The 57,671-nt window shown below is 65.4% G+C and carries 48 protein-coding genes, 1 tRNA gene and 3 pseudogenes; 31 read left to right on the forward strand and 21 right to left on the reverse strand.

What is annotated here, in order from left to right:
• The 6 genes and pseudogenes from A5906_RS43735 to pnp all read left to right on the forward strand — a co-directional run.
• Positions 1-343 (forward strand): annotated as a pseudogene (locus tag A5906_RS43735) (DNA-binding protein); the annotation flags it as partial.
• Between the two features lie 70 nt (positions 344-413).
• The gene (infB, locus tag A5906_RS03120) at positions 414-3,122 is read left to right on the forward strand and encodes a translation initiation factor IF-2 (protein ID WP_080133770.1); all 2,709 of its coding nucleotides are present in this window, start codon (positions 414-416) and stop codon (positions 3,120-3,122) included.
• A gap of 155 nt (positions 3,123-3,277) precedes the next feature.
• Complete coding sequence (gene rbfA, locus A5906_RS03125) at positions 3,278-3,721, forward strand: 30S ribosome-binding factor RbfA (protein ID WP_080133771.1); 444 nt, start codon at positions 3,278-3,280, stop codon at positions 3,719-3,721.
• Positions 3,718-4,836, forward strand: coding sequence for a tRNA pseudouridine(55) synthase TruB (gene truB / locus A5906_RS03130; RefSeq protein ID WP_080133772.1), 1,119 nt, complete (start codon positions 3,718-3,720; stop codon positions 4,834-4,836). Before rbfA ends, truB begins: the two co-directional genes overlap by 4 nt.
• A 2-nt stretch (positions 4,837-4,838) precedes the next feature.
• Positions 4,839-5,108 (forward strand): 30S ribosomal protein S15, encoded by a 270-nt coding sequence (gene rpsO, locus A5906_RS03135; protein ID WP_008540131.1) that lies wholly within the window; start codon positions 4,839-4,841, stop codon positions 5,106-5,108.
• A 374-nt stretch (positions 5,109-5,482) separates the two neighbouring features.
• Complete coding sequence (gene pnp / locus A5906_RS03140) at positions 5,483-7,645, forward strand: polyribonucleotide nucleotidyltransferase (RefSeq protein WP_080133773.1); 2,163 nt, start codon at positions 5,483-5,485, stop codon at positions 7,643-7,645.
• A 125-nt stretch (positions 7,646-7,770) separates the two neighbouring features.
• On the opposite strand, the gene katG is transcribed toward pnp, so the two are convergent.
• Positions 7,771-9,936, reverse strand: a complete 2,166-nt coding sequence (gene katG, locus A5906_RS03145) for a catalase/peroxidase HPI (RefSeq protein WP_080133774.1) — start codon at positions 9,934-9,936, stop codon at positions 7,771-7,773.
• Between the two features lie 113 nt (positions 9,937-10,049).
• On the opposite strand from katG, the gene A5906_RS03150 reads away from it, so the two are divergent.
• The 3 genes from A5906_RS03150 to A5906_RS03160 all read left to right on the forward strand — a co-directional run bounded on the left by A5906_RS03150 (position 10,050) and on the right by A5906_RS03160 (position 12,191).
• The gene (locus tag A5906_RS03150) at positions 10,050-10,976 is read left to right on the forward strand and encodes a hydrogen peroxide-inducible genes activator (RefSeq protein ID WP_080133775.1); all 927 of its coding nucleotides are present in this window, start codon (positions 10,050-10,052) and stop codon (positions 10,974-10,976) included.
• 6 nt (positions 10,977-10,982) lie between these two features.
• Positions 10,983-11,435, forward strand: a complete 453-nt coding sequence (locus A5906_RS03155) for a GNAT family N-acetyltransferase (protein WP_080133776.1) — start codon at positions 10,983-10,985, stop codon at positions 11,433-11,435.
• Positions 11,436-11,594: 159 nt separating this feature from the next.
• Positions 11,595-12,191, forward strand: coding sequence for a glutathione S-transferase family protein (locus tag A5906_RS03160; RefSeq protein ID WP_080133777.1), 597 nt, complete (start codon positions 11,595-11,597; stop codon positions 12,189-12,191).
• Here the strand turns inward: A5906_RS03160 and fabI are convergent.
• The 3 genes from fabI to fabA all read right to left on the reverse strand — a co-directional run bounded on the left by fabI (position 12,188) and on the right by fabA (position 14,876).
• Complete coding sequence (gene fabI / locus A5906_RS03165) at positions 12,188-12,988, reverse strand: enoyl-ACP reductase FabI (RefSeq protein WP_080133778.1); 801 nt, start codon at positions 12,986-12,988, stop codon at positions 12,188-12,190. The genes A5906_RS03160 and fabI overlap by 4 nt on opposite strands.
• Positions 12,989-13,089: 101 nt before the next feature.
• A complete protein-coding gene (gene fabB / locus A5906_RS03170) occupies positions 13,090-14,313 on the reverse strand; it encodes a beta-ketoacyl-ACP synthase I (protein ID WP_080133779.1) in 1,224 nt (407 codons plus the stop codon).
• Between the two features lie 41 nt (positions 14,314-14,354).
• Positions 14,355-14,876 (reverse strand): bifunctional 3-hydroxydecanoyl-ACP dehydratase/trans-2-decenoyl-ACP isomerase, encoded by a 522-nt coding sequence (gene fabA, locus A5906_RS03175; protein ID WP_080133780.1) that lies wholly within the window; start codon positions 14,874-14,876, stop codon positions 14,355-14,357.
• Positions 14,877-15,227: 351 nt separating this feature from the next.
• Between fabA and irrA the strand changes: the two genes are divergently transcribed.
• Entirely contained in the window at positions 15,228-15,719 is a 492-nt protein-coding gene (gene irrA, locus A5906_RS03180) for an iron response transcriptional regulator IrrA (RefSeq protein WP_080133781.1), read from the forward strand.
• A 176-nt stretch (positions 15,720-15,895) separates the two neighbouring features.
• Here irrA and A5906_RS03185 read toward each other — a convergent pair whose 3' ends face one another.
• Entirely contained in the window at positions 15,896-16,426 is a 531-nt protein-coding gene (locus tag A5906_RS03185; protein ID WP_080133782.1) for an SH3 domain-containing protein, read from the reverse strand.
• A gap of 327 nt (positions 16,427-16,753) precedes the next feature.
• Between A5906_RS03185 and A5906_RS43740 the strand changes: the two genes are divergently transcribed.
• Positions 16,754-17,254 (forward strand): NAD(P)-dependent oxidoreductase (locus A5906_RS43740; RefSeq protein WP_283807655.1); only part of this gene is annotated, 501 nt, incomplete at its 3' end.
• Between the two features lies 1 nt (position 17,255).
• Positions 17,256-17,752: pseudogene (locus A5906_RS43745) on the forward strand (NAD(P)-dependent oxidoreductase); the annotation flags it as partial.
• 12 nt (positions 17,753-17,764) lie between these two features.
• Here A5906_RS43745 and A5906_RS03195 read toward each other — a convergent pair.
• On the reverse strand, positions 17,765-18,568 hold the full coding sequence (locus tag A5906_RS03195; RefSeq protein WP_080133784.1) for a HesA/MoeB/ThiF family protein: 804 nt from the start codon (positions 18,566-18,568) through the stop codon (positions 17,765-17,767).
• Between the two features lie 232 nt (positions 18,569-18,800).
• Here A5906_RS03195 and A5906_RS03200 point away from each other — a divergent pair, with 232 nt between their 5' ends.
• Together A5906_RS03200 and A5906_RS03205 are read left to right on the forward strand one after the other, a co-directional pair.
• Positions 18,801-20,162, forward strand: a complete 1,362-nt coding sequence (locus A5906_RS03200; RefSeq protein WP_080134048.1) for a serine protease — start codon at positions 18,801-18,803, stop codon at positions 20,160-20,162.
• A gap of 248 nt (positions 20,163-20,410) precedes the next feature.
• Entirely contained in the window at positions 20,411-21,154 is a 744-nt protein-coding gene (locus A5906_RS03205) for a ParA family protein (RefSeq protein ID WP_080133785.1), read from the forward strand.
• A gap of 264 nt (positions 21,155-21,418) precedes the next feature.
• On the opposite strand, the gene mutM is transcribed toward A5906_RS03205, so the two are convergent.
• Positions 21,419-22,300 carry a bifunctional DNA-formamidopyrimidine glycosylase/DNA-(apurinic or apyrimidinic site) lyase gene (mutM, locus tag A5906_RS03210; RefSeq protein ID WP_080133786.1) on the reverse strand — a complete coding sequence of 294 codons (882 nt, stop codon included), beginning with the start codon at positions 22,298-22,300 and terminating at the stop codon, positions 21,419-21,421.
• A gap of 81 nt (positions 22,301-22,381) precedes the next feature.
• Here mutM and ubiE point away from each other — a divergent pair, with 81 nt between their 5' ends.
• From ubiE to A5906_RS03270, 12 genes are all read left to right on the forward strand, one after another.
• Positions 22,382-23,143 carry a bifunctional demethylmenaquinone methyltransferase/2-methoxy-6-polyprenyl-1,4-benzoquinol methylase UbiE gene (gene ubiE / locus A5906_RS03215; protein ID WP_080133787.1) on the forward strand — a complete coding sequence of 254 codons (762 nt, stop codon included), beginning with the start codon at positions 22,382-22,384 and terminating at the stop codon, positions 23,141-23,143.
• Complete coding sequence (gene ubiB, locus A5906_RS03220) at positions 23,140-24,714, forward strand: 2-polyprenylphenol 6-hydroxylase (RefSeq protein WP_080133788.1); 1,575 nt, start codon at positions 23,140-23,142, stop codon at positions 24,712-24,714. The genes ubiE and ubiB overlap by 4 nt, the downstream gene beginning before the upstream one ends.
• Positions 24,715-24,770: 56 nt before the next feature.
• Positions 24,771-26,219 (forward strand): bifunctional phosphopantothenoylcysteine decarboxylase/phosphopantothenate--cysteine ligase CoaBC, encoded by a 1,449-nt coding sequence (gene coaBC / locus A5906_RS03225; protein ID WP_080133789.1) that lies wholly within the window; start codon positions 24,771-24,773, stop codon positions 26,217-26,219.
• A complete protein-coding gene (dut, locus tag A5906_RS03230; RefSeq protein WP_080133790.1) occupies positions 26,216-26,674 on the forward strand; it encodes a dUTP diphosphatase in 459 nt (152 codons plus the stop codon). The genes coaBC and dut overlap by 4 nt, the downstream gene beginning before the upstream one ends.
• A gap of 191 nt (positions 26,675-26,865) precedes the next feature.
• The gene (locus A5906_RS03235; protein WP_080133791.1) at positions 26,866-29,370 is read left to right on the forward strand and encodes a sensor histidine kinase; all 2,505 of its coding nucleotides are present in this window, start codon (positions 26,866-26,868) and stop codon (positions 29,368-29,370) included.
• Positions 29,367-30,899, forward strand: a complete 1,533-nt coding sequence (tsaE, locus tag A5906_RS03240) for a tRNA (adenosine(37)-N6)-threonylcarbamoyltransferase complex ATPase subunit type 1 TsaE (RefSeq protein ID WP_080133792.1) — start codon at positions 29,367-29,369, stop codon at positions 30,897-30,899. The genes A5906_RS03235 and tsaE overlap by 4 nt, the downstream gene beginning before the upstream one ends.
• An 85-nt stretch (positions 30,900-30,984) precedes the next feature.
• A complete protein-coding gene (locus A5906_RS03245; protein ID WP_080133793.1) occupies positions 30,985-31,302 on the forward strand; it encodes a PilZ domain-containing protein in 318 nt (105 codons plus the stop codon).
• A gap of 138 nt (positions 31,303-31,440) precedes the next feature.
• Positions 31,441-32,163, forward strand: a complete 723-nt coding sequence (locus tag A5906_RS03250; RefSeq protein ID WP_080133794.1) for a nucleotidyltransferase family protein — start codon at positions 31,441-31,443, stop codon at positions 32,161-32,163.
• A 197-nt stretch (positions 32,164-32,360) separates the two neighbouring features.
• Entirely contained in the window at positions 32,361-35,507 is a 3,147-nt protein-coding gene (gene addB, locus A5906_RS03255) for a double-strand break repair protein AddB (protein WP_080133795.1), read from the forward strand.
• Positions 35,501-39,010, forward strand: coding sequence for a double-strand break repair helicase AddA (gene addA, locus A5906_RS03260; RefSeq protein WP_080133796.1), 3,510 nt, complete (start codon positions 35,501-35,503; stop codon positions 39,008-39,010). Before addB ends, addA begins: the two co-directional genes overlap by 7 nt.
• 69 nt (positions 39,011-39,079) lie before the next feature.
• Positions 39,080-39,400 (forward strand): thioredoxin, encoded by a 321-nt coding sequence (gene trxA, locus A5906_RS03265; RefSeq protein ID WP_008540017.1) that lies wholly within the window; start codon positions 39,080-39,082, stop codon positions 39,398-39,400.
• A 145-nt stretch (positions 39,401-39,545) separates the two neighbouring features.
• The gene (locus tag A5906_RS03270) at positions 39,546-40,553 is read left to right on the forward strand and encodes an ATP-dependent DNA ligase (RefSeq protein WP_080133797.1); all 1,008 of its coding nucleotides are present in this window, start codon (positions 39,546-39,548) and stop codon (positions 40,551-40,553) included.
• Positions 40,554-40,559: 6 nt separating this feature from the next.
• Here the strand turns inward: A5906_RS03270 and A5906_RS03275 are convergent, their stop codons facing one another.
• The 13 genes and pseudogenes from A5906_RS03275 to aroA form a co-directional block, all read right to left on the reverse strand.
• Positions 40,560-41,300, reverse strand: coding sequence for a metallophosphoesterase family protein (locus A5906_RS03275; RefSeq protein ID WP_080133798.1), 741 nt, complete (start codon positions 41,298-41,300; stop codon positions 40,560-40,562).
• A 141-nt stretch (positions 41,301-41,441) separates the two neighbouring features.
• Positions 41,442-42,785, reverse strand: coding sequence for a bifunctional folylpolyglutamate synthase/dihydrofolate synthase (locus tag A5906_RS03280; protein ID WP_080133799.1), 1,344 nt, complete (start codon positions 42,783-42,785; stop codon positions 41,442-41,444).
• A complete protein-coding gene (accD, locus tag A5906_RS03285) occupies positions 42,782-43,723 on the reverse strand; it encodes an acetyl-CoA carboxylase, carboxyltransferase subunit beta (RefSeq protein WP_080133800.1) in 942 nt (313 codons plus the stop codon). Before accD ends, A5906_RS03280 begins: the two co-directional genes overlap by 4 nt.
• 111 nt (positions 43,724-43,834) lie before the next feature.
• Positions 43,835-44,671, reverse strand: coding sequence for a tryptophan synthase subunit alpha (gene trpA / locus A5906_RS03290; RefSeq protein ID WP_080133801.1), 837 nt, complete (start codon positions 44,669-44,671; stop codon positions 43,835-43,837).
• Positions 44,668-45,885, reverse strand: a complete 1,218-nt coding sequence (gene trpB / locus A5906_RS03295) for a tryptophan synthase subunit beta (RefSeq protein ID WP_080133802.1) — start codon at positions 45,883-45,885, stop codon at positions 44,668-44,670. Before trpB ends, trpA begins: the two co-directional genes overlap by 4 nt.
• Positions 45,882-46,553 carry a phosphoribosylanthranilate isomerase gene (locus A5906_RS03300; protein WP_080133803.1) on the reverse strand — a complete coding sequence of 224 codons (672 nt, stop codon included), beginning with the start codon at positions 46,551-46,553 and terminating at the stop codon, positions 45,882-45,884. Before A5906_RS03300 ends, trpB begins: the two co-directional genes overlap by 4 nt.
• Before the next feature lie 65 nt (positions 46,554-46,618).
• Positions 46,619-47,011: a lipopolysaccharide assembly protein LapA domain-containing protein gene (locus tag A5906_RS03305; protein ID WP_080134049.1), complete on the reverse strand. Its 393-nt coding sequence runs from the start codon at positions 47,009-47,011 to the stop codon at positions 46,619-46,621.
• Between the two features lie 71 nt (positions 47,012-47,082).
• On the reverse strand, positions 47,083-47,388 hold the full coding sequence (locus A5906_RS03310) for an integration host factor subunit beta (RefSeq protein WP_008539997.1): 306 nt from the start codon (positions 47,386-47,388) through the stop codon (positions 47,083-47,085).
• A 171-nt stretch (positions 47,389-47,559) separates the two neighbouring features.
• Positions 47,560-48,296: signal peptide peptidase SppA (gene sppA / locus A5906_RS03315; RefSeq protein ID WP_245326570.1), on the reverse strand; the 737-nt coding region annotated here is incomplete at its 5' end.
• A 1-nt stretch (position 48,297) separates the two neighbouring features.
• Positions 48,298-48,541: pseudogene (locus A5906_RS43750) on the reverse strand (signal peptide peptidase SppA); the annotation flags it as partial.
• A gap of 346 nt (positions 48,542-48,887) precedes the next feature.
• Positions 48,888-50,594, reverse strand: coding sequence for a 30S ribosomal protein S1 (gene rpsA / locus A5906_RS03320; protein WP_027576919.1), 1,707 nt, complete (start codon positions 50,592-50,594; stop codon positions 48,888-48,890).
• 266 nt (positions 50,595-50,860) lie between these two features.
• A complete protein-coding gene (gene cmk, locus A5906_RS03325; protein ID WP_080133804.1) occupies positions 50,861-51,499 on the reverse strand; it encodes a (d)CMP kinase in 639 nt (212 codons plus the stop codon).
• A complete protein-coding gene (gene aroA, locus A5906_RS03330) occupies positions 51,496-52,833 on the reverse strand; it encodes a 3-phosphoshikimate 1-carboxyvinyltransferase (protein WP_080134050.1) in 1,338 nt (445 codons plus the stop codon). The genes cmk and aroA overlap by 4 nt, the downstream gene beginning before the upstream one ends.
• 158 nt (positions 52,834-52,991) lie before the next feature.
• On the opposite strand from aroA, the gene A5906_RS03335 reads away from it, so the two are divergent.
• Positions 52,992-53,399, forward strand: coding sequence for a TIGR02300 family protein (locus A5906_RS03335; protein ID WP_080133805.1), 408 nt, complete (start codon positions 52,992-52,994; stop codon positions 53,397-53,399).
• A 96-nt stretch (positions 53,400-53,495) separates the two neighbouring features.
• Positions 53,496-53,571 (forward strand) — tRNA-Ala (locus tag A5906_RS03340).
• Between the two features lie 115 nt (positions 53,572-53,686).
• Here the strand turns inward: A5906_RS03340 and A5906_RS03345 are convergent.
• Positions 53,687-54,145 (reverse strand): MarR family winged helix-turn-helix transcriptional regulator, encoded by a 459-nt coding sequence (locus A5906_RS03345; RefSeq protein WP_080133806.1) that lies wholly within the window; start codon positions 54,143-54,145, stop codon positions 53,687-53,689.
• Between the two features lie 155 nt (positions 54,146-54,300).
• Here A5906_RS03345 and A5906_RS03350 point away from each other — a divergent pair, with 155 nt between their 5' ends.
• From A5906_RS03350 to ugpB, 3 genes are all read left to right on the forward strand, one after another.
• Positions 54,301-54,726 (forward strand): organic hydroperoxide resistance protein, encoded by a 426-nt coding sequence (locus tag A5906_RS03350; protein WP_061023501.1) that lies wholly within the window; start codon positions 54,301-54,303, stop codon positions 54,724-54,726.
• 177 nt (positions 54,727-54,903) lie between these two features.
• Positions 54,904-56,106: a CaiB/BaiF CoA transferase family protein gene (locus tag A5906_RS03355; protein ID WP_080133807.1), complete on the forward strand. Its 1,203-nt coding sequence runs from the start codon at positions 54,904-54,906 to the stop codon at positions 56,104-56,106.
• A gap of 219 nt (positions 56,107-56,325) precedes the next feature.
• Positions 56,326-57,645, forward strand: a complete 1,320-nt coding sequence (gene ugpB, locus A5906_RS03360) for a sn-glycerol-3-phosphate ABC transporter substrate-binding protein UgpB (RefSeq protein ID WP_080133808.1) — start codon at positions 56,326-56,328, stop codon at positions 57,643-57,645.
• Positions 57,646-57,671 lie beyond the last annotated feature (26 nt).

Consider the following 57,671-nt stretch of genomic DNA (forward strand, 5'->3'; position numbering starts at 1 on the left):
GGGGCAGGTCGTGGCCGGCTTCGGCAAGGTCGAAAGCGCCCTGCGGGAAGGCACGGCCGAGGTCCTGATCCACGCCAGTGACGGGGCTGCGGACGGAATCCGCAAATTGGACATGCTGGCGCGTCAAAACGCCGGGAATCGCGGCGCCAGGCCGCAGATTCCCGTCGTCACCGCACTGAAATCGTTAGAATTGGATTTGGCACTGACCCGGTCAAATGTGATACATGCTGCGCTGCTCGCGGGCCCGGCGAGCAGGTCATTCCTGTCACGTAGCCAGATGCTGGTCCGATACCGGATGGCGGACGATGACAAGATTGCCGAAAAGCACGGCCAGGATTTCTGAGAGACACCGACGAACCGATCTGACGGTGCGGCAACGCACAACACTGATAAATCAGGATTAGGACTGCTGAATGGTTGATACCAAGACCCCTGGCGACAAGAAGCTGAGCGTTCCGAGCAAGACGCTATCGCTCAAGCCGCGCGTCGAAACGGGTACCGTGCGCCAGAGCTTCAGCCATGGCCGCAGCAAGCAGGTCGTGGTCGAAAAGCGCGGCAAGCGCCGCATCGGCGACGGCCCGGAGCCGCACGCGCCTGAGGTTGCTGCAAAGCCGGCGCCGGCTGCGCCTGCTCCGTCGCGTCCGGCGCCGCCGCCCCCGCCCCGCAATGCCGGTTCCGGTGTGGTTCTGCGCACCCTGACCGAGGACGAGCGCTCGGCCCGTGCCAGCGCGCTGGCCGATGCCAAGCTGCGCGAGGTCGAGGAACGCCGCCAGGCCGAGGAAGAGGCCCAGCGCCGCGCAGTGCGCGAGGCCGCCGAACGCGCGGAGCGCGAGGCCGCCGAGTCGCGCCGCAAGGCCGAGGAAGAGCGCCACCGTCACGAGGACGAAGCCAAGCGGAAGGCCGAGACCGAGGCCAAGAAGCGTTTTGGCGAGGGCGAGCAGCCGGCATCTTCCGCCGCGCGCCCCGCAACCGCGGCGCCGGCCGCGCCTGCGCCGCGCCCCGGCGCCCCCACGCCCCGCCCCGGAACCCCGGCATCACGCCCGGGAACCACGACGGCACGTCCCGCCTCGACGACCGCGCAGCGTCCGGGTGGACCGGCAGGTCGCGGCCCCGCAGTTGCGGCCGAACCGGACGAGGACGAGGCTCCGCGCCAGATCCGTCGCGGTCCCGGCGGCGCCGCGCGTCCTGCGGCGGCCCCCAAGACCACCCACAAGCCCGGCCCGCAGAAGGAGCGCGGCCGCCTGACCGTCGTCACCGCGCTCAATGCCGACGAGGTGCGCGAGCGCTCGATCGCCTCGTTCCGCCGCCGCACCCAGCGCCTGAAGGGCCATGCCTCGAACGAGCCGAAGGAAAAGCTGGTCCGCGAGGTCACGATTCCGGAAGCGATCACCATCCAGGAGCTCGCCAACCGTATGGCCGAGCGCGCGGTCGACGTCATCCGCATGCTGATGAAGCAGGGCGCGATGCACAAGATCACCGATGTGATCGACGCCGACACCGCGCAGCTGATCGCCGAAGAACTGGGCCACACCGTCAAGCGCGTTGCGGCATCGGACGTCGAAGAGGGCCTGTTCGACACGGTCGATGATTCCACCGACACCGAGACGCGCTCGCCTGTCGTGACCGTGATGGGTCACGTCGACCACGGCAAGACGTCGCTGCTCGATGCGCTTCGCCACGCCAACGTGGTCTCGGGCGAAGCCGGCGGCATCACCCAGCACATCGGCGCTTATCAGGTGGTGTCGCCCGAAAGCGGCAAGAAGATCACCTTCATCGACACGCCCGGCCACGCCGCGTTCACCGCGATGCGCGCCCGCGGCGCCAAGGTCACCGACATCGTCGTGCTGGTGGTCGCCGCCGATGACGGCGTGATGCCGCAGACGATCGAAGCCATCAACCACGCCAAGGCGGCGCGGGTGCCGATCATCGTTGCCATCAACAAGATCGACAAGCCGGATGCCAAGCCCGAGCGCGTGCGCACCGAGCTGCTCCAGCACGACGTGCAGGTGGAATCCTTCGGCGGCGACGTCGTCGACGTCGAGGTGTCCGCCAAGAACAAGACCAATCTCGACAAGCTGCTCGAGATGATCGCGCTGCAGGCCGAAATCCTCGACCTGAAGACCAACTCGCAGCGTCCGGCCGAAGGCACCGCGATCGAGGCCAAGCTCGACCGCGGCCGCGGTCCGGTCGCGACCGTCTTGGTCCAGCGCGGCACGCTCCGTGTCGGCGACATCATCGTCGCCGGCGCCGAAATGGGCCGCGTCCGCGCGCTGATCTCGGATCAGGGCGAGACCGTGCAGGAGGCGGGTCCCTCGGTGCCGGTCGAGGTGCTCGGCTTCAACGGTCCGCCCGAAGCCGGCGATCGTCTGGCCGTGGTCGAGAACGAAGCCCGCGCCCGCCAGATCACCAGCTACCGTGCGCACCAGAAGCGCGAGAACGCGGCGGCCTCGATCTCCGGCATGCGCGGCTCGCTCGAGCAGATGATGTCGCAATTGAAGACGGCGGGCCGCAAGGAATTCCCGCTGATCGTCAAGGCCGACGTGCAGGGCTCGCTGGAAGCCATTCTCGGCTCGCTGGAGAAGCTCGGCACCGACGAAGTCGCCGCCCGCATCCTGCATGCCGGCGTCGGCGGCATCTCCGAATCCGACGTGACGCTCGCGGAAGGTTTCAACGCCGCGATCATCGGCTTCAGCGTTCGCGCCAACAAGGAAGCTGCCGCGGCCGCCAAGCGCAACGGCATCGAGATCCGCTACTACAACATCATCTACGACCTCGTGGACGACGTGAAGAAGGCGATGAGCGGCCTGCTCGCGCCGACCCTGCGCGAAACCATGCTGGGCAATGCCGAGATCCTGGAGATCTTCAACATCTCCAAGGTCGGCAAGGTCGCCGGCTGCCGCGTCACCGACGGTACCGTGGAACGCGGCGCCAATGTGCGCCTGATCCGCGACAACGTCGTCGTGCACGAAGGCAAGCTGTCGACGCTGAAGCGCTTCAAGGACGAAGTGAAGGAAGTCCAGGCCGGCCAGGAGTGCGGCATGGCCTTCGAGAACTACCACGACATGCGCGCAGGCGATGTCATCGAGTGTTATCGCGTGGAGACGATCCAGCGCTCCCTGTAAGTCCAAATCTTACCGAAGCGTTCGGATCTTTTTGAACTGAAATTGCGGGAGTGCGATGGCCGGATTTTTTCCGGCCATCCACGCCTCTTCGTTTCAACAGGCAAATGACAATGCTCGTGTCCCAAACGCGGGCACGACGAGGTGATTTCCAGACTATGCCCCGCCACCACCAGAAGAAGAGTTCCGCGCCCGGCGGCTCGCAGCGTCAGTTGCGCGTCGGCGAGCAGGTTCGCCATGCGATGGCCGAGATTCTGGCGCAAGGCAACGTGCATGATGCTGATCTCGAGGGTCACATCATCACCGTGCCGGAGGTACGGATGTCGCCCGACCTGAAGCTCGCAACAATCTACGTGATGCCGCTCGGTGGCCGCGACACCGGGATCGTCATCGCTGCGCTCGAGCGCAACAAGAAATTCCTGCGCGGCGAAGTCGCGCGGCGCGTTAACCTGAAATTTGCACCTGACATTCGCTTCCGCGTCGACGAGCGATTCGACGAAGCGGAACGGATCGAGAAGCTTTTGCGAACACCTGCGGTGCAGAAGGACCTCGAAAACGACCTGGAACAGGATCCGGATTCGGATCGGGAAGAAGAGCAATGACGATGGACCCGGCTCACGGCACGATCGACGGCAACGACGCCGATCAGCGCGATGTGCAGAAAAATAATTTTGCGGAGATGGGCGGCAATTCTCAGCCGCATCAGGAGCCGCGCCGCGTCAACAACGATCCGCGCGCCAAGCAGCAGAAGGGCAACCAGCCGCGTCGCGACCGGCGCGACGTCCATGGCTGGGTCGTGCTCGACAAGCCGATCGGCATGACCTCGACGCAGGCTGTCGCGGTGCTCAAGCGCCTGTTCAATGCCAAGCGCGCGGGACACGCCGGTACGCTCGATCCGCTCGCCTCGGGCGGCCTGCCGATTGCGCTTGGAGAGGCCACCAAGACGGTTCCCTTTGTGATGGACGGCCGCAAGCGCTACCAGTTCACCGTGTGCTGGGGCGAGGAGCGCGACACCGACGACATCGAGGGCCGGGTCACCGCGACCTCAGACCAACGACCGACCCGGGAGGCCATTCTGGCCCTCCTGCCCCGCTTCACCGGGGTGATCGAGCAGATCCCGCCGCGTTATTCGGCCATCAAGGTCCAGGGCGAGCGGGCCTATGACCTCGCCCGCGACGGCGAGGTCGTGGAGCTGGCCCCCCGCCCGGTCGAGATTCACCATTTAACTCTTGTAAATCAACCAGATAACAACCGGGCCGTATTCGAGGCCGAGTGCGGCAAGGGCACCTATGTCCGGGCGCTCGCCCGCGATATGGGCCGGATTCTCGGCACTTACGGCCATATCTGCGCGCTCCGGCGGACCCTGGTCGGCCCATTTGGCGAAAACGACATGATTCCGCTGGATCAGCTGGAGGCTTTGTGCGATAGAGCCGCGTCCGGCGAGGGCAGCCTCGCCGACGCGCTTTTGCCCGTTGAGACCGCGCTGGACGACATCCCGGCACTGGCCGTCACTCGGGCTGATGCGGCAAGGCTCCATCGGGGCCAAGCCGTTTTGTTGCGCGGACGGGATGCGCCCACTTGTAGCGGCACAGTCTATGTCACGGTGGCAGGCCGTCTTTTGGCGCTTGCCGAAGTTGGCAATGGCGAAATCATCCCCAAGCGTGTGTTCAACCTGACCGGCTTGACTGCCTCAACCGGTCGCAACGAGAGAAATTGACGATGTCGATTGCCGCAGAACGCAAAGCGGAAGTCATCAAGACGAATGCCACCAAGGCCGGCGACACCGGCTCGCCCGAGGTTCAGGTTGCGATCCTGTCGGAACGCATCAACAACCTCACCAACCATTTCAAGACCCACGTGAAGGACAACCATTCGCGTCGCGGCCTCTTGAAGCTGGTCTCGACCCGCCGCTCGCTCCTCGACTATCTGAAGAAGAAGGACGAGGCGCGGTACAAGGCGCTGCTCGAGAAGCACAACATTCGTCGTTAACAGTTCCTGCGCGCGCCACTGGCGCGCGTTTTCGCGCGTGGCTTCGAACGAAAGCATTTGCTTAAAGGTTTTTGATCGAGGCTGCGTGCGCGTCGGGTGCGAGCCAACAATCCTTCGCATCCGGGGCACGACCGAAGACCACGGTTCGGTGTTCGCGTTCGTGCCGACTGACAGTCCAGCAGCAATCCGGCGGCTGGGCACAACGGGCAAGGCGCCCGTATGACCCGAAAGGATGGACGCCATCCGACATCCAAAAACCATGGCAGGATCGCAGGACGCTGATCACCCGCTCCGATCAGCGCCCCGCAATCTTGCGCATGGTTTTTGTTTTTCGAAGCGTCCCTTCTTTCGAGAACCCATGAAAGAAGACCTCTATGTTCACTAAGCATTCAGTCGAGATCGACTGGGGCGGACGCCCCCTCAAGCTCGAAACCGGCAAGATCGCCCGCCAGGCAGACGGCGCCGTCATCGCCACCTATGGCGAGACCGTGGTGCTCGCCACCGTCGTCGCGGCGAAGGCGCCGCGCGAAGGTGTCGACTTCCTGCCGCTGACCGTCGACTACCAGGAGAAGACCTACGCTGCGGGCCGCATTCCCGGCGGCTATTTCAAGCGCGAGGGTCGTCCGACCGAGAAGGAGACGCTGGTCTCCCGCCTGATCGACCGTCCGATCCGTCCGCTGTTCGTTGACGGCTGGCGCAACGAGACCCAGGTGATCGCCACCGTGCTGTCGCACGACATGGAGAACGACCCCGATATCGTCGCCCTGGTGGCATCGTCGGCTGCGCTGACGCTCTCCGGCGCACCGTTCAAGGGCCCGATCGGCGCTGCGCGCGTCGGCTTCGCCAATGACGAGTTCATCCTCAACCCGACCCTCGACGAGATGGTCGACACCCAGCTCGACCTGGTCGTCGCTGGCACCGCCGACGCCGTGCTGATGGTGGAATCGGAAGCCAAGGAGCTGAACGAAGACATCATGCTCGGCGCCGTGATGTTCGGTCACCGCCACTTCCAGCCGGTCATCAACGCGATCATCGAGCTCGCCGAGAAGGCCGCCAGGGAGCCGCGCGAAGTCACCGTGATCGACAACGCCGCGCTCGAGAAGGAGATGCTGGGCCTCGTCGAGCAGGAGCTGCGCGCCGCCTACGCCATTCCGGTCAAGCAGGATCGCTACGCCGCGGTCGGCAAGGTCAAGGAAAAGGTGATCGCCCACTACTTCCCCGAAGGGCAGGAGCCGAAATACGACAAGCTCCGCGTTGCCGCCGTGTTCAAGGAGCTGGAAGCCAAGATCGTTCGCTGGAACATCCTCGACACCGGCAAGCGGATCGACGGCCGTGACGTCAAGACCGTGCGCAACATCGTCGCCGAAGTCGGCGTGCTGCCCCGCGCCCACGGCTCGGCGCTGTTCACCCGCGGCGAGACCCAGGCGATGGTCGTGACCACGCTCGGCACCGGCGAGGACGAGCAGTACATCGACGCGCTGTCGGGGACGTACAAGGAAACGTTCCTGCTGCACTACAACTTCCCGCCCTTCTCGGTCGGCGAGACCGGCCGCCTCGGCGGCACCAAGCGCCGCGAGATCGGCCACGGCAAGCTGGCCTGGCGCGCGATCCATCCGGTGCTGCCGCCGCATCACGAGTTCCCCTACACGGTGCGCGTGGTCTCGGAGATCACCGAATCCAACGGCTCATCGTCGATGGCTTCGGTCTGCGGCGCCTCGCTCGCGCTGATGGATGCCGGCGTGCCGATGAAGCGGCCGACCGCGGGCATCGCGATGGGCCTGATCCTCGAGGACAAGCGCTACGCGGTGCTCTCGGACATCCTCGGTGACGAAGATCATCTCGGCGACATGGACTTCAAGGTCGCCGGCACCGAGCAAGGCATCACCTCGCTCCAGATGGACATCAAGATCGAGGGCATCACCGAGGAGATCATGAAGGTCGCCCTCGGCCAGGCCAAGGAAGGCCGCATCCACATTCTCGGTGAGATGGCCAAGGCGCTCACCAACGCCCGCGCCGAGCTCGGCGAATACGCGCCGCGCATCGAGACCTTCAAGATCCCGACCGACAAGATCCGCGAAGTGATCGGCACCGGCGGCAAGGTGATCCGCGAGATCGTCGAGAAGACCGGCGCCAAGGTCAACATCGAGGACGACGGCACCGTGAAGGTCGCCTCCTCCGACGGCGAGGCGATGAAGGCCGCGATCAAGTGGATCAAGTCGATCGCGTCCGAGCCCGAAGTCGGCCAGATCTATGACGGCACCGTCGTCAAGGTGATGGAGTTCGGCGCCTTCGTGAACTTCTTCGGCTCCAAGGACGGTCTCGTTCACATCAGCCAGCTCGCGGCGAGCCGCGTGCAGAAGACCTCCGACGTCGTCAAGGAAGGCGACAAGGTCAAGGTCAAGCTGCTCGGCTTCGACGACCGCGGCAAGACCCGCCTGTCGATGAAGGTGGTCGATCAGACCACTGGCGAAGACCTCGAGGCCAAGGACAAGGCCGCCGAGGGCGAGAAGGCCCCGCGCGAAGCGGCTGGCGAGTAAGCTTCGTTACGATCCGAAAAAAGAAGGGCGGCCGAAAGGCCGCCCTTTTTGTTTGTGCCCGGGGAGCGCTCCCTCTCCCGTTTGCGGGAGAGGTTGCACCAAGCCCGAGGCGAGATCCGGCTAGCTCACGCCGCGAGATCGTAGCGGTCGAGGTTCATCACCTTGGTCCAGGCCTTGGCGAAGTCCTTGACGAACTTCTCCTTGGCGTCCGAGGTCGCATAGACCTCGGCGAAGGCGCGGAGCTGCGAGTGCGCGCCGAAGATGAGATCGGCGCGGGTGCCGGTCCACTTCACCGCGTTGGTCTTGCGGTCGCGTGCCTCATAGGTGCCATCGGCAACCGGCGTCCACTGCGCGCTCATGTCGAGCAGGTTGACGAAGAAGTCGTTGCTCAGCGTTCCCACCTTGGCGGTGAGGACGCCGTGCTTCGAGCCGTTCGCATTGGCACCGAGCACACGCAGCCCGCCGACCAGCACGGTCAGTTCGGGGCCGGTGAGCTTGAGCAGCTGCGCGCGGTCGACCAGGGCTTCTTCCTGCTGCAGGAACTGCTGACGCTTGCCGACGTAGTTGCGGAAGCCATCGGCCCGGGGCTCGAGCGGCGCGAACGACTCCGCGTCGGTCTGCTCCTGCGAGGCGTCCATGCGGCCCGGCGTGAAGCCGACCTTCACGTCGACGCCGGCATCCTTGGCGGCCTTCTCGACCGCGGCGGTGCCGCCGAGCACGATCAGGTCCGCGAGCGAGACCTTCTTCGCGCCGGACGACGCATTGAAGTCCTTCTGGATCGCTTCGAGCTTGCCGAGCACCTTCGAGAGCTGAGCCGGCTGGTTCACCTCCCAATCCTTTTGCGGAGCAAGACGGATGCGCGCCCCGTTGGCGCCGCCGCGCTTATCCGAACCGCGGAACGTCGAGGCCGACGCCCAGGCGGTCGAGACCAGCTCGGACACCGACAGGCCTGAAGCCAGGATCTTCGTCTTCAGCGCAGCGATGTCCTGGTCGTTGGCCAGCTCGTGATCCACGGCCGGAATCCGATCCTGCCAGATCAGCGGCTCCTTCGGCACCAGCGGGCCGAGATAGCGCTGGATCGGGCCCATGTCGCGATGGGTCAGCTTGAACCAGGCGCGGGCAAAGGCGTCCGCAAACTGATCGGGGTTTTCGAGGAAGCGGCGCGAGATCTTCTCGTAGGCCGGATCCATGCGCAGCGACAGGTCGGTCGTCAGCATGGTCGGCCGATGCTTCTTGGATTTGTCGAAGGCGTCGGGGATGATCGCCTCGGCGCCCTTCGCCGTCCACTGGTTCGCACCGCCGGGGCTCTTCGTCAGCTCCCATTCGTACTTGAACAGGTTCTCGAAGAAGTTGTTGCTCCACTTCGTCGGCGTGGTCGTCCAGGTCACCTCGAGACCGCTGGTGATGGAATCACCCGCGAGACCCGAAGCGTGCTTGCTCTTCCAGCCGAGACCCTGATCCTCCAGTGCGCCGGCTTCCGGCTCCGGTCCGACCAGCGAGGGATCACCCGCGCCATGGGTCTTGCCGAAGGTGTGGCCGCCGGCGATCAGCGCCACGGTCTCTTCGTCGTTCATCGCCATGCGGGCGAAGGTCTCGCGAATGTCCTTGGCCGCGGCAACCGGGTCCGGCTTGCCGTTCGGGCCTTCCGGGTTGACGTAGATCAGGCCCATCTGCACGGCGCCGAGCGGCTCGGCGAGCTGGCGTTCGCCGCTATAGCGCTCATCGCCAAGCCAGGTGCCTTCCGGCCCCCAATAAAGCTCTTCCGGCTCCCACACGTCGGCGCGGCCGCCGGCGAATCCGAAGGTCTTGAAGCCCATCGATTCCAGCGCGACGTTGCCGGCGAGCACCATCAGATCGGCCCAGGAGATCTTGCGGCCGTATTTCTGCTTGATCGGCCAGAGCAGGCGGCGCGCCTTGTCCAGGTTGGCGTTGTCGGGCCAGCTGTTCAGCGGCGCAAAGCGCTGCTGACCGGCGCCGGCGCCACCGCGCCCGTCGGTGATGCGGTAGGTACCCGCGCTGTGCCAGGCCATGCGGATCATCAGGCCGCCATAGTGACCGAAGTCCGCCGGCCACCATTCCTGCGAATCCGTCATCAGCGCGGTCAGGTCCTTGATGACCGCGTTCAGGTCGAGCGACTTGAATTCCTTGGCGTAATCGAACTCCTCGCCCATCGGATCGGACAGATCGGAATTCTTGTGCAGCATCTCGATGCTGAGCTGGGTTGGCCACCAGTCGCGGTTCACGCGCGTGGGTTTTCCGCCCGAAAACGGGCACTTCGAAGTGTCATCCATGATTACCTCCTCTGGTGGCGTCCGACGGCGCCTTTGACCAGGTGGAAGCACTCTAAGCGGCGCCTCCGATCAGGGGAAGTTGACTTTAGTGATCGCTGCGATAGGATTTTCTTATGATAAACCTGACGCTGCGCCAGCTCCGGTATTTCGATGCGCTGGCGCGCCACGGTCATTTCGGCCGTGCGGCGGAATCCTGTTCGATCTCGCAACCGGCCCTGTCGATGCAGATCAAGGAGATGGAGGAGACGCTCGGCGGCCTGTTGCTGGAGCGCAGCGCGCGGCAGGTCACGCTGACCCGGTTCGGCGAGGAGCTTGCCCAGCGCGTCCGTGAGATCCTGCGCTCGGTTGACGAGCTCGGCGATTTCGCTCGCGCCTCACGGGACCGCTTCGCTGGCCGCCTGCGCATCGGCATGATCCCGACCATCGCGCCGTATCTGCTGCCCAAGATCACCAAGAACCTCACCCGCATGCATCCGGAGCTCGACATCCGTGTGCGCGAGACGATGACGCCGCGGCTGATCCAGGAGCTGGTGGAGGGCCGGCTCGACACTGCCATCGTCGCGCTGCCGGTGTCGGAGCCCTCGCTCACCGAGGTCGCCCTGTTCGAGGAGAAATTCCTGCTGGTCCGGCCGGGCGCAGATGAGGGAACGCCGGCACCGTCGCGGGAGATGATGCGGGAGATGCGGCTGTTGCTGCTCGAGGAGGGACACTGTTTCCGCGATCAGGCGCTGTCGTTCTGCAACATGCAGTCCGCGCCGCCGCGCGAGATGCTGGACGCCAACTCGCTGTCGACGCTGGTGCAGATGGTCAGCGCCGGCATCGGCGTGACGTTGATTCCGGAGATGGCGGTGCCGGTGGAGACGCGATCGGCCTCGGTCTCGCTGACGCGCTTTCGCGACCCGCAGCCCTCACGCACCATCGGCATGGTCTGGCGCAAGACCAGCCCGCTGGCCCGGCAGCTGCTGCAGATTTCCGAGGTGGTGTGCCTGTCGGCCGGCAAGGTGCGTGCACGGCAGACCGTGCGCAGCCACCGGGCTTAGGCTCAGATGCCGAAACCTATCATCCGTCTCGCACGCGCCGACGAGTATGACGAGGTCGGTCGCGTGTGGATGGAGAGTTGGGTTTCGACCGGGCTTGCCGAAGCCAGCAACTTCCTGCTCGCGAACCTGCGCGCGCGTGTCAGGCGCGAGATCGAGGACGGCTGGACCCTATTCGTCGCCGACGACAATGGCACCATCGCCGCGATGCTGGCCCTGCATCTGCCAAACCTCTATCTCGACCAGCTCTTTGTCACGCCTGGTTACCAGGGCCAATCGCTCGGCCGGCAATTGCTCGCCTTCGCCCGCACGCAAATGCCTGATGAGATCTACCTGCGTTGTGTACGCGAGAACGAAAAAGCCTGGCGCTGGTATGAGCGCGAAGGTTTTGTGTTCGAGAAGGAGGAGGTCGCGACGGCAACCGGCTTCATGATGAAGTGCTATCGGTGGAAACGGCCATAGGAGAGGAGAGGACCAAGCTACTTGCCGCCTTGAGCCAATCGACCTGGATGTTGTCGGCAGAGCATCCGTGCGCCTATCGGCTCTTACATTGCGAATCCGCGGCGGACAGGCAATGAATGCGGCCTTGCCATGCCTCGTGCCAATGAAAGGTCCCGCGCCATGATCAAGCTCTATTGGTCGCCCCGTTCGCGCTCGTTCACGACGCTCTGGCTGATGGAGGAGAGCGGGCTGCCCTATGAGCGCGTGCTGACCGACATCTCGACCGGCGCGCAGAAGGCGCCGGACTATCTCAAGATCAATCCGATGGGCAAGGTGCCGGCGCTGACCGACGGCGATGCCGCGCTCGGCGAGGCTGCAGCGATCTGCGCCTATATCGCCGACCGCTATCCGGAGACGAAGCTCGCGCCTGCCGTGACCGATCCGCAGCGCGCGCGCTATTTGCAGTGGCTGTTCTTCTCGCCCGGCTGCATCGAGCCCGCCATCATCCAGATTTTTACCAAGATCGAGATCCCGACCTCGACCGCAGCCTGGGGCAGCGCGACGCAGGTGTTTGACGTGCTGGAAGCCGCGCTTGCAAAGGGACCGTGGATTCTCGGCGAAAAATTTTCCGCCGCCGACGTCACGATCGGCTCGGGCCTGAATTTTGCCGTGCGCCTGTTCAAGATGGTGCCGTCGCGCCCGGCCTTCGATGCCTACCTCGCGCGCTGCATGGCGCGGCCGGCGTTCCAGCGCGCCGAGAAGATCGCGGCGGGCTAGTCTGGCGATTTCAAATCGTCCGGCCTCGGCATCAGGACGATATTGTAGCCGGAATCGACGTAATGAATCTCGCCGGTCACGCCGCCGGAGAGATCCGACAGCAGATACAGCGCCGAGCCGCCGAGCTCGTCGAGCGTGACGCCGCGGCGAAGCGGCGAATGCTTCTGCATGAAGGCGAACATTGCCCGCGCCTCGCCGATGCCGGAGCCGGCGAGCGTGCGGATGGGACCGGCGGAGATTGCATTGACGCGGATGCCGCGCGGTCCGAAATCCGAGGCGAGGTAGCGCACCGAGGCTTCCAGCGCGGCCTTGGCGACGCCCATCACGTTGTAGTTCGGCATCGCGCGTTCCGAGGCGCCGAAGGTCAGCGTGATCATGCTGCCGCCTTCCGTCATCAGCTCGGCGGCACGCTTTGCGACTTCCGTGAACGAGAAACAGGAAATCACCATGGTGCGCGAAAAATTCTCGCGGCTGGTGTCGGCGTAGCGGCCCTTCAGCTCGTTCTTGTCGGCAAAGCCGATGGCGTGGATCACGAAGTCGAGCTTGCCCCACTTTTCGCGGAGCACGGCGAAGGTGGCATCGACGCTGGAAATGTCCTCGACGTCGCAAGGCAGCACCAGATCGACGCCGAGCTGCTCCGCCAGCGGCTTGACGCGCTTGCCGAGAGCCTCGCCCTGGAAGGTGAAGGCGAGCTCGGCGCCGTGGGCATGCAGCGTCTTCGCCATGCCCCAGGCGATCGAATGATCATTGGCGATGCCCATGATCAGACCGCGCTTGCCTTTCATCAAACCTTCCATTGCCTTGCGGCTCCTATCATTCCCACGTCATCGCCCGCGCATGCCGGCGATCCAGTATTCAAGAGACAGCAATTACAGGCCGAGAAGCCGCGGTGTGGGGCTCACACATCCAGCCGGCTGAACACCAGCGTGGCATTGGTGCCGCCGAAGCCGAAGGAGTTCGACAGGACGGTGCCGATTTTGACGTTGTCGATGCGCTTGCGCACGATCGGCATGTCGGCGAACACAGGATCGAGCTCCTGGATGTGCGCGCTCTCGCAGATGAAGCCGTTGTTCATCATCAGCAGCGAGTAGATCGCCTCTTGCACGCCGGTCGCGCCCAGCGAATGGCCGGTCAGCGCCTTGGTCGCCGAGATCGGGGGGCACTTCTCGCCGACGCCGAACACTCTTCGGATCGCCTCGATCTCCGGCGGATCGCCGGCCGGCGTCGAGGTCGCGTGCGGATTGATGTAGTCGACCTTGGTCTTCACCGTGGACATCGCCATGCGCATGCAGCGCTCGGCGCCCTCGCCCGACGGCGCGACCATGTCGTGGCCGTCCGAGGTCGCGCCATAGCCGACGATCTCGCCATAGATGCGCGCGCCGCGCGCCTTGGCATGCTCGAGCTCTTCCAGCACCAGCACGCCGGCGCCGCCGGCGATGACGAAGCCGTCGCGATTGACGTCGTAGGGGCGCGAGGCGGTGGCGGGGGTGTCGTTGTATTTCGAGGACATCGCGCCCATGGCGTCGAACAGCACCGACAGCGACCAGTCCAGCTCCTCGCAGCCGCCCGCGAAGATGACGTCCTGCTTGCCGATCTGGATCGTCTCATAGGCGTTGCCGACGCAGTGGTTCGACGTCGCGCAGGCCGAGGAGATCGAATAGTTCACGCCCTTGATCTTGAACCAGGTCGCGAGCGTCGCGGAGGCCGTCGACGACATCGCCTTCGGCACTGCAAACGGTCCGACGCGCTTCGGTCCCTTGGTGCGGGTGATGTCGGCGGATTCGACGATGGTGCGGGCGGACGGACCGCCGGAGCCCATGATGATGCCGGTGCGGATGTTGGAGACTTCGTCAGCCGACAGGCCGGAATCCTGGATCGCCTGCTCCATCGCGACGTGATTCCACGCCGCGCCCTGACCGAGGAAACGCATCGCTCGGCGGTCGACCACCGTGGACGGATCGAGCGTCGGCTCACCTTGCACCTGCGAACGGAAGCCGAGCTCGGCATATTTCTCAGCCCGCGAAATGCCCGACTTCGCCTCGTGAAGGCTCGCAAGCACTTCCTGGGTGTTGTTTCCGATGGACGAAACGATGCCCATTCCGGTGACCACAACCCGCCTCATGACAGCCTCGCCTAAATCGTTGTCTTTCTTGGTGATGCGCCTCAGCCCAGGCTCGTGCCCTGCTTGAACAGGCCGACCTTCAGATCCTTGGCGCGATAGATAATCTGGTCATCGACCGAAAGCCACCCGTCGGCGATACCGAGCACGAGCTTTGAGCGCATCACGCGCTTCATGTCGACGTTGTACACAACCTTGCGGGCCTCGGGCAGCACCTGGCCGCTGAACTTCAGCTCGTTGAGGCCGAGCGCGCGACCGCGACCTTCGCCGCCGATCCAGCCCAGATAAAAGCCGACCATTTGCCACAGCGCATCGAGACCGAGGCAGCCGGGCATGACGGGGTCGTTCTTGAAGTGGCAGCCGAAGAACCAGAGGTCAGGCTTCACATCGAGCTCGGCGCGCACCAGTCCCTTGCCGAACTCGCCGCCGTTGTCGTTGATTTCCGTGATGCGGTCGAACATCAGCATCGGCGGCAGCGGCAGCTGGGCATTGCCCGGGCCGAACATCTCGCCGCGCGCGCATGCCAGCAAATCCTCGTATTCGTAACCGTTGCGCCTGTTCAGCATGCACGAGCCTCTGTTCAAATTCCGGTTGAGCGGCGTTCTTTGGCGAAAATGGGCCCCGTCTCGGTCGAAGAGCAACGCCAATGGCCGTCGTCAGGCGCAGCTCCCGCAAGCCCCGGATGAACGGCGGACCGGGCTTCCATGCCCGTTGCGCCAAAATCGGCTAAGCGGAACCGCGGGCTCTCTAACACAGGCTATTTCAGTGGCAAAGCGCTCTCATGAAGGTAAAATGACGGGTCCCTCGCCCGGTTCCAGAGCTGATTAGAACCTCTCTAGTTGCGAGAAACTTGCATCTGCATCTTTCTGTTCTTATATTGCAAAGAGATATTGTTCACGCGTGCCCGAAATCTGGAAATGAGCGAGAATACCGCGCCCCATCACGACGATGACGTCCAAGCCGCGGCCCTCCTGTCCGGCCGCCAGCCGGCCCTGACCGGCTGCCCTTGGCACGACGTTAACGAAATGCTCCAGTCCGCCGGGCTGCGTCCGACGCGCCAGCGGATGGCGCTCGGCTGGCTCCTGTTCGGCAAGGGTGCGCGCCACCTCACGGCTGAAATGCTGTACGAGGAAGCGACGCTCGCCAAGGTCCCGGTGTCGCTGGCGACCGTCTACAACACCCTGAACCAGCTCACCGATGCCGGCCTGCTCCGCCAGGTCAGCGTCGACGGCACCAAGACCTATTTCGATACCAACGTCACCACCCACCACCACTACTACCTCGAGAACAGCCATGAGCTGGTCGACATCGAGGATCCGCATCTGGCGCTGTCCAAGATGCCGGAGGTGCCCGAGGGTTACGAGATCTCCCGCATCGACATGGTCGTGCGCCTGCGCAAGAAGCGCTGAGATCGATCTACATCGCTGATTGGATCGTCATGGCCGGGTTCGTCTCGGCCATTGTCGTTTGCACCGTCATTCCGGGATGGTCCGAAGGACCAGACCTCAGGTGCGCAATTGCGCACCGGCGAATCTCGAGATCCCGGGTTCGATGCTAACGCATCGCCCCGGGATGATCCTTCGGGTTAATTCACCTGCTCGTCCGAATAGACGCCCCAGAGGCGTTCCTGCTGGATCCAGCCGTCAAAGCCGTTGCCGATGACGCGACACCAGTTAGCAGAGCACTTCTTCACCTGCGTGACGACACCGGCCTGGAGCCTGGCCGCAACCGCGCTGTCGGGATCGGCGCGGTCGTAGATCGGTGCGAGGTCGTCCTTGTGCTTCATGGTGACCACCGCGGTGCGGCGGCCCGACAGCAGCGAGTGATAGACCCACCCCTCGGCGCCTTCGGAATCGCGCACCCGGCGCCAGTTCTCGAATTCGGCGGTAATTTCGACCGGCAGGCCGGCTCGGGTATAGACCCAGGCCACGTCGTTGTCCTTGGTCGGGCCGGCCCGGACGTTGACGTGATCCGATTTGAGGCTGACATAGCGCGGCACGGGCAAGCCGCTGGCGGTCTGCGGGGTGTTGTCCTTCGCCGAATGCGAGGGGCCGACCGAGGCACTCAACCAGGTACAAACGAGCGCCATCACCGAACAAAAACGCCCCAACGCCATCAACCCGCCTCCTGTCGAGGACCCGGCACGCCGGACCCCCACCCCAAAACTCCAAAAACCCTGCCGCGTCGGTTCCTGACCCGCCCCACGCGGGTGTTCCGCCAAGCCTTGCCCGTGGTTCTTGTCTTGGCCCGGCCTTCTGCTAGAGAGGACGGACGCTTGAACAACCAGTTTGCCCCGATTTTCCAGCCTGGAAATGTCGGGAGAGCTTGAAGGAAACGCCGGGGACGACACGGCAAGGGCAGTGTCGAACAACCGGGTTAATGAGGCCTGAACGGCCGGCCTTTGGCGACAGAGGCGGCGTGCGGCGCCTCATGAGAGCAGGACATGTCGGTGAAGAAAAAGCCCCTCGTCGTGGTGACCCGCAAGCTGCCGGATTCGATCGAGACGCGGATGCGCGAGCTGTTCGACGCGCGGATCAATCTCGACGACACCCCGATGTCCCCTGAGCAGATCGCGGAAGCCGCGCGCACCGCCGACGTGCTGGTTCCGACCGTCACCGACCACATCAGCGCCGATGTCGTGAACCAGCCCGATTGCAAGCTGCGCCTGATCGCGAATTTCGGCAACGGCGTCGACAATATCGACGTCGAGGCCGCACACGCCCGCGGCATCACGGTCACCAACACGCCAAAAGTCCTGACCGAGGACACCGCCGACATGACCATGGCGCTGATCCTGGCCGTGCCGCGCCGGATGATCGAAGGCGCCTCGATCCTGACCGACGGAAAACCCTGGCCGGGCTGGTCGCCGACCTGGATGCTCGGCCACCGCATCGGGGGAAAACGCCTCGGCATCATCGGCATGGGCCGCATCGGCCAGGCGGTGNGGCGCGCCCGCGCCTTCGGCCTGCAGATCCACTATCACAACCGCCGTCCCGTCGCCCCCAAGATCGCCGAGGAGCTTGGCGCGACCTATTGGGAAAGCCTCGACCAGATGCTGGCGCGGATGGACATCATCTCGGTGAACTGTCCGCATACGCCGGCGACCTATCACCTACTGTCGGCGCGGCGGCTGAAGCTGATCCGCAAGGACGCCTATATCGTCAACACCGCGCGCGGCGAGGTCACCGACGAGGACACGCTGATCAAGCTGATCGAAGGCGGCGAGATCGGCGGCGCCGGCCTCGACGTCTACGAGCACGAGCCCGCGGTGAATCCAAAACTGGTGCGGCTCGCCAAGGCGGGCAAGGTGACGCTGCTGCCGCATATGGGCTCGGCCACGATCGAGGGCCGCGTCGAGATGGGCGAGAAGGTGATCATCAACATCCGCACCTTCCTCGACGCCCACAAGCCGCCGGATCGCGTGCTGCCGAGCATGCTGTAGAGGGGCCGCGCGCTACTCGCGGTGCGCGCTTAGATCCTCGAACACAGGCCCGTCGCCGTTGAGCGGATTGGCGGGATCGCGCCCATAGCGCAGCGTCTCGAAGCGCATCGCGCGCGCATCGATCATCAGCAGGCGGCCGACCAGGCCGTCGCCGAAACCGACGATCTCGCGGATCGCTTCCAGCGCCATCATCGAGCCGAGCACGCCGGCGAGCGCGCCCATGACGCCGGCTTCCGCACAGGCCGGCACCGTTCCGGGCGGCGGCGCCTCCGGAAACAGGCAGCGATAGGTCGGGTTGAATTCGCCCTGCTCGTTCCTCTCATGCCCGCGGATGGTGGTGAGCGAGCCGTCGAATGTACCGAGCGCCGCCGTGATCAGCGGTCGCTTCGCGAAGAAGCAGGCGTCGGAGACGAGATAGCGCGTCGAAAAATTGTCGGAGCCGTCGAGCACGAGATCGTAATCGCCGATCAGGTCGAGCGCGTTGTCGGCGTTGAGCCAGGTGGCGTGGCCGACGAAGCGGACATGCGGATTGAGCGCGGCGATGCGCTCGGCGGCGCTCTCGACCTTGTGCCGGCCGATATCTGGCGTGGTGTGGATCACCTGGCGCTGCAGATTGGACAGCGACACCACGTCGTCATCGACCACGCCGAGCGTGCCGACGCCGGCCGCGGCCAGATACATCAGGGCGGGCGCACCGAGACCGCCGGCGCCGATCACCAGCACGGAGGCCTTCTTCAGCGCGGCCTGCCCCGGGCCGCCGACATCGCGCAGCACGATATGGCGGGCATAGCGTTCGAGTTCGTCCGGGCTCAGCATCGTCGTCCTTCGTTCTCTCAAACCCTCATGGTGAGGAGCGCGGAACGCGCGTCTCGAACCATGAAGGCCCCGATCTCGCCTGCAGCCATCCTTCGAGAGGCGCCTTCGGCCGCTCCTCGGGATGGGAGCCTGCGGTCCTGGCCTCTTCGCCACCTGAACCACCGCAACATTGTTCGCGACCAACGAGATGTGCTTGAATGGCATTGCGTTCAATGGGCTGGCTGGATTTGTCATGAGATCGATGCTTGCGGCAACACTGATGTTGGCGGCCGCCACAGGCGCCAACGCCCAGATGACGGCGCCGCAGGTCCCCGGCACCAGGCCGAAGCCGGTCCAGACCGTCCCGGTCCGCCCGCCGGCAGTCCAGACGGCGTCGGAAACCGCCGATGCCATGGCGCAGGCCGAGCGCCTGTCGCTGCAGTCCGACCTCGCCTGGGTCGGCGAATATAACGGCGCCATCACCGGCGACGTCAGCGAGCGCATGGTCAACGCGATCAAGGAGTACCAGAAGAAAAAGGGCGGCAAGCCCACCGGCGTGCTCAACCCGCAGGAGCGCGCCGCGCTTGCCGAGACCGCACGGCGGAAGCAGGACGGCGTCGGCTGGAAGATCGTGACCGAGATGACCAGCGGCGCGCGGCTCGGCATTCCCTCAAAGCTGGTGCCGCAGCAGGCGACCGACGCCAACGGCTCGAAATGGACCTCACCGACCGGGACAGTGCAGGTGCTGCTCAGCCGCCGCAAGGAAGCGAACCCGAGCACCGCAAAACTCGCGGACGCCGAGAAGAAGGAGCCCACCGGCCGCAAGGTCGACTACACCGTGGTGAAGCCCGACTTCTTCGTGCTGTCGGGTTTGCAAGGTCTGAAGAAATTCTACGTGCGCGGCACCTTCAAGGGCGACGAGGTCCGCGTCATGACGATCCTCTACGACCAGGCGATGGAGAATACGGTCGAGCCGGTCGTGATCGCGATGTCGAGCGCGTTCAATGCGTTTCCGTCCACCCCGGTGGCCGGACCGCCGCCGCGCAAGAATGTCGAATACGGCACCGGCCTCGTCGTCAGCGAGGACGGCGCGATTCTGGCCGACCGCCTCGTCACCGATAGCTGCCTTGCGATCACCATCGCAGGCTTCGGCAGCGCCGACCGGCTCGCCGAGGACAGGGAGCACGATCTCGCGCTGCTGCACATCTACGGTGCGCGGGGCCTGAAGCCGCTCAGCCTCGCCAGTGGCGCAGCGAAGACGAGTGTCGATGTCGTCGGTATCGCGGATCCCCAGAGCCAGGGCGGCGGGGCCGGCGTGTCGAGCGTCAAGGGCGCGCTGGCGCCGGTCACATCGAGCGATTCCGCACTGGCTCCGCCGCCGGCGGTCGGATTCTCCGGTGGCCCGGCCATCGACGCCGACGGCAAGTTCGCCGGCGTCGCACTGCTGAAGCCGGCGATAGTCGCGGGGCCCGCGACAGCAGTGCCGGCATCGCAGGCGGTGATGGTCTCGGCGGAGACGGCGCGCGATTTCCTGAAAGCAAATGGCGTGACCGCGAACGGCACATCGGCCGATGCGAAAGCCGCCGTCGTGCGTGTCATCTGCGTGCGGAAGTAAACCGGGCGACAATCACAATCTCTCGTGTCGATCGGCACACATCGCACGTACGACTACGGGTTCAGTATTGGTACGGATTAGCTGGCATTCCCGATTCGGCCATCATCGTTACCGTTGATTCGGACATCCGCGATCCCCTTTGGATCGGGCAGGGCACGTCCTGAGCGAGAAGAGCTCAGCATCGAGAAGCGATGCACGTTCGCGTGGCGTTTCCCTAAGACCCAGCACTCCAAAGGATTGATCTTCAAATGCATACGATCGTACTGGCCACCCAAAAGGGCGGCAGTGGCAAGAGCACGCTTGCCATCGGCCTCGCGCTGGCGGCCAAGCAGGCCGGCTTCACCGTCCGCCTGATCGAGACCGACCCGCAGGGCACCCTGTCCAACTGGCAGCGCCGCCGCACCACCGAGGATCTCGTGGTCGAGCCGATCTATCACGCCGCCGATATCGGGCCGCGCCTGAAGATGCTCGCTGACAGCGGCCTCCAGCTTGCGATCGTCGACACCGCAGCCGGCCTTTCCGCCGCCACCACCGCCGCGATCCGTCATTCCGATCTCTGCCTGATCCCGGCCCGCCCAAGCGTCGCCGACATCGAGGCCACCGCCTCGACGCTGAGCGTCGCGCGCGCCTGGAGGCGTCCCTACAGCTTCGTGCTGAACCAGACCCCGATCCGCGGCCAGCGTATCGACAACGCCGCCAACACCCTCGCCGAGGAAGCCGCGCTCGACCTCGCGGACGTGCTCGCACGTCCCCTGATCGTGATGCGTAACGACCACCAGGACTCGCTCGCCAGCGGCCTCGCGGTCAGCGAATTCGCGCCGCACGGCAAGTCGGCCGCCGAAATCCGCGGCCTCTGGCGCTGGATCGAGACCCGGCTCGAGCTCAAAGCCACGACCAATGTCCTGATCGACCAGGTCATCTCGGCTGCAGACGGCATGCTGCACGTCGCCACCGAGCTTGCGGCGGACGAGACCACGACACTGGCGTGCTGAGCGGGCGATCGCTTAACGACAGCAGGTCCTTCACCATCCGGAAGGGCCCCAGCGACGAAGCAATCCGCCCCCAGCCCGGCCGAATTGCTTCGCTTCGTGTTTGAGGACGAGAAACCATCCTCCTCGTCATTGCGAGCGCAGCGAAGCAATCCAGAGTCTTTCCGCGGAGGGGTTCTGGATTGCTTCGCTGCGCTCGCAATGACGGGCGTGGTTAGATCGTCGCCTTCGCTGAAACTCACGGTCTCGCGGCGGCAGGCCTGACGGTTACTTCTGACATTTCGGACACCAGAAGGTCGAGCGGCCATTCTGGGTGAAGCGCTTGATCGTACCGTCACAGCGTGGCGTCGTGCATTTCTCGCCTTCGCGGTCGTAGACCTTGAACGAATGCTGGAAATAGCCGAGCTCGCCGGAAGTCTGGCGATGGTCGCGCAAGCTGGAGCCGCCGGCCTTGATGGCATCGTTCAGCACGGTGTGGATCGCAGTGACCAATCTCTTCGCGTGATCGGTCGGCTCGCCCTTCTTGGTAGACAGCGTCGCGGCGATCCGCCGCGGTGACAGATGCGAGCGATGCAGCGCCTCGCAGACATAGATGTTGCCAAGGCCGGCGACCACGCGCTGGTCGAGCAGCGCGGCCTTCAGATTCGTCTTCTTGCCTTCGCAGGATCGGGCCAGCATCGCGGCGTCGAACGCATTGCCGAGAGGCTCGGGACCGAGCCCGCGCAATAGCGGCTCGTCCTCAAGCGCGTTGCGCGCGATCACTTTCATGTAACCGAAGCGGCGCGGATCGTTGAAGACGATGTCCGCGCCGGAGGACATCCGAAACAGCACGTGGTCGTGCGCGGAGTCCTTGCCCTTTGGATAGTGAAACTCGCCCGGCGCGGCCTTGTTGTCTGGCTTGATGACGCGGAACGAGCCCGACATGCCCAAATGCATCAGCAGCACGTCGCCGGAGGCGAGATCGGCCATGAGATATTTTGCCCGGCGGCCGAGCCCCGTGACGACCTGCCCCTTGAGCCGGGCCACGAAATCCGGCTGGAACGGAAAGCGCAGGTCCGGCCGGCGGGCCTCCGCGACAAGGATTTTCGCACCTTCCATGACGGGCTGAAGGCCGCGGCGGACGGTCTCGACTTCGGGCAATTCAGGCATGGTCAGGCATTCACCTTATGAGGGCGGTGTGATAGCGCCATTGCGGCGGGCAGGCTATGGTCCGCCTCGTGGAGTAGAGTAATGGATCGGCCGGGCGAAACCACGCATTTTGGCTTCAAAGACGTTCCCCTGGGGGACAAGCAAACGCTGGTGAACGATGTGTTTCACAGCGTTGCGTCGCGCTATGACCTGATGAACGACCTGATGTCCGGTGGCCTGCACCGGATCTGGAAAGACATCATGATCAACGCGCTGGACCCGCCGCGGAGCGACCGGCCGTTCGCCCTGCTCGACGTCGCCGGCGGCACCGGCGACATCTCGTTCCGTGCCGCCAAGGCGGCTGGCCCCGGCTTCCACGCCACGGTCTGTGACATCAATTCCGACATGCTCGCGGTGGGGCGTGAGCGCGCCGCCAAGCGCCATCTCGAAACCCAGGTCGATTTCGTCGAAGGCAACGCCGAGGCGCTCGCCTTCGCCGACCGCAGCTTTGACGCATATACGATCGCCTTCGGCATTCGCAATGTGCCCCAGATCGACCTTGCCCTGCGCGAGGCCTATCGCGTGCTGAGACCTGGCAGCCGCTTCCTGTGCCTGGAGTTCTCCACCGTCGAGATGCCCGGGCTCGACAGGCTTTATGATCTGTTCTCGTTCAAGGTGATCCCGCCGCTCGGCCGCATGGTCACGGGCGACGCCGAATCCTACCAATATCTCGTCGAATCGATCCGCAAGTTTCCGAAGCCTGCCGCCTTCGCCGACATGATCCGCGAGGCCGGCTTCTCCCGCGTCAGCTGGCAGACGCTCTCCGGCGGCATCGTCGCACTGCATTCGGGCTGGCGTTTGTGATTTCTGCCATCACCCACATTGCGCGCCTGATCCGCGCCGCCTTCGTATTTGCGCGCGAAGGCGTGTTCGGCTCGGTCGATCCGAGCCTGGTGCCGCCGCCGGGACAGCTCGCGCTGAAGCTTGCGCGCATCGTTGAGCGCCGTAGCACCAGGCACGGTCCACGAATCTCCCGCGCGCTGACACGGATGGGCCCGGCCTATCTCAAGCTTGGCCAATTCCTGGCAACGCGCCCCGACGTGGTCGGCGTCATCATGGCGCGCGACCTCGAAAGCCTCCAGGACCGCCTGCCGCCGTTTTCGCAAGCCGAGGCGGAAGCCGCGATCACCACCTCGCTTGAGCGGCCGCTGAAGGACGTGTTCGCGAGCTTCGGCCCGCCGGTCGCGGCTGCCTCGATCGCGCAGGTGCATCGCGGCGAGGTGCTGCGCGACGGTATTCGCAGGCCGGTCGCGATCAAGGTGCTGAGGCCGAACGTCGCCGCGCGTTTCCGCCGCGACCTCTCCGATTTCTTCTTCGTCGCGCACAAGGCCGAGGCCTATTCGTCCGAGGCGCGCCGGCTGCGCCTGGTCGAGGTCATCAACACCATGTCGCGCTCGGTCGCGATGGAGATGGACCTGCGGCTCGAAGCAGCCGCGCTGTCCGAGATGGCGGAGAACACGCGCGACGATCCCGATTTCCGCGTACCGACCGTCGATTGGGACCGCACCACGCACAACGTGCTGACGATGGAGTGGATCGACGGCATCGCGCTGAACGATCACAAGCGCCTTGCAGAGGCGCAGGTCGACCTGCCCGATCTCGGCCGCAAGGTGATCCAGAGCTTCCTGCGGCACGCCTTGCGCGACGGCTACTTCCACGCCGACATGCACCCCGGCAATTTGTTCCTCGATGAGGCCGGCCGCCTCGTCGCGGTCGATTTCGGCATCATGGGCCGGCTCGGGATGAAGGAGCGGCGCTTCCTCGCCGAAATCCTGCTCGGCTTCATCACCCGCGATTATCGCCGCGTGGCGGAAGTGCATTTCGAGGCGGGCTATGTGCCCTCGCACCACTCGGTGGAGAATTTCGCGCAGGCCATCCGCGCCATCGGTGAGCCGATCCACAACCGCACCGCTGAGGAAATCTCGATGGCGCGGCTCTTGACGCTGCTGCTCGAGGTCACCGGCCTATTCGACATGACGACGCGGCCCGAACTGATCCTGCTGCAGAAGACCATGGTCGTGGTCGAAGGCGTGGCGCGCGGCTTCGATCCCAGGCTCGACATCTGGAAGGTCGCCGACCCCGTGGTGCGCGAATGGATCGAGCGCAATCTTGGTCCGATCGGTCGCATCGAGGGCGCGCTCGCCGGGACCGGCGACATTGCGCGCGTGCTGATGCGCCTTCCGGAGATCGCGGAGCGCTCGGTAAAGGTCCTCGAGCAGCTCGAGACCATGACCCGGGAGGGTTTAAGACTGTCGCCGGAGAGCATCGCGGCGATGGGCCGCAGCGAGGGCCGCAAGAACCGCTGGCGCACCGTGGCGCTCTGGATCATCGCGGCGACCTTTATCGGGATCCTGATCGCCGTCCGGAATCTTTGATTGCACTGCAATCATGAGGGTGATAGCATCGCTATCATCCCGTGCTGGAGGGCGTCATGGCAAGCCTGACCATCCGCAAGCTCGACGACGCCGTCAAAACCTATTTGCGGCTGCGCTCGGCCAAGAACCACAGGTCGGTCGAGGAAGAGGTCCGAGTCATCCTGCGGGAGCTGATCGAGGGCCGCGAGGAGCCGCTGACGCCGTTTTCGGCGCCCCCGGCCCCATCCACCGCCTCCACACCCCAGCGGACCGGCGCCGTCCCCGAGGCCAGCGTCACCCTGATCATCGGCGGCGGGATCGCGGCCTATAAGTCGCTGGATTTGATCCGCCGGCTCAAGGAACGCCGCGTCGAGGTCCGCTGCGTGCTGACCAAGGCGGCCCAGCAATTCGTGACGCCGCTGGCCGTGAGCGCGCTCTCGCATGAGCGCGTCTACACCGACCTGTTCGACCCCCAGAGCGAGTTCGACGCCGGCCATATCCGCCTCGCGCGCGACTGCGATCTGATCGTGGTGGCGCCGGCGACCGCCGACCTCTTGGCGAAGATGGCGAACGGCCATGCCGACGATCTCGCCAGCGCCATCCTGCTCGCCACCAATCGAAAGATCCTGCTGGCGCCGGCGATGAATCCGCTGATGTGGAACAACGCGGCAACCCGGCGCAACGTCGCGCAGCTGCAGCGCGACGGCGTGGTGCTGATCGGGCCGAATTCCGGCGAGATGGCCGAGGCCGGCGAGGCCGGTGTCGGCCGCATGTCGGAAGCAATCGAGATCGCGACCGCCGCCGAGCGCCTGCTGCGGCCGCCTGTGCCGAAACCGCTCGCCGGCAAGCGCGTGCTGATCACCGCCGGTCCCACGCACGAGCCTATCGATCCCGTCCGCTACATCGCCAACCGTTCCTCCGGCAAACAGGGTTTTGCCATCGCAGCCGCAGCGCAGGCCGCCGGCGCCGAGGTGATTCTGGTGAGCGGCCCGGTCGATCTCGGCGATCCCCCGGGCGTGACGGTGAGGCACGTGGAATCGGCGCGGCAGATGCTTGAGCAGGTCCAGGCGGCGCTGCCCGCCGACATCGCGATCTTCGCGGCCGCGGTCGCCGACTGGCGCGTTGCCAATGAGGGCGAGCAGAAGCTGAAGAAGACCTCAGCCGGCATGCCGCCGCTTCAGCTGGTCGAAAACCCCGACATCCTCGCGACGATCTCCAAGCTCCCCGAGAAGCGCCCGCCGCTGGTGATCGGCTTTGCCGCCGAGACCGAGCACCTCATCGACAACGCCAAATCAAAACTCGCCCGCAAGGGCTGCGACTGGATCGTCGCCAACGACGTCTCGCCGGCCACCGGCGTGATGGGCGGCGACCGCAACACGGTCCACCTCATCAGCAAGAATGCTGCGAAGAACGGCGAGATCACGGTTGATTCCTGGCCGGTGATGACCAAGGAACAGGTCGCCATCGAGCTGGTCGCGCATGTCGCCAAAAGCGTGACCGGCAAATCCCTGGAGTCCGCATCTTGAGCACGAAAGTCACGGTCGAACTGCAGCGCCTCGCCCATGCCGAAGGCCTGCCGCTGCCGGCCTATCAGACCGCGGAAGCTGCCGGCCTCGACCTGATGGCCGCGGTGCCTGAGGCCGAGCCGATGACGCTCGCGCCCGGCCAATATGCGCTGGTGCCGACCGGCCTTGCGATCGCCCTGCCGCCCGGCTTTGAGGCGCAGGTGCGGCCGCGCTCGGGGCTTGCCGCCAAGCACGGCGTCACCGTGCTGAACTCGCCCGGAACCATCGATGCCGACTACCGCGGCGAGATCAAGGTGATCCTGATCAATCACGGCGCCGCATCGTTCGTGATCAAGCGCGGCGAGCGCATCGCGCAGATGGTGATCGCGCCCGTGGTGCAGGCCGCGCTGGTTCCGGTGGCGACCTTGTCCGCGACCGATCGCGGTGCCGGCGGCTTCGGCTCCACCGGGCGCTAACGCGCGGCAATACCAGCCGAATCTCCCGCAGAATTACGTGCGTATGGAACCGCGCGGCCGGCATTTTTTTGGGGCCGCCCTTGCGTTCACGATCTGGACTCTTACCGGCGGAGTCGCGGTGGGGGTATTGTCTTTTGATTCGCGTGCGGCGGGGGTCGCCGCGCGTAAATCCGTGCGGTCTTGGGGCAACTATGTCAGGCGTGATCGTGTCGATGCGTCGGACGCTGCTGTCGTGCACATCGTTGGCGCGCAACGGCTTGTTGGGCGGCGCTTTCGCAGCGCTGCTGCCGGCCGCGCCGGCTGAGGCCGCCGACCTCGTCGACACGCTCTCCATATTGCTGGACTTCAACCGGCAGGAACTCGCGGTGCTCGCCACCGCGCTGGCCCTGCTCGGCTTTTCGGTCGTGGCCGCGATCCTGCTGATGCGCACGCGCGTCGGCAGGGCGAAGACCGAGGCCCGGCTGCGCGCGCGGATCGGGGAGCTGCAGCTGCAGGCCGACCGCTTCGGCGCGCTGTTGTTCGCCGAGCCGCAGATCCTGATCTCCTGGCCGGCGGGCGACAATCGCGCGCAGATCTCCGGCGACATCTCGATGGTCCTGCCGCGCGATTCCTCGCCGCAGCGCGTGCTGGCGTTCGGAACCTGGCTGCCGCCGGAACCCGCGCTGAAAATGGACCACGCGGTTGACGCGCTGCGTAACCGCGGTGACGGGTTCCAGCTGACGCTGACCACCGCGCACGGCCATACGCTGGAGGCGATCGGCCGCGCCATCGGCGGCCAGGCCATCGTCCGGATTCGCGAGCTCTCCGGACTGCGGCGTGATCTGGCCGAGATCCATCTGCGCTACAAGGCGCTTTCGGACGAGACCGAGATGCTGCGCGGCTTCGCCGCCGCCGCGCCGTGGCCGATTTGGGCCAAGGGCGAGAACGGCGCGCTCACCTTCGCCAACCCGGCCTATGTCCGCGCCACCGAGGCGAACAGCGTCACCGACGCGCAGGATCGCAAGCTCGAGCTGCTCGACAGTGCCGACCGCACCGCGATGGAGCGGGGACTGAAGGATGCCGCCAGCTTCACCTCGCGGCTGCCGATCGTGACCGGCGGCGAGCGGCGCATGTACGACGTCCGCGCCGTCAATGTCGGCAGCGGCAGCGTCGGTGTCGCCATCGATGCCAGCGAGGCGGATGCGCTGAGCTCGGCCCTGGTGCGGATGGCGGAAGCGCATCGCCGCACGCTCGACCAGCTCTCCTCCGGCGTTGCCGTGTTCGACGGCCAGCGCCGGCTTGCCTTCTACAACGATTCCTATCGTCGGCTGTGGGACCTCGACCGCACCTTCCTCGACGCCAATCCCGATGATTCCAGCGTGCTGGACCAGCTCCGTGCCGCGCGAAAACTGCCGGAGCAGCCGGATTTCCGCGCCTGGAAGGCCAAGCTGCACGAGGCCTACCGCGCGGTCGAGACCGCAAAGGACACCTGGTACCTGCCCGACGGCCGCGCGCTCTCCGTCGTCACCACGCCGAACCCGGAAGGCGGCGTCACCTATCTGTTCGACGACGTCACCGAGAGCCTGGAGCTCGCCCGCCGCTTCGACGGCATGATCCGGGTCCAGCGCGAGACGCTGGACAGTCTCGCCGAGGGCGTTGCGGTGTTCGGCAGCAACGGCAAGGCACAGCTGTTCAACCCGGCCTTCGTGCGGATGTGGAAGCTGTCCGCCGACGCCATGCGCGACGAGCCGCACATCCAGACCGTCGAGGGCTGGTGCCATCAGCTGTTCGACGATCCGCAAGTCTGGCGCCAGATCCGCGAGGCCATCACCTCGATCGAGAACCGCGCCGACGTGCCGCTGAAGCTGGAGCGCAAGGACGGCAGCGTGCTCGACGGCATGATCCGCCCGCTGCATGACGGCGCCACCATGCTGACCTTCCAGGACATCACCGACACCGAGAATGTCGAGCGCGCGCTGCGCGAGCGCAACGAGGCGCTGGAAGCTGCCGACCAGATGAAGGTGGATTTCGTCCACCACGTCTCCTACGAGCTGCGCTCGCCGCTCACCACCATCATCGGCTTCGCGCATTTCCTCAGCGACCCCTCGACCGGGCCGCTGACGCCGAAGCAGGCCGAATATCTCGACTACGTCACCAAATCGACCAACGCGCTCTTGGCGCTGACCAACAACATCCTCGATCTCGCCACCATCGACGCCGGCGCGATGAAGCTGGAACTCGGCCCGGTCGACGTCAGCAAGACGATCGAGCTTGCCGCCGAGGGCATCCAGGACCGCCTCGCCACCGACCGCATCCGCCTCAAGGTCGAGATCGCGCCCGATGTCGGCAGCTTCGTCGGCGACGAGAAGCGCGTGGTGCAGGTGCTCTATAACCTCCTTGCCAACGCCGTCGGGTTTTCTCCACAGGATTCCACCGTCGGCATCAGCGCACGCCGCACCGATCGCAGTGTGGTCTTCACTGTGACAGATTCCGGACCTGGAATACCCGCCGACATGAAGGACAAGGTGTTCAACTGGTTCGAAAGCCGCTCGCAGGGCTCACGTCACCGCGGCGCCGGGCTCGGCCTGTCGCTGGTGCGCTCCTTCGTCGAGCTGCATGGCGGCAAGGTGCGGGTGGATTCGATCGTCGGCCGGGGGACGGTCGTGATCTGCGACTTCCCGACCGACCAGGCGGCGCATCGCGACGCCGCCGAATGACAGCGCCCACCACATTCTCCGTCGCGCTTCACAACGAGACGGCCACCGCGCAACTGATGGCCGATCTCGCCCTGCTGGTCGGACCGGGCGATGTCATCACCCTCACCGGCGATCTCGGTGCCGGCAAGACCGCCGCCGCCCGCGCATTGATCCGCTACCTCGCCGGCGACGAGGAGCTGGAGGTGCCGAGCCCGACCTTCACGCTGGTGCAGGGCTACGAGCTGCCGCCCTTCCCGGTGATGCATGCCGACCTCTACCGCGTCGAGGACGAGGGCGAGCTCGAGGAGATCGGGCTGTCGCCGCTTCCCGAGGCGACGCTGGTCCTGATCGAATGGCCGGAGCGCGCACTGTCGGCCATGCCGACGGATCGCATCGACATCGCACTCACTCACCGGCCGGCCCTGGGCTCGAATGCACGCGCCGCCGACATCACTGGCTACGGCAAGGGCGCCGCGCAGGTTGCGCGGCTGAAGGCACTGCGGGAATTCCTCGACGCGTCCGGCTACATCGACGCGACGCGACGGCGCATGAACGGCGATGCCTCGACCCGTTCTTATGCGCGGCTGCTGCGCGGCGACGGGATCGTCATCCTCATGAACTTCCCGCAGCGGCCCGATGGTGTGGCCCTCTACAACGGAAAATCCTACAGCGCCGCGGTGCATCTCGCCGAGAACGTGAGGCCGTTCATCGCGATCGACGAAGGACTGCGCGCGCAGGGAATCTCCGCGCCCGCGATCCATCATTTCGATCTCGACCACGGCTTTCTGATCAGCGAGGACTTCGGCAGCGAGGGCGTGATCGAGGGCGATCCGCCACGCCCGATCGCCGAGCGTTACGAGGCCGCGATCGACGTGCTGGCGATGCTGCACGGCAAGACGCTACCGGAGACGCTGCCGCTCGACGGGCAGACCTACGACATTCCCGCCTTCGACATCGAGGCGATGCTGATCGAGATCGGATTGATGCCGGAATGGTATCTGCCCGATCGCAACGCGCCGCTGAGCGCGGAGAAACGCGCCGAATTCTTCGCGATGTGGCGCGAATTGCTGAAGAAGGCACACGCCGCGCCGAGGACATGGATCATCCGCGACTATCACTCGCCGAATCTGATCTGGCTCGCGGAGCGCAGCGGGATCGAGCGCGTCGGCGTGATCGACTTCCAGGACACCGTGCTCGGGCCGCAATCCTACGACGTGGTGTCGCTGCTCCAGGACGCCCGTATCGACGTGCCCGAGACCATCGAGCTGACGCTGCTGTCGCGGTACATCAAGACGCGGCGCGCGGCTGACGCGGGCTTCGATGCGGCCGGCTTCGCCGAGCTCTACGCCATCATGTCGGCGCAGCGGAACACACGTCTGCTCGGCACCTTCGCCCGCCTCAACCGCCGCGACGGCAAGCCGCATTATCTGCGCCACCAGCCGCGGATCTGGACCTATCTCCAGCGCTCGCTGGCACATCCGGCGCTGGTCCACTTGCGCGATTGGTATCTGGCCAACGTGCCGCCGCCCCAAACGCCGCCGAAGGCCTGATTCGGGCCCGATTTACCGGCTGTTAGCCAAGACCTCGCTATTCTGACGGCGAGGCAGCCGATAAATACGGGGCTGGAGCGGGCAGATGGCGGCTAAGACGGACCAGCGCGGCAACAGCCGGGTTGTTTTCGAACGCGGGATACCGGCCCAGATGATGGGAATCGACGGCACCTGGCGGCGCGACTGCACCATGGAGGACGTCTCCGAGAGCGGCGCCAAGCTGACCATCGACGGCTCGGTCGAGGGCCTGCACCTGAAGGAGTTCTTCCTGCTGCTGTCGTCCACGGGACTAGCGTACCGGCGCTGCGAGCTGGCCTGGGTCAATGGCGACCAGATCGGCGTCAATTTTCTCAAGATCGGCGACAAAAAGAAAAAGGCGCGTTCCGCATCGATTGGGGCGTAACGGCAACACCCGTCGTACAACCGTCACGGCGGGTGGTTAAGGCGGTTGAGACGCGGTGCGGCTAATCAAGTCCCGTGCTAGGATTTGCTGCAAACGCGAAACCAGTGGGTTAGAGAAAGAGTTCTGAGAAGGCAAAGGATGTCCGTCAAGCCGACCAAAGCCATGGTGCTCGCCGCAGGATTCGGCCTGCGCATGCGTCCGCTGACGGACAAGATGCCGAAGCCGATGGTGCCGGTCGCCGGCCAGCCGCTGCTCGACCACGTGCTCGACAAGCTCGGCCATGCCGGCGTGACCGAGGCGGTCGTCAACGTCCACTATCTGCCGGACCAGATCATCGACCACGTCGCATCGCGTCAGCTTCCGCGCGTGACCATCTCGGACGAGCGTGACCAGGTGCTCGGCACCGGCGGCGGTGTCGTCAAGGCGCTGCCGCTGCTCGGCAACGCGCCGTTCTTCCACGTCAATTCCGACACGCTGTGGATCGACGGCGTGCGATCCAATCTGACGCGCCTTGCGGAAAACTTCGACCCCGAGCGGATGGATATCCTGCTGTTGATGGCGCCGACCGCGACCAGCATCGGTTATGGCGGCCGCGGCGACTACGGCATGCTGTCCGACGGCGCCTTGCGCAAGCGCAAGGAGAAAGAGGTCGTCCCGTTCGTCTATGCCGGCGCTGCGATCATGTCGCCGGCGATCTTTGCGGATGCGCCCAAGGGCGAGTTCTCGCTGACAAAGATGTTCGACCGCGCCAACGAACAGGAGCGGCTGTTCGGCCTCCGCCTCGACGGCGTCTGGATGCATGTCGGCACGCCCGACGCCGTGCACGCCGCGGAAGAGGCGTTCCTGGAGAGCGTGGCGTAAGCTTCCCCGTCATTCCGGGGCGCGCGTAAGCGCGAGCTATGGTGCGCAATTGCGCACCTGAGAATCTCGAGATTCCGGGTTCGATGCTTCGCATCGCCCGGGAATGACAGTGGGAGAGCGGGGAAAGACCCCATCCGCACCCATGACCATTCGAGTCCGCCTGCCTATATTGCCGTGATTCCCGAATCAGGCAGCCCATGCGCGTTTTCAGCGTTCCCATCTCAGTTCCGTTCCTGCGCACGGTCGTTACGGCCCTGCTCGATGGCCGGCTGGTGGACGGCTTCGAGGCGCGCAAGGAACCGGCGCGGCTGGCCGATGCCACGCTGTATCTGCCGACGCGCCGCGCCATGCGCGTGGTCCGCGAGATCTTCCTCGACGAGATGAAGGCCGACGCCGTCGTGCTGCCGCGCATCGTCGCGCTCGGCGACATCGACGAGGACGAGCTCGCCTTTGCCGACGAAGGCGAACAGTTCTCGGCCGCCGCCCCGCTCGACATTCCGCCACGGCTCGGCGAGCTGGAGCGGCGGCTGACGCTGGCGCAACTCGTCGCCGCCTGGGCCAAGGGCCCGGTGCTGGCGCCGCTGGTGGTCGGCGGCCCCGCCTCGACGCTGGCCTTGGCTGCCGATCTCGCGCGCCTGATCGACGACATGGTCACGCGCGGGGTCGACTGGAGCGCGCTCGACGGCCTCGTGCCTGACAACCTCGACCGCTACTGGCAGCACTCGCTCGAATTTTTGCGCATCGCGCGCATCGCCTGGCCCAATCATCTCGCCGAGATCAACCGGATCGAGCCCGCAGCACGGCGCGACCTCCTGATCGCGGCGGAAGCGAGGCGGCTGATCGCGCATCCGCACGGGCCGGTGATCGCAGCGGGTTCGACCGGCTCGATGCCGGCCACCGCAAAATTCCTGCATGCCGTCGCCGCGCTGCCGCATGGCGCGGTCGTGCTGCCGGGCCTTGACACCGACCTCGACGACGACGCCTGGCGCACCATCGGCGGCGTGCGCGATGCGCTCGGCAAGTTCGCCGAGCATCCGGCGTCGAACCATCCGCAATATGCCATGCATGCGCTGCTGCAACGCTTCGGCATCAAGCGCAGCGACGTCGAGATCCTCCAGCCGCAGGCCGCAGGCGGTCGCGATCTGCTTGCATCCGAATCGATGCGGCCCTCCGCCAAGACGGAGGTCTGGCACGACCGGCTGAAGCAGCCTGATGTCGCCGCGAAGATCGCGGGCGGCATGGGAAATCTCGCGGTCGTCGAGGCGCCCAATCCTGAAATGGAAGCGCTTGCGATCGCGATTGCGATGCGCGAAGCGCGGCATCTCGACAGATCAGCAGCACTGGTGACGCCTGACCGCGCTCTGGCGCGGCGGGTGATGGCCGCGCTGACGCGATGGGACCTTGCCTTCGACGATTCCGGCGGCGACGTGTTGATGGAAACCTCAGCCGGCGTCTTTGCGCGCCTTGTCGCGGAGGCCACGACCAAAGGCCTGGAGCCGCCGACGCTGCTGGCGATGCTGAAGCATCCGCTGTGCCGGCTCGGCCGCGCGCCCGGCGCATGGAAGGCTGCGATCGAAGACCTCGAGCTGGCGGTTTTGCGCGGCACACGTCCGCCCGCGGGCACGGCTGGCCTCCTGCGCGAATTCAACCGTTTTCGCGACGAGCTCGCAAAATTGTGGCGCAGCGAGGTCTCGGCGCTCCACAAGGCCGAGCCCCGCGCGCGCCTCAAGGCCGAGGCTCTCGATCGCATCCAGGCGCTGATCGGTACGCTGCAAAAAGCATTGGCGCCGATCGAGAGCCTGCCGCCGCCAAAGCCATATGACTTCGCCGAGCTCGCCCACCGGCACCGCGAGATCATGATCGAAGTGTCGCGCGACGAACAGGGCCTCCCGCTCGCCTTCGAGGAGCGCGAAGGCCTCGCGCTCGCCAGCGCCTTCGACGATCTCTTGCGCGGCGGCACGACCAGTGGATTGATGGTACAGCTAGCGGACTACGCGGACGTGTTCCAGACCGCGTTCGGCGACCGCGCCGTGCGCCGTCGCGACAGACCCGGCGCGCGCTTGCAGATCTACGGCCCACTGGAATCGCGCCTGATGCAGGCCGACCGCATCATCATCGGCGGCCTGATCGAAGGCGTCTGGCCGCCGGCGCCGCGCATCGATCCCTGGCTCAGCCGGCCGATGCGGCATGAACTCGGGCTCGATCTGCCGGAGCGCCGTATCGGCCTGTCCGCCCACGACTTCGCGCAATTGCTCGGCGGCGGCGAGGTGATCCTCACGCATTCCGCCAAGGCCGGCGGCGCGCCGGCTGTGGCCTCGCGCTTCCTGCATCGGCTGGAGGCGGTCGCGGGCGAAGAGCTCTGGAAGGCGGCCGTTCGCGCCGGCGAAAAATACGTGCAGTTCGCAGGCGCGCTGGACCAGCCCGACGAGGTCACGCCGATCAAGCAGCCCGAGCCGCGTCCGCCGCGCGCGACGCGGCCGACAAGCATGTCGGTGACCGCAATCGAGGACTGGCTGCGCGATCCCTACACGATCTACGCAAAGTATATCCTGAAGCTCGCGGCGCTCGATCCCGTCGACATGCCGCTGTCGGCCGCCGACCGCGGGTCCGCAATCCACGATGCGATCGGCGAATTCACCGAAAGCTATGCAACGCGTCTGCCCGACGATCCCGCGCGCGTACTGCGCGCCATCGGCGAGAAGCATTTTGCTCCGCTGATGGAGCGGCCCGAGGCCCGCGCGCTGTGGTGGCCGCGCTTCCAGCGCATCGCACGCTGGTTCGGCGAATGGGAGACGGTGCGGCGCGAAGCGATCGAAGGGATCACGGCGGAGACGCGCGGCGAGATCTCAATCAGGCTCGACAACGAGCGCAGCTTCTCTCTCTCTGCCCGCGCCGACCGCATCGAGCGGCGCCAGGGCGGCAGCTATGCCATCCTCGACTACAAGACCGGCCAGCCGCCGACCGGCAAGCAGGTCCGCATGGGCCTGTCGCCGCAGCTGACGCTGGAGGCCGCGATCCTGCGCGAAGGCGGCTTCCCGGATATCGACGCCGGCGCATCGGTGAGCCAGCTCGTCTATGTCCGCCTCAGCGGCAACAATCCGCCCGGCGAGGAGCGCATCCTCGAGCTCAAATACAAGCAGGGCGACGAAGCGCAGCCGCCGGACACGGCAGCCGCCGAGGCGCGCGCCAAGCTGGAGGCGCTAATCCGGGCCTTCGAGGACGAGAACCAGCCCTACACCTCGCTGAACCTACCGATGTGGGCGAACCGCTACGGCACCTATGACGACCTCGCCCGCATCAAGGAATGGTCCGCGGCCGGCGGCCTGGGGATCGAGGAATGGTGAAGCTGCCGCGTCCTATCCCCGACGAGGTGCGCGCGCGGCAGGCGCGCGCCTCCGATCCGACCGCCTCGGCCTTCGTGTCGGCCAATGCCGGCTCGGGCAAGACGCATGTGCTGGTGCAGCGGGTGATCCGCCTCTTGCTGTCGGGCGTGCCGCCGGAAAAGATCCTCTGCATCACCTTCACCAAGGCCGCCGCCGCCAACATGGCCGAGCGCGTGTTCACGACGCTCGGGCATTGGGTGACGCTTGATGATGCCGGGCTCGACGCCGCGATCCGCGCCGTCGGCATCCCGCATCCTGATCGAAAACTGCGCCGCGACGCGCGAAAGCTGTTCGCTTGCGCGCTGGAGACGCCCGGCGGACTGAAGGTGCAGACCATCCACGCGCTGTGCACACGGCTGCTTCAGCAGTTTCCGTTCGAGGCCAACGTGCCCGCGCGCTTCTCGGTCATCGACGAGCGCGACCAGACCGACATGATGGAGCGCGCCAATCTGAAGGTGCTGCTCGAGGCCGCGCGCGACCCTGATAGCGTCACCGGCCGCGCGCTGCTGACCGCGATGGCGAGTGCCGCCGACGTCACCTTCAAGGAGGTCGTGCGCGAAGCCTGTCTCAGCCGCGATCATTTCATGGCCTGGACAGATGAGGCCGGCAACGCCAAAGCCGCAGCGGCGCAGATGGCTGCCGTGCTCGGCGTCGACGCAACCGATCGCATCGAGAACGTCGAGACCGAGATCCTCGACGGACCGTTCCTGCCGCGCTCGCGCTGGGACGACATCGCCTTCGCGCTGGAGGACGGCAGCAAGTCCGACAACGACCAGGCCAGCCGGCTTCGCGAAGCAAAAGTGTTTTCCGGTAGCGCGCAGGTCGATGCTTACCTGTCCGTCTTCCTCACGGACGACAAGCTGCCGCGCAAGGCGGTGCTGACCAAGAAATTTGGCGACAACAACCCATCCGTCGCGCGCCTGTTCGAGGCGGAGGTCCAGCGCCTCGCCGGATTGATCGAGAAGCGCCGCGCGGTGACCATGCGTGACCGCACGGCAGCCCTGCTGCACATCGCGATCGCGGCTGCGGCCAATTACCGCCGCGAGAAGCAGGAGCGCGGCCTGCTCGACTACGACGACCTCATCGACAAGACGCTGGCGATGCTCAACCGCGTCTCCTCGGGCTGGGTGCATTACAAGCTCGACCGCGGCGTCGATCATGTGCTGATCGACGAGGCCCAGGACACCAGCCCCCGGCAATGGGACATCGTCGCGCACATCATTTCCGAGTTCACGGCAGGCGAAGGCGCGCGCGAGGGCCTGAACCGCACGGTATTCGCTGTCGGCGACGAGAAGCAGTCGATCTTCTCCTTCCAGGGTGCCGACCCACATGAATTCGACGCACGCAAGCGGGAGCTAAACCGCAAATTCACTGCGGCTGGGCTGAAATTCGATCCGGTCGATTTCACCTATTCTTTCCGCTCGGGCGCAGCAATTCTGCACTCCGTGGACCATGTCTTCCGAGAGCCCCAGATCTACAAGAGCATCCACTCGATCGACATCGGCCATCCGCTGCACAATTCGCTTAGCGATGCAGGTCCAAGCGTCGTCGAGCTCTGGGATCTCGCCGAGGCCGACGACCGACAAGAAATAGAAGGTTGGCGCGCGCCGTTCGACGGCGTCGCGGTCACCAGCCCCGAGGTCAAGCTTGCCCGGCGCATCCAAACCGAGATCAAGCGGCTGGTCGAAAGCGGCACGCTGACGGGGCATGAGGGTGAGCGGCGTCCGCTGCGCTATGGCGACATGCTGATCCTGGTGCGACGGCGCGGCAACGCGTTCGATGCCGTGATCCAGGCGCTGAAGCACGCCAACATTCCCGTCGCCGGTGCCGACCGGCTCAAGCTCACCGAGCACATCGGCATCATCGACCTGATGAACCTCGCCGACGCGCTGCTGCTGCCGCAGGACGACCTCGCGCTGGCGGTGGCGCTGAAGAGCCCGCTGTTCGGGCTCGACGACGACGATCTGTTCCAGCTCGCCTGGGATCGCAAGGGCTCACTGCGCCGCGCGCTCGGCGAGCATGCATCGACAAGCGAAAAATTCGCAACAGCGCTGCGGCGGTTGGAAGCCTGCGAGATTCGCGCCCGCGAGGAGACGCCGTTCGCCTTCTACGCCTGGCTGCTCGGGGGCGACGGCGGCCGTGCGCGCATCCTGCGCCGGCTCGGCCACGAGGCCAATGACGCACTCGACGAATTTTTGGAGCTCGCGCTGAACTATGAGCGCAAGGCGCCGGCCTCGCTTCAGGGTTTCATGGCCTGGCTGCGCTCGGCCGACACCGAGGTGAAGCGCGACATGGAGATCTCGCGCGATGAGGTCCGGGTGATGACGGTGCACGGCGCCAAGGGCCTCGAAGCCTCGGTCGTGTTCATGGTCGACACCACATCGTCGCCCGCGGACTCGCAGCGGCTGCGGCTGATCCAGGTGCCGCGCGGCAATGGTGGCGAGGTCGTGGTCTGGGCCGGCCGCAAGGCGGACGATCCAAAACCCGTCGTTGAGGCGCGCAAGGCGATGATCGAGGAGACCGAGGACGAATATCGCCGCCTGCTCTATGTCGCGATGACGCGCGCCGCCGACCGGCTGATCGTCGGCGGCTGCATGCCCGGCAACATGAGGACCGTCCGCAAGCTGAGCTGGTACGACCTCATCGACACCGGCCTCTCCGGCGCGGGCCTCGACAAGGAGACGATCGAGACGCCGCTCGGCAAGGTCACCCGATTCGCCCGGCCGGAGGATATCGCCGCGCCAGGCACGCCCGCGACGTCAGTGCTCCAGACCATCGCGCTGCCGGACTGGCTGCGGACACCGGCACCGCGCGAGACCATCGACGACGATCTCGTGCGTCCGTCCGGCCAGTCGACCGAGGACGGCCGCAGCGTACGGACAGGCGAATCGGTGCAGTCCCGGGCGCTGGCGCTGCAACGCGGCACGCTGGTGCACCGGCTGCTGCAATCCCTGCCCGACATCGCCCTTGAGCGCCGGCGCGAGGCCGCGCATGGCTTCATGGCGCGCAACGCCGCGGACTGGCCGGAGGCCGACCGCATTGCGCTCGCCGACAAGGTGCTCGCCTTGATCACGGAGCCGCGTTTTGCCCCGGTCTTTGCCGCCGGCAGCCGGGCGGAGGTCGCCATCGCCGGCCGGCTGGAGCGGCCGGGCCGCAGCCCAGCGCTGGTGTCGGGGCAGATCGACCGGCTAGTCGTTCGTCCGGACGAGGTTTTGATCGTCGATTTCAAGACCAATCAGGCCACGCCGAAGAGCGCCGCCGAGGCCCCGGCGGCCTATATCCGGCAGCTTGCGCTGTACCGGGCGGTGCTGGCCCGGCTTTATCCCCAAAAGCCCATCCGCGCCGTGCTGCTCTGGACCGAGGCCCTTGAATATATGGAGATTTCGGCCCCCGCGCTGGACGCGGCGCTGGCATCCCTTCATCTCGGTGTGAGCGTCCTTGACCCGGCAAGGAGCCGTTCATAGGTTCACCCCATGATCCCGGGCGCGATTCCATGTCGCGCCGATTCTCTTTCAACCGAGTGAGGTACTCCAATGGCCGTTAGCAAGGTTTCCGACGCCGATTTCGAAGCCGAAGTGCTCAAGGCGAACGGCCCCGTGGTCGTCGATTTCTGGGCCGAATGGTGCGGCCCCTGCCGCATGATCGCCCCCGCTCTCGACGAGATCGCCGGCGCGATGGGCGACAAGGTCAAGATCGTGAAGCTCAATGTCGACGAGAGCCCGAAGACCGCGTCGAAGTACGGCGTGATGTCGATCCCGACCCTGATGATCTTCAAGGGCGGCGAGATGGCCTCCCGGCAGGTCGGCGCCGCGCCGAAGGCGAAGCTCCAGCAGTGGATCACGTCGGCGGTCTGATCCGTTTTCCTATCCGATTATTTTCGACAACGGCCGGCGAAATGCCGGCCGTTTGCGTTGATGGGAGGTGTTCAGCAAATGACGAGTCCCGCTCTTGCCAACCTCTTCCGCGAAGCGCGCCCGAAAATCGAGCTCTCTCGTCGCGATGGAGGCGCGCTCGGTCGATGGAATACCGCGGGGCAAGGACTGGCAATACGAGCCGAAATGGGATGGCTTCCGCTGCCTGCTGTCGCGCGATGGCAGCAACATCGATCTCCGCTCGAAGTCGGGCGAGGACCTTGCGCGCTATTTCCCGGAAGTAGTCGACGCCGCCTTGAGGCTGCAGGCGGATCGCTTCACGCTCGACGGCGAGATCGTGGTGCCGCAAGGTAAGAGCTTCTCCTTCGATGCGCTGCTGCAACGCATTCATCCAGCGGCGAGCCGCGTGAAGAAGCTCTCAGAAGAGACGCCGGCGCTCTACCTGGTCTTCGATCTGCTGGCGACGTCCCGCGAGAAACGTCTGGCTGAAAAGGCGCTGAAAGAGCGGCGCCCGGCGCTGGAAGCATTCGCGAAAGCCAACCTCAAAGGCGGCCTCTTCCGTCTTTCACCGGCGACAACGAGTTACGCCACGGCCGAAAGATGGCTGGCGCAATCCGGCGGCGGATCGGACGGCGTCATCGCCAAGCGCATCGACCTGCCGTACCAGGCCGGAAATCGCGACGGCATGCAGAAGATCAAGAAGTTCCGCAGCGCCGATTGCGTGATCGGCGGCTTCCGTTACGCGACCAACAAGCTGGCCGGCCGCAAGGTGGTCGGCTCGCTGCTGCTCGGGCTCTATGATGACGCAGGCTTGCTGCACCATGTCGGCTTCACCTCGGCGATCAAGGCCGGGGAGAAGCCGGCATTGACCGACCGGCTGGAGGCGCTGATCGGTGAGCCCGGCTTCACCGGCAACGCGCCGGGTGGACCGAGCCGCTGGTCGACCGAGCGCTCGGCGAAATGGTGTCCGCTGAAGCCGAAGCTGGTGATCGAGGTGTGCTACGACCATTTCAGCGGCGAGCGTTTCCGCCATGGCACCTCGATCCTGCGCTGGCGCCCGGACAAGGCGCCGCGGCAATGCAGCTTCGTGCAGTTGAAGCAGAAAGTGGCAGATCCGATGAAGCTGCTGAAATGAGCGCAGCTAGTTGATCCAGCCCGTCGCGAGCGCGTGTCCCAGCTCCGGCTGACCATTGCGGCGCGCCAGCGCGGCCATCGCCTCGTGATCGTAGGCGATCTGGCGGAACGTCACTTGCCAGGCGCCATTGGCCAGCTCGAGGATCGCATAGCGCGCATGCGGCGTACCGGCTTCGACGGCATGCGGGAACGGATGCTTGTCGCGATAGCCGGGACTACCGACGCTGCCGGGATTGACGACCAGCCTCCCGTCACGCAGCCGTACCGCGCGGGCGAGATGGGTGTGGGCGCACAGGATCAAGGATTGCGTGATGCCTTGCGCGAACTGCTCGATGCGGTCGAGCGGCGATAGCGCGACGGTGCCGTCGGGGTGCACGGTGTCGAGCCAATAGACTTCATCATTCCCAGGCGTGGCGTGGCAGAGGAACACCTGGCCGCGAAACACGCGCGTCGTCGGCTGTGTGCGGAGCCAGTCGAGTTGCGCGGCATCGAGCGCTTCGTAGGCGGGACGGTCCCACGAGCCCATCTTCTCCGGCGGGCGATCGAGCAGATAGCGGTCGTGATTGCCGAGCACATGCTCGGCGTCGAGCAGCATCAGGATCTCGACGGTGCGGCGCGCATCGAGCGGGCCGCTCAGCATGTCGCCGAGATTGACGATGTCGACGATATCATGCGCGCGGATGTCGGCGAGCACCGCCTCCAGCGCGAGGTAGTTTCCGTGGACGTCGGCGATCGCGGCAAAACGCATTGGCAGTCTCTCTCCCTCGTGCCCCGGACGCGGCGCAGGGCGTAGTGGTGCGCCGCCGAGCCGGGGCCCAGGTTGCGGCATTCTGGGACCCGGCTCAGCGTCGCGTCATTTCATGCCGCGCCGCGCCCGGGACGAGGCCACCTATGCAGGAGGCGTGCCGTTGAGCCCCAGCACATGGCCGGCAAGATAAAGCGAGCCGGTGATCAGGATACGCGGCGGCACTTCGTAAGCGAGCTTCGACAGGGCGCGCAGCGCGGCCTCGATGCCGGGCGCGATCTCGACGCGCATGCCCAGGCTGCGCGCCGCGTCGGCGAGGCGATCGACCGGCATCGCGTTCTCGGTGTCGGGGATCGGCACCGCGATGATATGGCGGGTGAGGCCGGCGAAATTGGCGAGAAAGCCCTGCGCGTCCTTGTTGGCCATCATGCCCACGATGACCACCAGCGGCCGCGACACCCGCTCCTCGAGATCGCCGAGCGCCGCGGCTGCGACGCGGCCGCCCTCGGCATTGTGGCCCCCGTCGAGCCAGATCTCCGAGCCCTGCGGCCCCCACGCGAGCAGCGCGCCCGCGGTGATGCGCTGCATCCGCGCCGGCCATTCGGCACCGACGATGCCGGCTTCGAAGGCGGCGTGGTTGACCTTGAAGGTCGGAATCGCGCGCAGCGTCGCGATCGCAAGCCCGGCATTGTCGAACTGGTGGCGGCCGAACAGCCGTGGCGCGGCGAGATCCATCAGGCCGCGCTCGTCGGAGTAAACCAGCCGTCCGTGCTCGACATTGACGTGCCAGCTCTCGTTCGCGGCAAACAGCGGCGCGCGCATGCGCTTGGCCTGCGCCTCGATCACGGCCATCGCCTCCGGCAACTGCTCGGCCGAGATCACGGGCACGCCGCGCTTGATGATCGCCGCCTTCTCGCCGGCGATCGATGTCAGGGTATCACCGAGGAAATCCATGTGGTCCATGCTGACGGGCGTGATCACGCACGCCGCAGGCGTGTCGACCACATTGGTCGAGTCGAGCCGGCCGCCGAGACCCACTTCCAGCAGCACGACGTCGGCCGGGTTCTGCGCGAACAGATGAAACGCCGCGGCGGTCTTCAGCTCGAACACGGTCGCGGGCTCGCCGGCATTGACGCGCTCCACCTCTTCGAGCGCCGCGCGCAGCTCGTCGTCGCTGACGAGAACGCCGCCACCGACGCGGCCGAGCCTGAAGCATTCGTTGATACGGACCAGATAGGGCGAGGTGTAGGTGTGGACGCGCAGGCCGGCGGCCTCCAGCGTCGCGCGCAGATAGGCGACCGTCGAGCCTTTGCCGTTGGTGCCGGCGACGTGAATCACCGGCGGCAGCTTGCGTTCGGGGTGGCCGAGCCGCTCGAGCAGGCGATGCATCCGCTCCAGCCCGAGGTCGATGCGCTTCTGGTGCAGGGCCGACAGCCGCCCGATCAACTCGCCGAGCGGTGTCGTTGCTCTGTCAGAAGAGGCGTTCACGCGTGCGGCGCGGCCGGCGCCGTCTCGGCGGCCGATACGATCTGCGCCGGGCTCGTGACCGGCTGCGCCGGCTTCGATGCGTTCTCCGTTGCCGGCGCCTTGGTCAGCAGGCGGCAGAGCCGGGCGAGCGTCGGACGCAGCTCATGGCGATGCACGACCATGTCCACCATGCCGTGCTCTTTCAGATACTCGGCGCGCTGGAAACCCTCCGGCAGCTTCTCGCGGATGGTCTGCTCGATCACGCGCGCGCCGGCAAAGCCGATCAGCGCGCCGGGCTCGGCGATCTGCACGTCGCCGAGCATCGCGTAGGAGGCGGTGACGCCGCCGGTGGTCGGGTTGGTCAGCACGACGATGTAGGGCAGCTTTGCCTCGCGCAGCATCTGTACCGCGACGGTGGTGCGCGGCATCTGCATCAGCGAAAGGATTCCTTCCTGCATGCGTGCGCCGCCCGACGCCGCGAACACGATGAAGGGCGACTTCTTCTCGACTGCGAGCTCCAGCCCGCGCACGATGGCCTCGCCCGCGGCCATGCCGAGCGAGCCGCCCATGAAATCGAAATCCTGCACGGCGACGACGACGGCAGCGCCTTCGAGCTTGCCGTAGCCGACCTTGATCGCGTCGTTGAGGTTGGTTCTCGCGCGGGCATCCTTGATGCGGTCGACATATTTCTTCTCGTCGCGGAACTTGAGCGGATCTGGCGTGACGTCGGGCAGCGCGACGTCGAACCAGGTCTCGTTGTCGAAGATCGACTTCAGACGCGCCACCGCGCCCATGCGCATGTGGTAGTTCGAGCCGGGAATGACGAACTGGTTGGCCTCGACGTCCTTGTAGAACACGAGCTGTCCGGAATCCGGGCACTTGATCCAAAGATTCTCCGGCGTCTCCCGCCGCAGCATGTTGCGGATCTTCGGCCGGACCACATTGGTAAGCCAGTTCATGGTTTGCTCCGATGTGCGATCTCGCGTGAGGATCGCCTGAAAGGATATATGGCCGCCGGACCCTGCCCCGGCAAGCCGTCGTCTCGCCCGCTCCGGAAGCGGAAGTATGGCCTATTCCGCCGCCTGCCGCGCGCCCTTGACGCCCTGGGCCAGAGCCGCGGTCAGCTCGGCTACGGCGTTAACGGTTTTGGCGGTTGCCCGCCCTTCCGCATCGAGGCTGTTCTTGAGCGCATCGACCAGCGCCGTGCCGACCACCGAACCATCGGCCTTCTCGGCAATGGCGCGCGCCGCCTCCGGCGTGCGGATGCCAAAACCAACGCAGATCGGCAGCTTGGTATGCCGCTTGATGCGCGCGACAGCTTCGCCAACGGCGTTGGCGTCCGCCGCCGCTGCGCCGGTGATGCCGGCGATGGAGACGTAATAGACAAAGCCTGACGTGTTCGCGAGCACCGCGGGCAGGCGCTTGTCGTCAGTGGTCGGGGTCGCGAGGCGAATGAAGTTCAGGCCCGCCTTCAGCGCGGGAATGCAGAGCTCGTCGTCTTCCTCGGGCGGCAAATCGACGATGATCAGACCGTCAACGCCTGATGTCTTGGCGTCCGCCAGAAACTTGTCGACGCCGTAGATGTAGATCGGATTGTAATAGCCCATCAGCACCAGCGGCGTGACGTCGTCGTCCTTGCGGAAGTCGCGTACCAGTTCCAGCGTCTTCTTCAAGGTCGTGCCGATCTTGAGCGCGCGCAGACCTGCGGCCTGAATCGAGGGACCATCCGCCATCGGATCGGTGAAGGGGATGCCGAGTTCGATGACGTCGGCGCCTGCCTTGGGCAGCGCCTTGACGATATTGAGCGACGTCGTGAGATCGGGATCGCCGGCCATCACATAGGTGACGAAGGCCGAGCGGCCCTGCTTCTTCAGCTCGGCAAAACGGGTGTCGATACGCGTGGTCACTTGCTCTTGCCCCTCAGGATGTCGCCGACCTGCGGGACGTCCTTGTCGCCGCGGCCGGAGAGGTTGACGACCATCAGGTGGTCCTTCGGCCGCTTCGGCGCGAGCTCCATCACCTTGGCGATGGCATGCGCTGGCTCGAGCGCGGGGATGATGCCCTCGAGCTTCGACAGCAGCTGGAACGCGGCGAGCGCCTCGTCGTCGGTCGCGGAGAGATAGTTGACGCGGCCGACCTCGTGCAGCCAGGAATGCTCGGGGCCGATGCCGGGATAGTCGAGGCCGGCCGAGATCGAATGCGCGTCCTGGATCTGGCCGTCCGCGTCCATCAAGAGATAGGTGCGATTGCCGTGCAGCACGCCGGGACGGCCGCCCGCGATCGAGGCCGCATGCAGCTGTGTGAGGCCATGGCCGGCCGCTTCGACGCCGAAGATCTCGACGGAGGAATCATCGAGGAACGGATGGAACAGGCCCATCGCGTTCGAGCCGCCGCCGATGCAGGCAACCAGCGAATCCGGCAGGCGTCCCTCGACCTCCTGCATCTGCGCCTTGGTCTCGTTGCCGATGATCGACTGGAAGTCGCGCACCAGGGTCGGATAGGGATGCGGACCCGCCACCGTGCCGATGCAATAGAAGGTGTTGTGCACGTTGGTGACCCAGTCGCGCAGCGCCTCGTTCATGGCGTCCTTCAGCGTGCGCGTGCCCGACTGCACCGGGAACACCTTTGCCCCCAGCATCTCCATGCGGATGACGTTGGGCTGCTGCCGCTCGACGTCGACGGCGCCCATATAGACCACGCATTCGAGGCCAAAGCGCGCGCACAGCGTCGCGGTGGCGACGCCGTGCTGGCCGGCGCCGGTCTCGGCGATGATGCGCTTCTTGCCCATGCGCCGCGCCAGCATGATCTGGCCGAGCACGTTGTTCACCTTGTGCGAGCCGGTGTGGTTGAGCTCCTCGCGCTTGAGGTAGATTTTTGCGCCGCCGAGATGCTCGGTGAGACGCTCGGCGAAATAGAGCGGCGAGGGCCGGCCGACATAGTTCTTGAGATAGCCGTTCATCTCGGCCTGGAACGCCGGATCGGCCTTGGCCGCGGTGTAAGCCTTCTCCAGATCGAGGATCAGCGGCATCAGGGTTTCAGCGACGAAGCGTCCGCCGAAAATGCCGAAATGACCGCGCTCGTCGGGGCCGCTGCGATAGGAATTGGGTTTGGCGATGTTCATCGAACGCTCAGCTCTTGACTTGCATCCTGGGTGGCGCGCGCGGCGCGAATGAAGGCCTTGATCATCTCGGGATCCTTGACGCCAGGGGCGCTCTCGACACCCGAGGACACGTCGACACCGCCGGCGCGGGTGACGCGGAGTGCTTCCGCAACGTTGCCGGCGTCCAGCCCGCCCGAGACCATGTAGGGCAGTTTCAGATCCAGATTTTCCAGCAGGTGCCAGTCGAAGGGCTCCCCTAAGCCGCCGGGCCGCGTCGCATTCTTCGGCGCCCGGGCATCGAACAGGATGCGATCGGCGACCGCGGCATAGCCCGGCAGCACGGCAAGATCGGTGGCGGTTGCGACCGGGACGGCCTTCATCACCGGGCGGCCGAACTTCTGCTTGATGTCGCGCAGCCGCGCCACGCTCTCCTTGCCGTGGAGCTGGAACATGTCGGGGGACAGCGCGTCCATGATGTTGTCGAGCGTGGCGTCGTCGGCATCGACCGTGAGTGCGACTTTAAGCGCGCGCTGCTTCACCTGGCGGCCGAGGTCGCGGCCAAGCTCCAGCGAGAGATGCCGCGGCGAGGGCGGAAAGAACACGAACCCCACCATGTCGGCGCCCGCGTCGAGCGCCGTTTGAAGCGTCTCGCGCGTGGACAGGCCGCAGATTTTGACGAGCAGGGACATGGTCTCAAAGCGGGTAGCGGCCGCAAGGTGCGGCCGGAAAACAGGGTTTTCGGTCGGGGCCGCTTCTACAACGTCGCGCGCTGCTTGTCTCGCCCGATGGGCCCGTAAAGGCCGACCCCGGAGGGCACGGGGAGGCGCTGCGCCTCGGGCCTTGCCGCGGCCACCTGGGCCCGCAGATCGGCCAGTTCGCCCCTCACAGCCCGGGCATCAGCCTCATTCCGGCGCGCGGCCCGCCGCCAGCGCCGCTGTGCGAACCAGACGGCTGAGCCGCCCGCCACGACGCCCAGCGCCGCCACCAGGATCAGGAGCAGGAACAACGGCATTGTGCGCGACAGGGCCGGATCATTCTCCATGAAGGGATCAAAGGAGACGGTCACGAAATGCCGGTTGGCCACCGCGAAGGTCGCCAGGATCAGGCCCAGCGGAATCACGATCAGCGCGGTCAGGAACTTTCGCATCTCGCTTCGCTCGCCTTGAATCAAGCCGTCGGCCGCAACGTTCGCGACCGCAAAAAATCCTGGCGCCGGCCCTAGTCTGCTGCGCCGGGATCCGGATGGTCGCGGTTCAACCGCTCACGCATTTCCTTGCCGGTCTTGAAGAACGGTACGCTCTTCTGGTCGACGGGCACATGGGCGCCGGTGCGCGGGTTGCGCCCGGCGCGTGCAGGGCGATGCTTGACCGAGAAGGCACCGAAACCGCGCAGCTCGACGCGGTCACCGCGTGCGAGGGCCGCTACGATCTCTTCGAGAATCGCATTCACAATGTTCTCGACATCCCGCTGGTACAGATGCGGGTTGTGCTCGGCGATACGCTGAACAAGTTCGGATTTGATCATCGAGAGATAGGACCCGGAAGCGTGCGGATGACCATTTCCGTGAAAATACTGTGATCTGTCAAGACGCTAAATCAAGGTTGAGCGCCGTGAAAATGCGTGACAAATGCCGAAAAAGCGGGCTGTCCCGACACTCGCAGTGCGAGAAAAACTTCGGGAACTCGCCTGCCCCAGTCAATTTGATGCGGCCGGCTGCCACAACGCCAGCATTCCATCCATTCCGAGCCGGTCGACGGCCTGCGCGACGCCGGTTTGCCCGATTTGATGCGCGATCGAGCCCAAACCAAGCGCTTCCAGCGTCACGACGGCCGCGGTCTTCAGGAACGGCAGATCGCCAAAGCGCGGCTGCAGCTTGTAGTCGCGAACCGAAAGCCCCTTCTTGACGCCCTTCTGCTCGACCAGCCAGGTCACCGCAGCCTTCTCATCGCCGATCTGGTCGATCAGCTTGAGGTCGATGGCCTGGCGTCCGGTGAAGACGCGGCCGTCAGCCACTTTCTCGAGCTGCGTGTCATCCATGCCACGCCTTTCCTTCACCAGTCCCTTGAACCAGGCGTAGGAGTCCTTCACCAGCGCATCGAGCGCGGCGCGCGCTTCGGGGCTTGTCGGCTCGAATCCGTTGGGCGCAGCCTTCAGCGGCGAGGATTTCACCTCCTCGACCTTGACGCCGATGGTCTTCAAGAGCTCGGTGACGTTGGGGTACTGGAACAGCACGCCGATCGAACCGACCAGCGAGCTCTGCTGGGCGATGATGTGATCGCTCGCGATCGCGGTGATGTAGCCGCCGGAGGCGGCGAGACCTTCGACCACGACGACGAGCGGCTTCTTCGCCTTCAACCGCACCAGCGAGTCATAGAGCTGCTCGGACCCGGCGGTGGTGCCGCCCGGCGAGTTGATGTGAACGATAACGGCGGNCCGCCTGCGAATTCTCCAGCCGCTCCAGCGCCTGCGTGCGATCGGAATCGCTGCGGATCAGTCCCTCGATGTGGACCCGCGCGATCGAGCCGGCGGACGCGAACGTTCCGCGCGCACCCGGCGTTGCGATCAGCGCAAAGCTCGCAATCGCCGCGATCACGATCAGTGCCGCCATGACACGCCAGAACGTCAGCTTGCGGCGGATCCTGCGACGATCGACGATGATGTCCGAATCGAGCGACATCGAAATATCTCCAAATGAAAGGCCGGGCGCGTTGTGCCGTCACAACGTAAGCATTGGCTTGTCTGGATACATCAATTGCGGCGCATTTTGAAGAAATGAAGGCTTGCCGGCGGCGTGAGCAGGAGGCCGCCACATTCAGATGTCGTCCCCGCGAAGGCGGGGACCCATAACCACAGGGAGGAGCATGACGCGAGACGCTCACGCCGAGTCTTCGTCAAACCACTCCCTGCGGTTATGGGTCCCGGGCTCGCGCTTCGCGCGCCCCGGGACGACAGTTGAGTATGCCGCAACAAAAAAGCCCCGGCTTACGCCGGGGCTTCGATTGCCCGCGAAACGGAAGTTTCGCTTACTTGTTATCGCGGTTCTTGAGGGCGGTGCCGAGGATGTCGCCGAGCGTCGCACCCGAATCGGAGGAGCCGTACTGCGCGATGGCTTCCTTCTCTTCGGCGACTTCGAGCGCCTTGATCGACACCTGGACCTTGCGGGCCTTCTTGTCGAACTGGATCACGCGGGCATCGACCTTCTCGCCGACGGCGAAGCGTTCGGCGCGCTGGTCGTTGCGGTCACGCGCGAGCTCCGAGCGCTTGATGAAGGTGGTGAAGTCGGTACCGGCGATCTTCACCTCGATACCGCTCTCCTTCACTTCGAGCACTTCGCAGGTCACGACAGCGCCCTTCTTGACATCGCCCGGCTCGGCGAAGGGGTCGCCTTCGAGCTGCTTGATGCCGAGCGAGATGCGCTCCTTCTCGACGTCCACATCGAGCACCACGGCCTTCACCATGTCGCCCTTCTTGTAGTTGTCGATCACCTGCTCGCCCGGAAGCTTCCAGTCGAGGTCGGAGAGGTGGACCATGCCGTCGACGTCGCCCTCGAGACCCAGGAACAGACCGAACTCGGTCTTGTTCTTGACCTCGCCCTCGACCACCGAACCGGTCGGGTGACCTTCGACGAAGACCTCCCAAGGGTTGCGCATGGTCTGCTTGAGGCCGAGCGAGATGCGGCGCTTGACGGAATCGACTTCCAGCACCTGCACGTCGACTTCCTGCGAGGTCGATACGATCTTGCCGGGGTGCATGTTCTTCTTGGTCCACGACATCTCGGAGACGTGGATCAGGCCTTCAATGCCCGGCTCGAGCTCGACGAACGCACCGTAGTCGGTGATGTTGGTGACGCGGCCGGTGAAGCGGGCACCCAGCGGGTACTTGGCTTCGATGCCCTGCCACGGATCGTCCAGCAGCTGCTTCATGCCCAGCGAGATGCGGTGCGTCTCGTGGTTGATCTTGATGATCTTGACCTTCACGGTCTGGCCGATCGAGAGCACCTCGGTCGGGTGGTTGACGCGGCGCCACGCGATGTCGGTGACGTGCAGCAGGCCGTCGATGCCGCCGAGGTCAACGAACGCACCGTAATCGGTGATGTTCTTGACCACGCCGTCGATGACCTGACCCTCTTCGAGGTTCTGCACCAGCTCCTGGCGCTGCTCGGCGCGGGTCTCTTCGAGAACCGTGCGGCGGGACACCACGATGTTGCCGCGGCGGCGGTCCATCTTGAGGATCTGGAACGGCTGCGAGTTGTTCATCAGCGGCGCAACGTCGCGGATCGGACGGATGTCGACCTGCGAGCGCGGCAGGAAGGCCACGGCACCGTCGAGGTCGACGGTGAAGCCGCCCTTGACCTGGTTGAAGATGACGCCGTTGACCTTCTCGTTGTTCTGGAAGGCCTTCTCGAGCTTGCCCCAGCTCTCTTCGCGGCGCGCCTTGTCGCGCGACAGCACGGCCTCGCCGAGGGCGTTCTCGATGCGATCGAGGAACACTTCCACCTCGTCGCCGACCTTGAGGTCGGAGTCACGGCCGGGGCCGGAAAATTCGCGCAGGGCAACGCGGCCCTCGGTCTTCAGGCCGACGTCGATGACGGCCATGTCCTTTTCAATTGCAACCACCTTGCCCTTGACGACGGAGCTTTCCTGCAGGTTGCCACCTGCGAAGGACTCGTCGAGCATCGCGGCGAAATCGTCACGCGACGGGCTATAGGTATCAGCAGAAGTCGAAGCCATTTGTTCTCCAGTTGCGGATGTATTGCCGGCCGTTGGGTTCATGGGCGCATCGCACACGCAGTGTCGGAAGGTCCGCAAAACCTTCGAGCGACCGCTTGCTGCTCCGACCCTAAAGGCGGAACAGCGGAAGCGGGCCGGCAGAGGCCCGCGCATTCGATACGTGAAAATCTTGTCCGGAGCCTGGATCGCGCCGGCCCCGAAACAGGGACCGAGAGTATCGACCTCAAAGAGCGGGAGCGGGCGCTTCCTCCAATGACGGCGGCGGCTTAACCCCGCGACCGGCCCGCTCGGACGGCCTCGATAATGTCGATGGCGGCCCGGACGCCGCCTTCTATATCCAGTTGGGAGTTATCTAGCAAGTAAGCATCCGGGGCCGGTTTTAAAGGCGCAATCGGCCGGTTCTTGTCACGCTCGTCGCGCCGGATGATGTCGGCGAGCACGGCCGCCTCGTCGGCCTCCTCGCCCCTGGCCTTGGCCTCCATGGTGCGCCGGCGGGCGCGCACCTTGGGGTCGGCCACGACGAAGATCTTCACGTCGGCATGGGGGCAGATCACGGTTCCAATATCCCGACCGTCGAGCACGGCGCCCGGCGGATCGGCGGCGAATTGCCGCTGGAAATTAACCAGGACCTCGCGAACCCTGGGGATCGCCGAGACGATCGAGGCGCCCTCGCCGGCTTCCTGGGTCTTCAGGGCGGGATTGCCGAACTTTTCGGGATCGAGCTCCAACGCGGCCTGCACCGCGGCCGCCTCGTCCCGGAGATCATGGCCGGACTGCATCAGGGCATAGGCCACCGCGCGGTAGATCACGCCGGTATCGAGATGACGATAGCCGTAATGGTGGGCGAGACGCTTGCCGAGCGTGCCCTTGCCCGAGGCCGCGGGCCCGTCGATGGCGATAATCATGAAAACTCGGCCCCCAGCGAACGCATCATCGGAATGAAATCCGGGAAACTGGTGGCGATGAAGCCGGTGTCATCGACGGTCACCGGCTGGTCGGAGGCGCAGCCCATCACCAGCGCCGACATCGCGATGCGGTGGTCCATGTGGGTGGCGACAGTGCCGCTGCCGGGGACGTGGCCGCGGCCCTCGACGATCATGTCGTCGCCGGAGATCTCGACCTTGACGCCGTTGACGCGGAGCATCGCGGCGGTCGCCTCCAGGCGATCGGATTCCTTGACGCGCAGCTCCTGCAGGCCGCGCATGATGGTCGTGCCTTCGGCGAACGATGCCGCGACCGCCAGCACCAGATATTCGTCGATCATCGACGGCGCCCGTTCCGGCGGCACCTCGACGCCGCGCAGTTTTGACGCGCGCACGCGCAAGCGCGCCATCGGCTCGCCGGCATCGCCGCGAACTTCGCTCTCCTCGATGAAGGCGCCCATTTCGCGCAGCGTGGTGAACAGGCCGGTGCGCAGCGGATTGGTCATGACGTCGGACAGCACGACGTCGGAGCCCTCGACGATCAGTGCGGCAACGATCGGGAACGCCGCTGACGAGGGGTCGGCCGGTACCACGACATTGGCGCCATGCAGCTCGGGCTGGCCGACCAGCGTGATGCGGCGGCCGTGCTGGCCTTCCTGCACTGATGTGACGTCGGCGCCAAAGTGCTTCAGCATCAGCTCGGTGTGGTCGCGGCTGGCCTCGGTCTCGATGACCGTGGTGATGCCCGGCGCGGCGAGACCTGCCAACAGCACAGCCGACTTGATTTGCGCCGAGGCGACCGGGGTCTTGTAGGTGATCGGCAGCGGATCGCGCGCGCCTTGGAGGGTCAGCGGCAGACGCCCGCCCTCGCTTCCGGAGGTGACCTTGGCACCTATCTTTTCGAGGGGATCGAGGATCCGGCGCATGGGGCGGCTGCGTAGCGAGGCATCGCCGTCGAATACCGCCGAGATCGGGCAGCCCGCGACGGCGCCCATGACCAGCCTGCAGCCGGTGCCGGAATTGCCGAAATCCAGCGCCACCTTGGGCTGGGCGAAGCCGGCGACACCCACGCCGTTGACCTTCCAGGCGAAATCGCCAGTGCGTTCGACCCTGGCGCCCAGCGCCTGCATCGACTTGGCGGTGTTGAGGACGTCCTCGCCCTCGAGCAGGCCCGAAATCCTGGTCTCGCCGACCGAGAGCGCACCCAGGATGAGGGCGCGGTGGGAGATCGACTTGTCCCCGGGCACCCGTACTTTCCCGGTCAGGGGACCGCTGGCACGAGACTGGAGCGGCCTCGGTTGGTCGGAATGGGTCAAGATTGTGTCCTTGAGTGGGCCCTGCGGGCAGCCGCGCAGGTACCACATGGTCTGCGCCCCGTCACGGGCATGTCTTTCTCCCGTAATGCGCTATTGACAGCGGCCCGCCAACTAGCCAAGTGAAGCACCGCTTTTCAGACATTCCCAGGATTCCTGCCGTGGCCAAGTCCGAACTCGGAACCAAACGTATTTGCCCGACCACGGGCAAGAAATTCTACGACCTCAACAAGAATCCGGTGATCTCGCCCTATACCGGCGAAGTGGTGCCGATCGCCCCCATCGCGCCTGCGCGTGCCTCCCGTGGCGCCGAAGCCCGCAGCATGGCCCAGGACACGACGCCGGAGCCGGCGGAGGCCGAAGAGATGGTCTCCCTGGAGGAGGCCGATGCCGAGGAGAACACCGGCAAGGTCAAGGCTGTCGTCCCCGAATCGGAGGACGATATCGAGGTCGACGAGACCCTCGACGACGACGATGACGATGATTCGACCTTCATTGCTGACGAGGAAGAGGGCGATGAGGACGTGACCGACATCATTGGTGATGTCGGAGGTGATGAAGAGACTTGAGATCAGTCCTGATCTGTGAAAAAGGGTGCACCGCGCGAGTCGGAAGGCTCGCCGGCCGGATGGATCCCCCAGGATCCTCCCAACTGGAAGACTTAAGGGGCCATAGCTCAGCTGGGAGAGCGCTTGCATGGCATGCAAGAGGTCGGCGGTTCGATCCCGCCTGGCTCCACCAGCCTTCGCTCTCTTCGCGAGCTTCGGCTGGGCAAACCTACGGAAGTCCCTCGTAGCGAAGTGAGCGAAGGCTGCCCGCCATGGCCCGAAGGGCGAAGACGGGCTTTGAATCCCAACTACTCCCCGATCACCGCATTCAGCCGATCCCGCAGCGCGACGATCTCGTCCTTCATCGTCACCAGCTCCGACACCGAACAGTCCGATGCCGCCAGGATCGACTGCGGCACGCTACGCGCTTTCTCCTTCAGTGCATGGCCCTGCGCGGTCAGGGCGATCATGACCTGACGCTCGTCCTCGCGTGAGCGGGTGCGCTTGACGAGATGAGCGGCCTCGAGCCGCTTGAGCAGCGGGGTCAGCGTGCCCGAATCCAGAAACAGCTTTTCGCCGATGTCCTTGACCGGCACGTCGTCGCGCTCCCACAGCACCAGCATCACCAGATATTGCGGATAGGTCAGGCCGAGCCGGTCGAGCAGCGGCTTGTAGACGCGGTTGAAGGCATGCGCGGCGGAGTAGACCGCGAAGCAGATCTGGTTGTCGAGCCGCTGCGGGTCGAGGGTCGATAGTTTCCGGGCCATGGAGAATCTCACGGGTTTCTCCCATTCTGGGGCTGGCCGGCGGCATATTCAATTGCGAACAATTAAATGTGAGGCATGCCGAATTAGATTGCGCACAATCTAATTGCCTGCGATAAGGATCGCATCCCAACCCGGAAACACCCGAGGAGACGACAATGTCCGTGAACGTGCTCTACAAGACCAGCGCCAAGGCCACCGGCGGCCGCGACGGCCATGCTGCGACCCTCGACGGCGCGCTCGACGTCAAGCTCACCACGCCGAAGGAGCTCGGTGGCGGCGGCGGCGCCGGCAACAATCCCGAGCAGCTGTTCGCGGCCGGCTATGCCGCCTGCTTCATCGGGGCGATGAAGTTCGTGGCCTCGCAGGGCGGCCCGAAGGTTCCGGCCGACGCCTCCGTCACCTCGACCGTCGGCATCGGCCCGCGCTCCGAGGGCGGCTTCGGCCTCGACATCGACCTCGCCGTCTCGCTACCGGGTCTTGCCCGGGCGGAGGCCGAGGCGCTGGTCGAGAAGGCCCACCAGGTGTGCCCGTACTCCAATGCCACGCGCGGCAATGTCGACGTTCGCCTGACGGTCGTCTGATCGGAGATGCGGATTGGCTGGCCCGGGATCCCCCTCGGGCCGGCCGCTTCCGCTGGAATTTGCCACCTCGCGGGATGGCCGCGCGGCGGCGCATACGGCTCCACGCGGGGGCCCATTGCTGGCGCAAAAAAACCTCGCTAGGCCTGTGATCATCAACCGACACAGGGAAGCGAAGGCATGACCGAAGCAGCAATGGGCGCAATGAGCGGACTGCGCGTCATCGATCTCACGCGCGTGCTCGGCGGTCCCTACTGCACCCAGATCCTCGCCGACCACGGCGCCGACGTCATCAAGGTCGAGCCGCCCGCGGGCGATGAGGTGCGCGAATGGGGCCCTCCGTTCCACGAGGAGGACGCGGCCTATTTCGTCGGCATCAACCGCAACAAGCGCTCGATCGGCCTCGACCTCGCCTCCGAGGGCGGCCGTGTCGTGCTGCTGAAGATGCTGGAGACGGCCGACGTCCTGATCGAGAATTTCAAGCCGGGCACGCTGGAGAAATGGGGCATCGGCAACGATGTGCTCAGCCAGAAATTCCCGCGCCTCGTGCATTGCCGGATCTGCGGCTTCGGCGCCGACGGGCCGCGCGGCGGCAATCCCGGCTATGACGCCATCATCCAGGCCATGACCGGCATGATCGCGGCGACCGGCTCGCCCGAGAGCGGGCCGATGCGGATCGGCGTGCCGCTGGTCGACATCACCACGGGCCTCTATGCCGCGATCGGCATCCTGATGGCGCTGTCGGAGCGGCAGCGTTCGGGCAAGGGCCAGTTCCTGGAGACCACGCTGTACGAGACCGGCCTCGCCATCATGCATCCGCACACCGCGAACTATTTCATGCACGGCAAGCCGCCCGGCCTCACCGGCAACGAGCATCCGAACCTCGTGCCTTATGCGATCTTCCCGACGAAGACCGACAACATCTTCATCGGCGTCGGCAATGACGGCACCTTCCGCAAGCTCGCAAAGGAGATCGGCAAGCCCGAGCTCGGCACCGATCCGCGCTTTGCCCGCAACAAGGACCGCATCGCCAACCGCGAGGCGCTGCGCGCCGAGCTTGCCGCGGTGTTCAGCCAGCACGAGGCCGAGCCGCTGTGCAATCGCCTGCTCGCGGCGGGCCTTCCCGCAGGTCCGGTGCAGAAGATCGACCAGGCGTTGACGAACCCGCACACGATCGCGCGCGGCGATATCATCGAGAAGGACTGGTACAAGGGCGTGGCCTCGCCGATCCGGCTCGATCGCAGCAAGCCGAGCCTGCGGCGCCTGCCCCCGAAATTCAGCCAGCACGCCGCCGAGGTGTTGGGCGAGTTCGGCTACTCCAAGTCCGAGATCGACGCGATGGTCGCGAAGGGCACGGTCTGCGGCCCCGAGCGCAAGCGCTAGACCCCTCGCCGTCACGCCTTCGATAATGCCGCACTGCGGCGCGCCCACGCCTGTGCGGCGCGAACGGCAGTGGCCGTCCGCTCCGCATTCGCCTATTTGACGGCTTCCCTTTTCGAGCGCTTGCCGCTTTCGTTTCGGCCGCTTACACAGTCATGTGAACGTCATATGGCGCTGCTAGCGCAAGCGCTTCTTGAGTGACGGGCAAGGGAGGTTTTCTTGATGGCTCTTCGACATTTTGGCGCGACGGCTGCTGTTGCACTTGCGGTTGGCCTCGGCGCCTCGCCGGCCCTGGCGGTGACCGAAATCCAGTGGTGGCATGCGATGACCGGCGCCAACAACGACGTCATCGTCAAGCTCGCCAACGACTTCAACGCGTCGCAGACCGACTACAAGGTGGTCCCGACCTACAAGGGCAGCTACCCTGATACGATGAACGCCGGCATCGCCGCGTTCCGCGCCGGCAACGCTCCGCACATCATGCAGGTGTTCGAAGTCGGCACCGCGACCATGATGGCCGCGACCGGCGCCGTGAAGCCGGTCTACAAGCTGATGGCCGAGACCGGCGAGAAGTTCGATCCGAAGGCCTACCTGCCCGCGATCACCGGCTACTACTCGACCTCGAAGGGCGAGATGCTGTCGTTCCCCTTCAACTCTTCATCCACCGTCACGTGGATCAATCTCGATGCGCTCAAGAAGGCCGGCATCACCGAGCCGCCGAAGACCTGGCCGGAAGTCTTCGACGATGCGAAGAAGCTGAAAGCCGCCGGCTACACCACTTGCGGCTTCTCGGGCTCCTGGGTGACCTGGGTCAATCTCGAACAGCTTTCCGCCTGGCACAACGTCCCGCTCTCGACCAAGGCCAATGGCCTCGACGGCTTCGACACCGTGCTTCAGTTCAACGGTCCGCTCCAGGTCAAGCATCTCGAAAATCTCGTCGAGCTCCAGAAGGACAAGACCTACGACTATGCCGGCCGCACCAACACCGGCGAGGGTCGCTTCACCTCCGGCGAGTGCCCGATCTACCTGAGCTCCTCGTCGTTGTTCGCCAACATCAAGGCGCAGGCCAAGTTCGCCTTCACCGCCGCCCCGATGCCCTACTATCCCGACGCCAAGGGCGCGCCGCAGAACTCGATCATCGGCGGCGCTTCGCTCTGGATCATGGGCGGCAAGTCGGCCGACGAATACAAGGGCGTGGCAAAGTTCCTGACGTTCCTGTCGGACACCGACCGCCAGGTCTGGATCCACAAGGCCTCCGGTTATCTGCCGATCACCAAGGCCGCCTATGAGAAGGCCAAGGCCGAGGGCTTCTACAAGGATCAGCCTTATCTCGAAACGCCGCTGCTCGAATTGACCAACAAGGAGCCGACCGACAATTCGCGGGGCTTGCGCCTCGGCAACATGGTGCAGCTCCGCGACGTCTGGTCGGAGGAGATCGAGCAGGCGCTCGCCGGCAAGAAGACCGCCAAGCAGGCGCTGGACGCCGCGGTCGAACGTGGCAACGCCATGCTGCGCCAGTTCGAAAAGACCGCTGTGAAGTAAGGCGACTGGCGGCAGGCCGGATGCCC

Source organism: Bradyrhizobium sacchari, assembly GCF_002068095.1.
In the GTDB taxonomy this organism is placed as follows: Bacteria; Pseudomonadota; Alphaproteobacteria; order Rhizobiales; family Xanthobacteraceae; genus Bradyrhizobium; species Bradyrhizobium sacchari.

What these genes read in the sequence shown, in the direction of transcription:
- A5906_RS03160 (WP_080133777.1), top strand. Translation starts at nt 11,595, where the DNA reads ATGATCAAGCTCTATTGGTCGCCCCGTTCGCGCTCGTTCACGACGCTC.
- pnp (WP_080133773.1), top strand. Translation starts at nt 5,483, where the DNA reads ATGTTCACTAAGCATTCAGTCGAGATCGACTGGGGCGGACGCCCCCTC.
- accD (WP_080133800.1), bottom strand. Translation starts at nt 43,723, where the DNA reads ATGAACTGGCTTACCAATGTGGTCCGGCCGAAGATCCGCAACATGCTG.
- A5906_RS03310 (WP_008539997.1), bottom strand. Translation starts at nt 47,388, where the DNA reads ATGATCAAATCCGAACTTGTTCAGCGTATCGCCGAGCACAACCCGCAT.
- cmk (WP_080133804.1), bottom strand. Translation starts at nt 51,499, where the DNA reads ATGATTATCGCCATCGACGGGCCCGCGGCCTCGGGCAAGGGCACGCTC.
- A5906_RS03250 (WP_080133794.1), top strand. Translation starts at nt 31,441, where the DNA reads ATGTCCGTCAAGCCGACCAAAGCCATGGTGCTCGCCGCAGGATTCGGC.
- rbfA (WP_080133771.1), top strand. Translation starts at nt 3,278, where the DNA reads ATGCCCCGCCACCACCAGAAGAAGAGTTCCGCGCCCGGCGGCTCGCAG.
- fabI (WP_080133778.1), bottom strand. Translation starts at nt 12,988, where the DNA reads ATGGAAGGTTTGATGAAAGGCAAGCGCGGTCTGATCATGGGCATCGCC.
- A5906_RS03205 (WP_080133785.1), top strand. Translation starts at nt 20,411, where the DNA reads ATGCATACGATCGTACTGGCCACCCAAAAGGGCGGCAGTGGCAAGAGC.
- katG (WP_080133774.1), bottom strand. Translation starts at nt 9,936, where the DNA reads ATGGATGACACTTCGAAGTGCCCGTTTTCGGGCGGAAAACCCACGCGC.
- A5906_RS03195 (WP_080133784.1), bottom strand. Translation starts at nt 18,568, where the DNA reads ATGCTGAGCCCGGACGAACTCGAACGCTATGCCCGCCATATCGTGCTG.
- A5906_RS03270 (WP_080133797.1), top strand. Translation starts at nt 39,546, where the DNA reads ATGGAGGCGCGCTCGGTCGATGGAATACCGCGGGGCAAGGACTGGCAA.
- A5906_RS03245 (WP_080133793.1), top strand. Translation starts at nt 30,985, where the DNA reads ATGGCGGCTAAGACGGACCAGCGCGGCAACAGCCGGGTTGTTTTCGAA.
- A5906_RS03300 (WP_080133803.1), bottom strand. Translation starts at nt 46,553, where the DNA reads ATGTCCCTGCTCGTCAAAATCTGCGGCCTGTCCACGCGCGAGACGCTT.
- fabA (WP_080133780.1), bottom strand. Translation starts at nt 14,876, where the DNA reads ATGCTGAACAGGCGCAACGGTTACGAATACGAGGATTTGCTGGCATGC.
- infB (WP_080133770.1), top strand. Translation starts at nt 414, where the DNA reads ATGGTTGATACCAAGACCCCTGGCGACAAGAAGCTGAGCGTTCCGAGC.
- rpsO (WP_008540131.1), top strand. Translation starts at nt 4,839, where the DNA reads ATGTCGATTGCCGCAGAACGCAAAGCGGAAGTCATCAAGACGAATGCC.
- A5906_RS03200 (WP_080134048.1), top strand. Translation starts at nt 18,801, where the DNA reads ATGAGATCGATGCTTGCGGCAACACTGATGTTGGCGGCCGCCACAGGC.
- fabB (WP_080133779.1), bottom strand. Translation starts at nt 14,313, where the DNA reads ATGAGGCGGGTTGTGGTCACCGGAATGGGCATCGTTTCGTCCATCGGA.
- A5906_RS03305 (WP_080134049.1), bottom strand. Translation starts at nt 47,011, where the DNA reads ATGCGAAAGTTCCTGACCGCGCTGATCGTGATTCCGCTGGGCCTGATC.
- A5906_RS03275 (WP_080133798.1), bottom strand. Translation starts at nt 41,300, where the DNA reads ATGCGTTTTGCCGCGATCGCCGACGTCCACGGAAACTACCTCGCGCTG.
- A5906_RS03185 (WP_080133782.1), bottom strand. Translation starts at nt 16,426, where the DNA reads ATGGCGTTGGGGCGTTTTTGTTCGGTGATGGCGCTCGTTTGTACCTGG.
- irrA (WP_080133781.1), top strand. Translation starts at nt 15,228, where the DNA reads ATGAGCGAGAATACCGCGCCCCATCACGACGATGACGTCCAAGCCGCG.
- coaBC (WP_080133789.1), top strand. Translation starts at nt 24,771, where the DNA reads ATGGCAAGCCTGACCATCCGCAAGCTCGACGACGCCGTCAAAACCTAT.
- A5906_RS03235 (WP_080133791.1), top strand. Translation starts at nt 26,866, where the DNA reads ATGTCAGGCGTGATCGTGTCGATGCGTCGGACGCTGCTGTCGTGCACA.
- mutM (WP_080133786.1), bottom strand. Translation starts at nt 22,300, where the DNA reads ATGCCTGAATTGCCCGAAGTCGAGACCGTCCGCCGCGGCCTTCAGCCC.
- tsaE (WP_080133792.1), top strand. Translation starts at nt 29,367, where the DNA reads ATGACAGCGCCCACCACATTCTCCGTCGCGCTTCACAACGAGACGGCC.
- trpB (WP_080133802.1), bottom strand. Translation starts at nt 45,885, where the DNA reads ATGAACATCGCCAAACCCAATTCCTATCGCAGCGGCCCCGACGAGCGC.
- ugpB (WP_080133808.1), top strand. Translation starts at nt 56,326, where the DNA reads ATGGCTCTTCGACATTTTGGCGCGACGGCTGCTGTTGCACTTGCGGTT.
- A5906_RS03150 (WP_080133775.1), top strand. Translation starts at nt 10,050, where the DNA reads ATGATAAACCTGACGCTGCGCCAGCTCCGGTATTTCGATGCGCTGGCG.
- trxA (WP_008540017.1), top strand. Translation starts at nt 39,080, where the DNA reads ATGGCCGTTAGCAAGGTTTCCGACGCCGATTTCGAAGCCGAAGTGCTC.
- A5906_RS03355 (WP_080133807.1), top strand. Translation starts at nt 54,904, where the DNA reads ATGACCGAAGCAGCAATGGGCGCAATGAGCGGACTGCGCGTCATCGAT.
- addA (WP_080133796.1), top strand. Translation starts at nt 35,501, where the DNA reads ATGGTGAAGCTGCCGCGTCCTATCCCCGACGAGGTGCGCGCGCGGCAG.
- truB (WP_080133772.1), top strand. Translation starts at nt 3,718, where the DNA reads ATGACGATGGACCCGGCTCACGGCACGATCGACGGCAACGACGCCGAT.
- A5906_RS03345 (WP_080133806.1), bottom strand. Translation starts at nt 54,145, where the DNA reads ATGGCCCGGAAACTATCGACCCTCGACCCGCAGCGGCTCGACAACCAG.
- addB (WP_080133795.1), top strand. Translation starts at nt 32,361, where the DNA reads ATGCGCGTTTTCAGCGTTCCCATCTCAGTTCCGTTCCTGCGCACGGTC.
- A5906_RS03350 (WP_061023501.1), top strand. Translation starts at nt 54,301, where the DNA reads ATGTCCGTGAACGTGCTCTACAAGACCAGCGCCAAGGCCACCGGCGGC.
- ubiE (WP_080133787.1), top strand. Translation starts at nt 22,382, where the DNA reads ATGGATCGGCCGGGCGAAACCACGCATTTTGGCTTCAAAGACGTTCCC.
- rpsA (WP_027576919.1), bottom strand. Translation starts at nt 50,594, where the DNA reads ATGGCTTCGACTTCTGCTGATACCTATAGCCCGTCGCGTGACGATTTC.
- A5906_RS03155 (WP_080133776.1), top strand. Translation starts at nt 10,983, where the DNA reads ATGCCGAAACCTATCATCCGTCTCGCACGCGCCGACGAGTATGACGAG.